This window comes from Flavobacterium rhamnosi (assembly GCF_048286515.1).
Classification (GTDB): Bacteria; Bacteroidota; Bacteroidia; order Flavobacteriales; family Flavobacteriaceae; genus Flavobacterium.
In genome coordinates this window covers 230,687-288,357 of sequence record NZ_JBLVPS010000001.1, presented here as the reverse complement: position 1 = coordinate 288,357, position 57,671 = coordinate 230,687, and the positions used below count along the sequence as shown (strand labels likewise).

The 57,671-nt window shown below is 35.9% G+C and carries 43 protein-coding genes (2 of these 43 running past the window's edge); 17 read left to right on the top strand and 26 right to left on the bottom strand.

Translation table 11 applies throughout. The annotated features are described in order from the left end of the window. The 14 genes from ACNQGN_RS01260 to ACNQGN_RS01195 all read right to left on the bottom strand — a co-directional run. Nucleotides 1-1,211: the 5' portion of a tetratricopeptide repeat protein gene (locus tag ACNQGN_RS01260; RefSeq protein ID WP_417986063.1), read on the bottom strand. 1,240 nt of this gene lie to the left of the window's left edge; the window shows 1,211 of its 2,451 coding nt (coding positions 1-1,211); the start codon lies at nucleotides 1,209-1,211; its stop codon lies off the left edge, out of view. After that, nucleotides 1,211-1,711, bottom strand: coding sequence for an ATP-binding protein (locus ACNQGN_RS01255; protein WP_417986062.1), 501 nt, complete (start codon nucleotides 1,709-1,711; stop codon nucleotides 1,211-1,213). Before ACNQGN_RS01255 ends, ACNQGN_RS01260 begins: the two co-directional genes overlap by 1 nt. Nucleotides 1,712-2,013: 302 nt before the next feature. Beyond that, on the bottom strand, nucleotides 2,014-3,234 hold the full coding sequence (locus ACNQGN_RS01250) for an ABC transporter permease (protein WP_417986061.1): 1,221 nt from the start codon (nucleotides 3,232-3,234) through the stop codon (nucleotides 2,014-2,016). Next, the gene (locus ACNQGN_RS01245; RefSeq protein ID WP_417986060.1) at nucleotides 3,231-3,995 is read right to left on the bottom strand and encodes an ABC transporter ATP-binding protein; all 765 of its coding nucleotides are present in this window, start codon (nucleotides 3,993-3,995) and stop codon (nucleotides 3,231-3,233) included. Before ACNQGN_RS01245 ends, ACNQGN_RS01250 begins: the two co-directional genes overlap by 4 nt. 18 nt (nucleotides 3,996-4,013) lie before the next feature. Continuing rightward, nucleotides 4,014-5,267, bottom strand: coding sequence for an efflux RND transporter periplasmic adaptor subunit (locus ACNQGN_RS01240; RefSeq protein ID WP_417986059.1), 1,254 nt, complete (start codon nucleotides 5,265-5,267; stop codon nucleotides 4,014-4,016). Nucleotides 5,268-5,574: 307 nt separating this feature from the next. Beyond that, the gene (locus ACNQGN_RS01235; RefSeq protein ID WP_417986058.1) at nucleotides 5,575-6,090 is read right to left on the bottom strand and encodes a cupin domain-containing protein; all 516 of its coding nucleotides are present in this window, start codon (nucleotides 6,088-6,090) and stop codon (nucleotides 5,575-5,577) included. Between the two features lie 53 nt (nucleotides 6,091-6,143). After that, a complete protein-coding gene (locus ACNQGN_RS01230; protein ID WP_417986057.1) occupies nucleotides 6,144-7,766 on the bottom strand; it encodes an alpha-glucosidase in 1,623 nt (540 codons plus the stop codon). Between the two features lie 12 nt (nucleotides 7,767-7,778). Beyond that, complete coding sequence (locus ACNQGN_RS01225) at nucleotides 7,779-9,503, bottom strand: glycoside hydrolase family protein (RefSeq protein ID WP_417986056.1); 1,725 nt, start codon at nucleotides 9,501-9,503, stop codon at nucleotides 7,779-7,781. A 44-nt stretch (nucleotides 9,504-9,547) separates the two neighbouring features. Next, on the bottom strand, nucleotides 9,548-10,837 hold the full coding sequence (locus tag ACNQGN_RS01220) for an MFS transporter (protein WP_417986055.1): 1,290 nt from the start codon (nucleotides 10,835-10,837) through the stop codon (nucleotides 9,548-9,550). Then, entirely contained in the window at nucleotides 10,837-11,895 is a 1,059-nt protein-coding gene (locus ACNQGN_RS01215; RefSeq protein WP_417986054.1) for a glycoside hydrolase family 130 protein, read from the bottom strand. The genes ACNQGN_RS01220 and ACNQGN_RS01215 overlap by 1 nt, the downstream gene beginning before the upstream one ends. A gap of 47 nt (nucleotides 11,896-11,942) precedes the next feature. Further along, nucleotides 11,943-14,399 (bottom strand): hypothetical protein, encoded by a 2,457-nt coding sequence (locus ACNQGN_RS01210; protein WP_417986053.1) that lies wholly within the window; start codon nucleotides 14,397-14,399, stop codon nucleotides 11,943-11,945. A gap of 144 nt (nucleotides 14,400-14,543) precedes the next feature. Then, a complete protein-coding gene (locus ACNQGN_RS01205; RefSeq protein WP_417986052.1) occupies nucleotides 14,544-16,025 on the bottom strand; it encodes a RagB/SusD family nutrient uptake outer membrane protein in 1,482 nt (493 codons plus the stop codon). A gap of 24 nt (nucleotides 16,026-16,049) precedes the next feature. Further along, entirely contained in the window at nucleotides 16,050-19,112 is a 3,063-nt protein-coding gene (locus tag ACNQGN_RS01200; RefSeq protein ID WP_417986051.1) for a SusC/RagA family TonB-linked outer membrane protein, read from the bottom strand. A 206-nt stretch (nucleotides 19,113-19,318) separates the two neighbouring features. Next, nucleotides 19,319-23,527, bottom strand: coding sequence for a hybrid sensor histidine kinase/response regulator transcription factor (locus ACNQGN_RS01195; protein WP_417986050.1), 4,209 nt, complete (start codon nucleotides 23,525-23,527; stop codon nucleotides 19,319-19,321). A gap of 376 nt (nucleotides 23,528-23,903) precedes the next feature. On the opposite strand from ACNQGN_RS01195, the gene ACNQGN_RS01190 reads away from it, so the two are divergent. After that, nucleotides 23,904-24,686, top strand: coding sequence for an RMD1 family protein (locus ACNQGN_RS01190; RefSeq protein ID WP_417986049.1), 783 nt, complete (start codon nucleotides 23,904-23,906; stop codon nucleotides 24,684-24,686). 199 nt (nucleotides 24,687-24,885) lie between these two features. After that, the gene (locus tag ACNQGN_RS01185) at nucleotides 24,886-25,596 is read left to right on the top strand and encodes a GYF domain-containing protein (RefSeq protein ID WP_417986048.1); all 711 of its coding nucleotides are present in this window, start codon (nucleotides 24,886-24,888) and stop codon (nucleotides 25,594-25,596) included. Between the two features lie 3 nt (nucleotides 25,597-25,599). Here ACNQGN_RS01185 and ACNQGN_RS01180 read toward each other — a convergent pair whose 3' ends face one another. Then, entirely contained in the window at nucleotides 25,600-26,076 is a 477-nt protein-coding gene (locus ACNQGN_RS01180; RefSeq protein ID WP_417986047.1) for a DNA polymerase ligase N-terminal domain-containing protein, read from the bottom strand. A 170-nt stretch (nucleotides 26,077-26,246) separates the two neighbouring features. Beyond that, complete coding sequence (locus ACNQGN_RS01175; RefSeq protein ID WP_417986046.1) at nucleotides 26,247-26,612, bottom strand: hypothetical protein; 366 nt, start codon at nucleotides 26,610-26,612, stop codon at nucleotides 26,247-26,249. A 327-nt stretch (nucleotides 26,613-26,939) separates the two neighbouring features. Here ACNQGN_RS01175 and ACNQGN_RS01170 point away from each other — a divergent pair, with 327 nt between their 5' ends. Then, entirely contained in the window at nucleotides 26,940-29,033 is a 2,094-nt protein-coding gene (locus ACNQGN_RS01170; RefSeq protein WP_417986045.1) for a M3 family metallopeptidase, read from the top strand. Nucleotides 29,034-29,140: 107 nt separating this feature from the next. Here ACNQGN_RS01170 and ACNQGN_RS01165 read toward each other — a convergent pair whose 3' ends face one another. From ACNQGN_RS01165 to ACNQGN_RS01150, 4 genes are all read right to left on the bottom strand, one after another. Next, nucleotides 29,141-30,724: an efflux MFS transporter permease gene (locus tag ACNQGN_RS01165; RefSeq protein WP_417986044.1), complete on the bottom strand. Its 1,584-nt coding sequence runs from the start codon at nucleotides 30,722-30,724 to the stop codon at nucleotides 29,141-29,143. 5 nt (nucleotides 30,725-30,729) lie between these two features. After that, entirely contained in the window at nucleotides 30,730-31,782 is a 1,053-nt protein-coding gene (locus tag ACNQGN_RS01160) for an HlyD family secretion protein (RefSeq protein ID WP_417986043.1), read from the bottom strand. A gap of 36 nt (nucleotides 31,783-31,818) precedes the next feature. Next, complete coding sequence (locus ACNQGN_RS01155) at nucleotides 31,819-33,159, bottom strand: TolC family protein (protein WP_417986042.1); 1,341 nt, start codon at nucleotides 33,157-33,159, stop codon at nucleotides 31,819-31,821. Nucleotides 33,160-33,312: 153 nt separating this feature from the next. Continuing rightward, nucleotides 33,313-34,152, bottom strand: a complete 840-nt coding sequence (locus ACNQGN_RS01150) for a helix-turn-helix domain-containing protein (RefSeq protein WP_417986041.1) — start codon at nucleotides 34,150-34,152, stop codon at nucleotides 33,313-33,315. 329 nt (nucleotides 34,153-34,481) lie between these two features. Between ACNQGN_RS01150 and ACNQGN_RS01145 the strand changes: the two genes are divergently transcribed. The 12 genes from ACNQGN_RS01145 to ACNQGN_RS01090 all read left to right on the top strand — a co-directional run bounded on the left by ACNQGN_RS01145 (nucleotide 34,482) and on the right by ACNQGN_RS01090 (nucleotide 46,114). Further along, entirely contained in the window at nucleotides 34,482-34,742 is a 261-nt protein-coding gene (locus tag ACNQGN_RS01145) for a heavy-metal-associated domain-containing protein (protein WP_417986040.1), read from the top strand. Nucleotides 34,743-34,839: 97 nt separating this feature from the next. Next, complete coding sequence (locus ACNQGN_RS01140) at nucleotides 34,840-35,223, top strand: hypothetical protein (RefSeq protein WP_417986039.1); 384 nt, start codon at nucleotides 34,840-34,842, stop codon at nucleotides 35,221-35,223. Between the two features lie 250 nt (nucleotides 35,224-35,473). Further along, nucleotides 35,474-35,806: an ArsR/SmtB family transcription factor gene (locus ACNQGN_RS01135; protein WP_417986038.1), complete on the top strand. Its 333-nt coding sequence runs from the start codon at nucleotides 35,474-35,476 to the stop codon at nucleotides 35,804-35,806. Between the two features lie 18 nt (nucleotides 35,807-35,824). Further along, nucleotides 35,825-36,295 carry a DUF6428 family protein gene (locus ACNQGN_RS01130; protein ID WP_417986037.1) on the top strand — a complete coding sequence of 157 codons (471 nt, stop codon included), beginning with the start codon at nucleotides 35,825-35,827 and terminating at the stop codon, nucleotides 36,293-36,295. A 14-nt stretch (nucleotides 36,296-36,309) separates the two neighbouring features. Beyond that, nucleotides 36,310-36,939, top strand: a complete 630-nt coding sequence (locus ACNQGN_RS01125) for an arsenate-mycothiol transferase ArsC (RefSeq protein ID WP_417986036.1) — start codon at nucleotides 36,310-36,312, stop codon at nucleotides 36,937-36,939. Nucleotide 36,940: 1 nt separating this feature from the next. After that, nucleotides 36,941-37,987, top strand: a complete 1,047-nt coding sequence (gene arsB, locus ACNQGN_RS01120; protein WP_417986035.1) for an ACR3 family arsenite efflux transporter — start codon at nucleotides 36,941-36,943, stop codon at nucleotides 37,985-37,987. A gap of 271 nt (nucleotides 37,988-38,258) precedes the next feature. Continuing rightward, complete coding sequence (gene nirB / locus ACNQGN_RS01115) at nucleotides 38,259-40,766, top strand: nitrite reductase large subunit NirB (RefSeq protein ID WP_417986034.1); 2,508 nt, start codon at nucleotides 38,259-38,261, stop codon at nucleotides 40,764-40,766. Between the two features lie 112 nt (nucleotides 40,767-40,878). Continuing rightward, nucleotides 40,879-41,256, top strand: a complete 378-nt coding sequence (gene nirD, locus ACNQGN_RS01110; protein WP_417986033.1) for a nitrite reductase small subunit NirD — start codon at nucleotides 40,879-40,881, stop codon at nucleotides 41,254-41,256. Nucleotides 41,257-41,285: 29 nt separating this feature from the next. Next, nucleotides 41,286-41,873, top strand: a complete 588-nt coding sequence (locus ACNQGN_RS01105) for a DUF4202 domain-containing protein (protein ID WP_417986032.1) — start codon at nucleotides 41,286-41,288, stop codon at nucleotides 41,871-41,873. Nucleotides 41,874-41,885: 12 nt separating this feature from the next. Then, nucleotides 41,886-43,694, top strand: a complete 1,809-nt coding sequence (locus tag ACNQGN_RS01100) for a sensor histidine kinase (RefSeq protein ID WP_417986031.1) — start codon at nucleotides 41,886-41,888, stop codon at nucleotides 43,692-43,694. Nucleotides 43,695-43,821: 127 nt separating this feature from the next. Then, entirely contained in the window at nucleotides 43,822-44,481 is a 660-nt protein-coding gene (locus tag ACNQGN_RS01095) for a response regulator (RefSeq protein ID WP_417986030.1), read from the top strand. Between the two features lie 151 nt (nucleotides 44,482-44,632). Further along, a complete protein-coding gene (locus ACNQGN_RS01090) occupies nucleotides 44,633-46,114 on the top strand; it encodes an MFS transporter (protein WP_417986029.1) in 1,482 nt (493 codons plus the stop codon). A 231-nt stretch (nucleotides 46,115-46,345) separates the two neighbouring features. Here ACNQGN_RS01090 and ACNQGN_RS01085 read toward each other — a convergent pair whose 3' ends face one another. The 6 genes from ACNQGN_RS01085 to ACNQGN_RS01060 form a co-directional block, all read right to left on the bottom strand. After that, nucleotides 46,346-46,669 carry a hypothetical protein gene (locus ACNQGN_RS01085; protein ID WP_417986028.1) on the bottom strand — a complete coding sequence of 108 codons (324 nt, stop codon included), beginning with the start codon at nucleotides 46,667-46,669 and terminating at the stop codon, nucleotides 46,346-46,348. 937 nt (nucleotides 46,670-47,606) lie between these two features. Beyond that, the gene (locus ACNQGN_RS01080; protein WP_417986027.1) at nucleotides 47,607-48,413 is read right to left on the bottom strand and encodes an ABC transporter ATP-binding protein; all 807 of its coding nucleotides are present in this window, start codon (nucleotides 48,411-48,413) and stop codon (nucleotides 47,607-47,609) included. Nucleotides 48,414-48,433: 20 nt separating this feature from the next. Then, on the bottom strand, nucleotides 48,434-49,321 hold the full coding sequence (gene ntrB, locus ACNQGN_RS01075; protein ID WP_417986026.1) for a nitrate ABC transporter permease: 888 nt from the start codon (nucleotides 49,319-49,321) through the stop codon (nucleotides 48,434-48,436). A 97-nt stretch (nucleotides 49,322-49,418) separates the two neighbouring features. Then, the gene (locus ACNQGN_RS01070; protein ID WP_417986025.1) at nucleotides 49,419-50,648 is read right to left on the bottom strand and encodes a CmpA/NrtA family ABC transporter substrate-binding protein; all 1,230 of its coding nucleotides are present in this window, start codon (nucleotides 50,646-50,648) and stop codon (nucleotides 49,419-49,421) included. A gap of 36 nt (nucleotides 50,649-50,684) precedes the next feature. Next, the gene (locus ACNQGN_RS01065) at nucleotides 50,685-52,136 is read right to left on the bottom strand and encodes an alginate export family protein (protein ID WP_417986024.1); all 1,452 of its coding nucleotides are present in this window, start codon (nucleotides 52,134-52,136) and stop codon (nucleotides 50,685-50,687) included. 368 nt (nucleotides 52,137-52,504) lie between these two features. Continuing rightward, the gene (locus ACNQGN_RS01060) at nucleotides 52,505-53,203 is read right to left on the bottom strand and encodes a Crp/Fnr family transcriptional regulator (RefSeq protein WP_417986023.1); all 699 of its coding nucleotides are present in this window, start codon (nucleotides 53,201-53,203) and stop codon (nucleotides 52,505-52,507) included. A 178-nt stretch (nucleotides 53,204-53,381) separates the two neighbouring features. Here ACNQGN_RS01060 and ACNQGN_RS01055 point away from each other — a divergent pair, with 178 nt between their 5' ends. Together ACNQGN_RS01055 and ACNQGN_RS01050 are read left to right on the top strand one after the other, a co-directional pair. Then, nucleotides 53,382-56,894, top strand: a complete 3,513-nt coding sequence (locus tag ACNQGN_RS01055) for a molybdopterin-dependent oxidoreductase (RefSeq protein ID WP_417986022.1) — start codon at nucleotides 53,382-53,384, stop codon at nucleotides 56,892-56,894. A gap of 26 nt (nucleotides 56,895-56,920) precedes the next feature. Continuing rightward, nucleotides 56,921-57,671 carry the 5' portion of a rubredoxin gene (locus tag ACNQGN_RS01050; RefSeq protein ID WP_417986021.1) on the top strand. Its footprint extends 689 nt past the window's final position, so the window shows 751 of its 1,440 coding nt (coding positions 1-751); it begins with the start codon at nucleotides 56,921-56,923; the stop codon falls past the right edge of the window.

Genomic DNA, 57,671 nt, shown 5'->3' with positions numbered 1-57,671 from the left:
TCTCCATAAAAAGTTTCCAAAAACTTTGCCAGACAATAAAGCTCTTTCTTTTGTCTACGACTACTTCGACGCATTAAAAACCAAATATTAAAAAAACGTTCACTAATTTGATAAGCACCCCCTTTAGCTTTGTATGCATCTAATTTTTCAATCCAGCCTAATTCTACTAATCTTTTTAATTGAGGCGAAAGCTGATTGTTTTCTAATCTTGTCTCTGTTCTTAATTGTTCTAGATTTATTGGATTCCAATTTAAAGCTATTGCATCAACAATTATTTGCATTTGAACAGACAATTCTTCAAATCTTGCTTTATATAATGGCGTTATTTCATCAAGTAAAGCTTCTAAATCATCATTAATTTCTTTTGAAAATCCTTTTACAATAATTTTAAAAAGCATTACAGCAGTTCTTGGGTTTCCACCAGTAAGTTGATGTATCGTTTTTAAGCGAGCTATTTCTTCATGAATATTTATTAAAACTTCTTGTGCATTGGTAACTTTTGCCAAATTATTCAAAACTTCCAAAAGTTCTTCAAAACTTAATTTATTTAAATAACTAATTTGAAATGCATCATAAAAAGGGGCTCCATAATCAAAAGTATCTTCAATTTCTACTGCACTTGCCCCAACGAGAATTGGCGCATCATTTTGCATTAACCAGGCACGCAGAATATGTTGTTCATTTTTATCAAGTCTGTCAAAAACAAAGCTCATATTATCAATTAATAATACGGGTCTTTTATTACTTTTTTTAGACATCTCAATCAAAAAATGAAAAGCTTGTTTAGCTAAATCTTCATCATCTTTAATATTCTCAAGTTGTTTGACTTTTGAGTCAATTAACTGCACCTCTTCTTTTCTCTTTAACAATTCCAAAACATCCGCCATCGCATCTAAACTGTTTAACCAAAATTGAGATAGTTTGTTTAAGTTATATTGTTCTTCTGGAAAAAGTAATGGAATAAATTTAGAGTTCTCTTTTCTTAATTCTACTTCTAATCTTTTCAGTAAAGTACTTTTCCCCATCCCCCTTTGACCAATAAACAAATAGTGCTGCGGAATACTATCTGATTTTTCTTTATTGATCTTATCCATCAATAATTGGAAGTATTTTTGCCTTACAACAAATAAACTTTCTACCGTCTCGTCATCCAATCTCTGTGGATTGTACAAACCTAATTGGCTTAATGATATATGTTTTAACTTGTCCATTATTTCGAAAATCTTTTATACCAAAAATCTCTTAAGAGAGGAGAGCGAAAACTATATTTTGATTCTTCTTCAATTAAATAGCCATCATTTTTCAACATGTATATCAACTGACTTAATATAGAGTCTGTCTTTTCCTGATCATTTACTATTGTGTTTAAAAAAGATAAAAGTATACTTCTACTCTCGCCTTCTTTATTACTAGAAAGTCGTTTTAATAATTTTCGGGCATAATCTTCCAACTCTTTATACTCGTTCAATCTTTCTTCCCAAGTATTAAGATGCTTCTCACTTAATAATAAATCGTACTCCATTGAATTCCACCCAGCATCTTTAGCTTGTTGTATTATTTTTTTTGCTAAGGACGATTTACCAACTCTTCTTGGAGCAGAAAGTATTACTGAATTTCCTTTCTGAATATGTTTCCATATATATTCTAGTTCTTTTTCTCTCCCAAAGAAATTACTTCCTTCTACTGGAGATCCTGTTATATTACTAATCATAACTAATATTTTAGATCACAAATATATATACAAATTTGTATATATACAAATTTGTATATATAGATTATTAAGAAATATATTATTGGATCGGTGTTTCACAGCGTGCTCTGGGAAAAGAAGTCAAGATTTCTAGAAAAAACAATCGCACTGTATTTGCAAAAATTTGCACAAACAGGAGTTGACTGTAAGGAATTGCTAAAGAATCTTATAAGGATCTTGAGTAAATACTTGGACTAATAAAGCCTGTTACGTGTGTATTTTTGAAAAAGACCTCTAGTATCACTACCGGTAATCAAAGCCATTTATTCATATCGCAATGCTTCTATAGGATCCATTCTTGAAGCTTTAAGTGCCGGATAATACCCGAAAAAAACACCTGTTACAAAACACACCAAAAAGGAAAGTACCACTGAGGATTGGGTGATTACTGTGGGCCAATTCATAAAATGAGTAACCAGTTTAGTTGTGGTGATTCCCAGCACTACTCCTATCAAACCACCAGTGACACTAATCATAATGGCTTCGATTAAGAACTGCATCATGATATCAATTCCTCTTGCTCCAAGAGACATTCGCAATCCAATTTCTTTAGTACGTTCTGTGACTGAAACATACATGATATTCATAATTCCAATACCTCCTACTATTAAGGATATCCCTGCAATAACAGTGAGCAATACAGTCAATGTTCTGCTTGTTGAAGAAAAGGTACTAATTAATTCCGCTTGTGTTCGCACTGTAAAATCATCCTCAGCTCCTTTAGTGAGTTTATGACTGACTCTTATAATTCTTTGGATCTCGGCAGCAGCTTTCTCTGTTACATTTTCATCAATTGCCGATGTAAAAATAGCCTGATAATGCGTGGTTGAAAGGATTCGTTTCTGTACAGTGCTGATTGGAGAAAGAATTACATCGTCCTGATCCTGACCAAAAGTATTCTCCCCTTTCTTACTTAATATTCCAATTATTTTGAATGGAATTTTTTTAAATCGAATGTTTTTTCCCAAAGCATCCTCGCCATCCGGGAAGAGATTTTTTAGCACTGTTTGCCCAATAAGACATACTTTAGCAGCCGATTTTACATCCTGATTTGTAAAATTGATACCATCCTCTAACGGCCATCCTCGTATGAATAAATAGTCCGGATTCACACCCTGCATTGAAGTTGACCAGTTATAAGGCCCATTAATGACCTGTCCTCTTGAGTTTACGGAAGGTGAAACAGCATTGATATAAACCGATTGCTTTTGCAGGGCGATAACATCCTGCTCATCAAGCAATTGAACACTTGCATAGTCTATTCTTGCTCCTCCCATCAGAGTACTGCTGGGTCTTATCGTAACCATATTGCTACCCATGCCCTTTATTTGGCTTTGAATACTGTGTTTTGACCCCTGGCCAATGGCAATCATAGCAATCACGGCAGCCACTCCTATGATAATGCCAAGCATTGTCAGAAAAGCACGCAGCTTATTGCGTTGAATTGCCCTCCAGGCTATCCGTATAAGATTCATTATTTTCATTTGGCTCCAGTTATCAAATCGGGAATTGGCGGAAGACTTTCTAAAACTTCTTTTGCATTGCGTACATTGGTATTGATGCTATCTTTTATTATTCTCCCGTCTCGAAGTATTATAGTACGCTTGCTGAAGGAAGCAATATCCTGTTCATGTGTTATAAATACGATTGTTTTGCCATGAACGGCATTCAATTCCTGCATCAATGCCATAATTCCATATGAAGTTCTGGAATCAAGATTACCTGTAGCCTCATCGGCCAGAATCATTACAGGATCATTTACCAATGCTCTGGCTATAGCCACCCGTTGTTGCTGTCCACCCGATAACTGACTTGGAAGATACGAAATCCTATCGGTGAGATTGACGGCTTCTAAGGCATTCATTGCTTTTTCCTTGCGTTCCTTTGCTGAAATTTCAGGATTATACAGTAAGGGTAATTCCACATTTTCGATTGCCGATGTTCTTGGTAATAAATTGTAGGACTGGAAAATAAATCCTAGTTTTTTATTGCGAAGCCTTGCCAGTTCATTTTTTGAAAGTGTGTTTATATTGATTCCATCAAGTATATAATCTCCCGATGTGGGCCTGTCCAAACACCCTAATATATTCAACAAGGTAGTTTTCCCGGAACCGCTACTGCCCATAATAGTAACAAATTCACCGGAATTGATTGTTAAACTAATATCGTTAAGTGCTTTGACGATTTCATCTCCCATCTTGAATTCCCGTTTTAGATTTTTTATGTCAACTATAAGTGAGTTCATTACATTGGTTTTTATGCATCAATTTCTCGGACCTCCGCCAGATCTTCTCGGCATTTGTGGCATAAAAGGACTCCGCTGTGCATTGCGGGAATCTTTACTATTTTCACCAGCCATAGTATTCGTTACCACAGCCTCATTTGGTAAAAGCCCCTCTATTACCTTTACATTCTCATCATCGTTCAGCCCAATTGTGATGCGTTTCTCTAACAAGGTATCTCCTGATTTTTTCCATACATACGCTTTTTGGCCTTTTTCATTTTCAGCATCTATTGTACCTAAACCCTCTTTTTGAAGACTTCTTTTTTGATGGGTCATTGCTCTTTCCGCATTTATAATTACGTAACGATTTCTCAAAATGGAATCTGGCTTAAAGGTCAAAGCCCGAGCAGGAATAAGTAAAGCATTGGCATCTTCTTCTGTATAAATATAAATACTGGCGGTCATACCTGGTTTTAGTTTCATTTCTGAATTGTCAACATTGATCAATGTCTTATACGTAACAACATTCGCAGCTACCGAAGGATGAAGTAAAATTTGTCGAACCTCCCCTTGAAAAACATCATTTGGAAAAGCATCAACAGTAAAAGTCACTTTTTGTTTCGACCGTATTCCGCCAATATCTGCCTCGTCCACAGCTGCACTAACCTGCATTTTGGTAAGGTCTTTTGCAATGACAAATAAAGTGGGCGCATTAAAACTTGAAGCAATAGTCTGACCTGCACTGACATTTCTGTTGAGCACCACACCATCAATCGGGGAATAAATATTTGTATAAGAAAGATTTTTATTTATAATTTTCAATTGTGCATGCGAAGTAGCAACCGCTGCTCTGGCCGTTTCAATTTGATTGAGCGCCAACTGATAATCGGCTTTACTGATGATTCCCAAATTAAACAATCTGGTTTGCCGCTCATAATTGGCTTGCTGAAAATTTAAATTGCTTCTGGCATTGTCCAGATTTGCTTTGGACTGTTCCGCTTGCGCCAAAAGAATAGAAGGATCTATTTTGGCCAGCAATTGCCCATTTTTAACCACATCATTAAAATCAACATAGATATTTTTTATAACTCCCGACACCTGTGCTCCTACAGAAACGGTATCAACAGGCTGAATGGTTCCTGTAGCTGTGACGCTTTTAGCAATAGGACCGTACGTTGCCTTAGCTGTGAGGAAAGTTATGTCTTCCGTTTTTTCACGAAATACAAAATACAAAACAGCACCGACTGTAGCAAGAATCAAAATGCAAACCAATACTATTGTCTTTTTTTTCATTGCAATCATTTTTATGGAATTCCGGAATTACCCCCGGTAAAACCCATCCCTGATTTAATGCAATATGGCGACTAACTTAGCTATGCTCCTTCTTTAATACATCTCTTTACCAAAACCACAAAATACTGATAATAAGCATTTTAAATCACTTAAAACCATATCAAATTTAAGATTTTATTTCCTAAAAAGCTTCAAATTACTCCTTAAGATTATTCCAAAAAAAAACATTGTTTCGGAATAAAGCTACTCCGTAAACAATGTTTCTATTTTTAAATGTATCTGATCCAAAAGGGAACGATGGTTTTCTTTATCTGCCAAAGTCATCCTGCAGACGGACGATATCATCTTCATCAGATGGATTTTCCGGGTCTGTATGTTGCCAGATTTCGGCTACTATTCCCCATGAATCTAATCCAATTAAGCGATGACGTTCGCCTTTGTCCATTTGGATAAAAGTCCCCGGTGTAAGTTCCTGAATTTCTCCTTCTTCATCTGTGGCACTAGTTTTCACACCTACTACACCAGCTAGTATTTTCCATATTTCCGCTCTGCGAAAGTGATATTGCCATGATAACCGTTTGTGAGGTGCCACCACCAATATCTTCGGACTTAACTTATTGGTGATCTTAATTGTTTCCATTTCAAGATGAGGAAAAAATTTAGCGGCAAAAGCAGGCGCCTGACTTTCATCAATTACGAAAAAACCTCCCCATGGTCGTGTTTCATCTTGTTTAACGACTGTGAAATTTTCTTTTTTTAATGCGGCAGCAATTTGCTCAAAAACAGCGCTCTTGTCTGAAGTATTAGCGATAGTAAGATTCATTTTTATTTGTTTTAAAAGTAAAAAATATTCGATTGATTGTATTTCTGTATATTCTAGTTGCTGTAAATGATAAAGTCATTTGATTTCAGTTTTGTTTTTCCCATGAGGATTTTTGCTCCTTTTGGAAGGCGCACTTTCTGTACCGAACCAAAGTTAATTACCACAGAAATTTTATGCCCTTCATAAGACCGGGTAAACAAAATTTGTCCGTCTTTATGCTCTAGCCTGTCGTATTTTCCATACTGCAGGACTTTTTCAGTATTGCGTAGGGCTATCAGCTTTTGATAGCGATGAAGAATAGAATTTTCTTTTTTCGCTAAATCCTGAACATTGATTTGTTTGTAATCGGAATTGGTTTTAATCCATGTTTTTTTTGTTGAAAAGCCGGCAAAAGCATTTCCATTCCATTGCATTGGACTTCTGGATTTGTCCCGGTTGTGCTCGTTTCCTTCCAAAAGGGCTTCCTCAGGGCTTTTACCTTTTTCTAAAGCCAATTCATAGTGGGTTTTCCCCTGAATATCGACCATTTCTTTCCGGTTATGAGCGACAATATTATGCATTCCGATTTCTTCTCCATAATAAACAAAAGGAACGCCTTTTGCCGTAAGAATCAAAGCTGCCAAGGCCACTGCTTTATCTGGATTCCCATCCGCTAATCGGTCAATCATTCTTGGCATATCATGGCTTCCAAAAAACAAAGTGGGGTAATTGCTCATGTTTTTTTCCATGCTTTGCAACTCCTCAAAAATGCGCTGTGAGGAAAATGTTTTGATACTTCCAAAGTTGAAATTAAAAACCACATCCAATAAATCCTGTGACTGGTATTGTTTCAACACCTCAATTTTATCACTTCCGATTTCGCCAACTATAAAACGGTTGTCATACTCGTTTACAGTCGATTTTATCATTCGCATGGCATTTTTCACCCCTTGCTGATCAATGTCGTTGCTGTGCTCTTGTTGTCCCTCCTTTATCGGATTGTCAGCTGTAATTCCATCGGTGGTTAAAAAATTAATCACATCCAGTCGAAATCCATCAACACCGCTATCAAGCCAAAACCGAAGTGCTTTTTGAACCTCAACAACCACCTTAGGGTTAGACCAGTTGAGATCCGCCATTTTTTTATCAAACTTATGGTAGTAATATTGATTCGTCACAGTATCTTTTTCCCAAGCCGAACCGCCAAAAAAAGATTCCCAATTGTTCGGTTTATCCTTCCAGATGTAATAATCGCGGTACGGATTATCTTTTGATTTCCGGGATTCCTCAAACCATTTGCATTGTGTAGAAGTATGATTCAGCACCATATCCATAATCACCTTGATTCCTCTTTTATGCGCTTCTTTCAGAAATGTATCAAAATCAGCTTTACTGCCATAAGTGGGGTCGACCTGGTAATAATCCGCAATGTCATAGCCGTTATCTACTTTTGGAGACCTAAGAAATGGCGTGAGCCAGATTCCTTTTATACCTAGTCCTTTCAAATAATCCAGCTTATCGGTCATTCCTTTAAAATCGCCATATCCATCGCCATTACTGTCTGCATAACTGGGCATGTAGATTTGATAAAACACCGATTCTTTCCACCATTTTTCATCTGTCTGCTGTGCTTTTACAGAACTTCCGCTAAACATAAAGAAAGAAAGTAGTGCTATAAGCACAATTTTAGAGTTCATAAGCAAATCATTTTATTTTTTCTGTTGAACGTTATAATCCACTACAATACCATCCACCAGCATTTTAGAACCTTCGTACGTTATTTTACCGCCTGACGGAACACAAACAATTACCGCTGCACTGGCTGCTGCAATCTTTATTTTAGCCGAAGAAGAAACGTTACGGGCAACAAAACGGCCCAAAACGGTATTGTATAAATCTACTTTTTTTTCCTGCTCTGTTTCTACTGAAACTTTTTTCTTAGTGGTATACGGATTATAATATAAAAAAGAAGGATAGGCTTTATCACTGAAAAAATCGGTAGCCAGTAAATTCAGTTGTAGAATTCCAGCCACATTAGTTGCACGGATAATACTTCCGAAGATACCAACATGTCCACTTCCATAAACACTGAATTGCGATTCTTGGGGATTTTGGCCCGGTACCCAAAGTGGCCCGTCACCTTGTGCGACAGGTCCTTTTAAATTTTCATACGCTTTATAACTCGATTGACGAATGATGCCCTCATATCCGATTACTCCTTTGCTAACCTCAGCAAGATGCGGAATCGTTTCATGCTCATCGGGCATGTACTGCGGATAAAAAAAACGCGATGCATTAGCTGCATTCAACATCCATTTTCCAATTGCCGTCGCATAGGATTGATTGTAGCGAACCATTGGAACCAATGGCCAGGCCATATCATAGGTATTCATTAAAAAACCATATCCACCGTGATCTACCGTACTCCCTACGGTTCCTGAAATATCAATTCCATTCCAGTTACCAACCAATACTCCCCAGCCTTCACGACAAATTGCCGTTCCGTCGAAGGTCCAACCCAACATTTTGTCGGTGTCGTATTGCTTTCCTTCTTCTGCATTTATCCTAGCCGCCAAATAAGCACCAAACGGCATTAATAATTCATATGTGGGATTTATAGGCTGTGACTGCAATGCGGATAAAGCACTTTTGGCTCCTTTTAAATACCTTGGATCTCCAAACTTTTTATAGGCTGCATATAATACCCAAGCATGTCCTGCTGCCGCATCGGGCTGCGCACAGATGTTGTTTTTCATGGGTTTCATTTTGCCGTAATCAAAATAGGAATAATCATAATTCCCATTTAAAATAGAATCGGCCTTGAAGAACTTTTCTGCAATACTTTTAGCGATACCATCGAAACCCGGTTCGTTAGGATATTTGTCATAAACAGCATAAAACAAAAGATTCGGATACACATCATACCACCAGTCACGACCATAACCACCACCCAATAAAGCGACTTCCGGGCACGTATTGTTCATCATAATGTCCCAGCCTGTTTCTGAATTGAAATAATTTTTCAGCATACCAACATAATTTAAATTTTGTTGCTTGCTTTTGTCTATTCCTACTAGACTCGCTCCTAATGTCGCTCCCATAGTAGCCAAAGCTTCATGGAACATCCCTTTATTATTTTTCCCCTGCCTTACATCGGCCACTGCAGTGTAGATCCCTACAACGTCTTGCGGAAAATTCTTTTTGCTGCTGTCGATCCATACCATAGGCCAATATTTACCTTTGGCATTGAAATCATAAACAGTACTATCAAAACTGACAGCCATTTTTTTATAATCGATGATTTGAAATGGTTTCGGCAGGTTTGGCATCTGATCCACACGAGCTATCTTTTGTTGTTTTACCTGTGCTGCTGCGTTACTTCCGAAAAAGATAAAAAACAGACCGGCAAAAGTGATTTTGAAAATAGTATTCATTTCTTATTTTGATTTAATTGTAACTCTATTTTTTTTAATCTGTATTACACCATTTTTTCAGCAACTTCGCTAAGCACTTTGCTATCAATTACGGGTTCATTAGGAGAAAGTAATTTCCCTTCTGCTATAATTTTTTTGGCTACAAAAATTGAACTCAACTGCAAGATAGCTACAATTACAATAGCATAACGCAACGCAATTTCAGTAGAAATAGCATAAGCCAAAACTAAGAATGTACCTGCTCCTAAAAATCGACCTGCAAACAATCCTGCTTCATGGTTAAGTATATAAGCAAACTCGCCTCTTTTTTCAATTTTAGAAACAATATCGATTACTTTAAACTGAATTGGAAAATAAGCCAAATCCATTAGCGGTTTCGCAATCAGTAACAACAGAATGAATACAATTACACCTGTCTGACTGAATAACAATCCATTAACTATTGCTCCTAAAGCAAACAAAACAAGTCCTGCTGTAAATATTTTTATTCGGTCTGAAGGTTTCGAAATCCTTCCTAAAACATACATAATTACCGCTGCAATTATAGCTCCTATGGATTGAGCAGTCCCCAGTGCTCCTTCCTTCCCTATCAATAACATAATCAGCATAGCAGGTGCCGTTACCAGAAACCCCTGAACCAGCCCTTTCAATAATGACAATGACAGTAATTTATACCATAATTGATGGAATTTAAAAAACACATATTTTTTTTGCTCCGGATTCTGGAATGTCCCTCTGAAACAAACTATAGAGGCTGCAACAGTCACTAAAAACACTAGTCCGGTAATGATTAGATAAGCGGTATGTATTTGTGCTTCATCTCCACTTGATTCGATAAACCAGCCGATAGTAATCGGAATGACAACGGCTATGATGGTGTAGAAAAAAGTTTCCAAACCATAATAATAATTTCGATTCGTATCATTAGTAATGGCTAATGCCAAATAATCTCGGTTAGACCAATAAAACCCAAAAGACAATCCCATTGTAATTCCGGCAAATCCTATTCCTACCAAGTCAAGTGTTTTCAATGACATCATGATCATCATAGAAACGCCGCTCAGCATCATTCCTGCTGAATACAATTTTCTGATATTAAAGTGTTTCAATAAAAATCCATTTAATAAAAAAGTAAGTGGAATTCCCGCATAAATTGTCAGTTGATAGATAACCACCTTAACAGGGTCATTTGAACTACGCATCACATAAGCAGCCACAAAAATATCGATCACAGGCAAAACAATTGCATAGACCAGATTCGTAAGCACTAATATTTGAAAATTGTGGGTCTGGCTTTTAAAGTGACCAATTTCGGTTTTTAGTTTCTTGAACATTAGTTAAATTTTAAAAGTGAATAAATGTCTTTGATAGAAAACTCAGCACCACAAACAAACTCATCAGAAGCGCCGTAATAAATGGTAACGGTATCGCCATCAGGATGTACAACATGCCCGTTGGTAAAAACTACGTTCCCAAAAAAGCCAGTCAATTCATAGGTTGCGGTAGGAACCATGATTGGTTCTTCTGTTCGTGCAATTACTTTTGTGGGATCGTCTAAATCCATTAAAAAGGCTCCTAAGCAGTACTGATGTGCAGCATTTGCTCCGTGATAAATAGACAACCAGCCTTGTTTTGTTTTTATAGGAGCAGCTCCGGCACCCACTCTTTTGCTATCCCATAAACCAGCTCTGGTTTTTATAATACAATGGTGATTTCCCCAGTGTAGTCCATCAGGAGAAGAAGTGATCCATATATAATTTCCACCAATATCAACACTACTCGGACGATGCAAAGCGTAATACATACCATTGATTTTTTCATCAAAAATGGCACAATCCTTATTGTGTGGAGGCAACATCATTCCATGCGATTCAAAATTTCTCCAATCCGTTGTGGTGCGTAAACCCACTCCCACTCCATTGTCTGAAACAGCTGTATAGGTAAGGTAATATTTATTTTCAAGTAAAGTTACCCTGCAATCTTCCACTCCAAAGGTTTCCAGCATTCCTTCACCAACTAAAAGCGGATAATTCTCCGGCTCATAAAATTTATGTCCATCCTCACTGCATAACAATCGCAGGTGCGATAGCGTAGTTAGATAGTCAACTCCTTTATAATTAATAACCCTTGCGTCACTGGCATCTAAATCAGGGTCATCGGTAGGAATTTCGATGATTTTAATGGCCCCTGTTTCCGTTAAAATAGGAAATGAAATAATATTTTCTTTTTGTTCCGGCCTTTCAGCTACACGTACAATCAACCATGTTTTTCCTTCAAATTGAAATACACCCGGATTGAGAAGACATGTAATTTGTAAACCTTCTCTACTGGCAGGTAAATCTGCCGGGGATAATAAAGGATTTTGTGTAAAACGTTTTGCGATATCTTTCATGCTATTCTATTTTTAGTTTTTTGTTTTTTAGTTTTTGTTTTTTTGCTTTATTTTTTAAAGTCCGGATCCATTTCTGGTGTTCTGATGCCTGCAACTTCGCCTGCCATGAGAATAAATACATTCCAGCACAGACCTCGTGTTGAAGGCCACCAAGAATCCGTTGTGGTCCATTTTGTTGGGATAAATTCTTTGCTGTAAGGCCATTTTGGATTAAGATTAATTTCGGCCCAAGCCCTGTTTTCCATTAATTTTTTTGCTTTATCCCATCCATGCCTTTGCCCTACTACATAAGCACAATATTCAGGGCGCATCCAACTTCCTCCATTATAATAAACACCATCTGTTGCGCCTCCTTTGTAATTTGATTCACCAAATTCACCAAAAGGCTGATATTCCGGACTCAGATACGTATACCCTTGTGTGTCATTAGTCAGCCGTATACATACCGGCGCCGTTGTACCATATTCCGGATGCGGTGCATTTGGCACTTTATTAAGGATTGGCATTTTCTCTAAATGATTGACAACCATTTCGTCTGTCAAAATAGGCTTATTGAACAGCCACAGGGAAAAGAATTCCGGTTCCAAATCAGTTAGCGTAATAATATCCGGATAATTTTTGTCGAACAAAAGATGTTTCCTTTCCACATCATAGAAATTACGATACTCCTGTTCCGCTTTTTCAACATATGCTTCGGATATATCAAAACCCAATTCCTTTATAGTCCGTAGTGCTATAGCAAACATCCCCTGGTTAACCGCCAGCCGATCGGTTTTAGGCTGATAATCGATAATGTCTATTTGACTCAGCGTAAAACGTGACTTGCATATCCCGTCTTTATCTTCATCAAATTCGTGCAGCACATATTCCACAGCCTTTTTTATTTTCGCTTCCGGCAGTACAGCTCCAAAACGTCTTTTATTCAGCATTGCCCAGATAAGCCATTGAATGGTCGCTTCATTATCTTTGACTTCAACTGATCCCATTTCCGGCGTTATAATGGTGGCTATTCCCCCTTTTGAAGTTTGGGTGTCACCCCATTTTTTCCAAATTTCCAGATTCAATTCTTTGTTATAACTTGAAACCGTAGCGAAAAAAGAATCCCGATTGTACATATCCGGTGCATAATTCATATTAGGAACATTCAAAGGGGTAAAATCATTTACCGAAGTAATCCAGGTCAGCATATTGAAGTTAGCATATAACATTTTCTCGATTAACGTCCCTTTAAATCCTTTTCCTTCAGCAAGGCGCGACTGTGAGGAAATCACAAAATCATGATGATTTTTCCAAGGCTCAATAAAAACATACGTTGTTTTGGTAACTTTTTCACCCATATTAATCCTATTATACGATTCCACTCGCGGATGGTGTTCCATTATTTGAAAATCTTTAATCTGAATACTGCAGTTTTTCGCGTCTTGTGCTCCAATAAACAGCGACACAGTATCATTTTCTATATAGGGAACTAAAACACTCCCTTTAAAAACGGTCCATTCATTTTCCTTTACAGGAAACTTATCAATGTATTTGATTCCGTGTTCTAATTCAACTGTCTTTTTTCCATTTTTAATCCTAAAAAGCTTAAGTGCTACGGGAGCCGTTCCCTTGGAAAGAAAGGAAACAGTATACACCTTTTGGTCTTTTAACGGGACAGTCATTTCAATTCCGGATTGATTGGAATCGTTATAATTAAGTGCAATAAGATTGGACTTTTTTTCAACCGCAACAGCTCCAACTTTTTGAAAATTGTCATCAATTTCTAATTTCGATTCGCTTCCGGCATCCAAATTGTACATTTCACCAAAGGTTTGTTTGATATAATGCTCTTTATTTCCTCTTTCGGCTACAGTTGCAAGCGATACCAAAGCAGGATCAGGAAGTTTTCGCATCCCTACAAAACCACCGCCGTGACCGTTAAAGCGTCTGCGTGTAGTTCTGGTATAATGATTTTTATAACCTGCATCCATTAAAAATCCAACAACATGATTATCTGCTGTAACAAATCCAGCCGAAGGAAAGATTTCGTGTGCAAAACCTCCAGGGAAATTATCGTATTCAAAAGTCACATATTTTGAAGGCGTTTGCGCTGGTTTTGAAGTTTCGCTTATCGTGTAATATAAAGAAGGCATCCCCGATTGAAATAAATCGATGCTCTTTTTTATCACGTTCTTATTTACGATTTCATAGGTAACGGTAATAGAAATATTCAAATCAAACTCAGCAATATAAGTGTCTCTTGTTAACTGCACACTCTTCGTATCGCCTATCCATTTAGCGCCTTTCCAGGCAGAAATTTTTGCTTTTTCGCTTAAATCAAAACTGGACATTTCTAATGAGAACTCCTCCGTATTTTTAACTATTAATTGATTCCCATTGTAAATATCAACATTAAAACCATCCTCATTATCGCCCACAACTTTTAAATTAATATTCTGACTTGTAGAAATCGTTCCGATAAGACAGAATAGTAAGATATAAAGAGTATTGAAAAATCGATTCATTTTAAATATTTTCTTATTTATACTAGGATTCTCATTGATTTTCTAATCAATTATTAGAAGTAAAAAATAGAGAAGTAGCAATTTTTTTTATGCAACTGCTACTTCTCAAGGGATACTAATTAAAACCAAATCACTTAATTAACACTAATACCCTGAATTTTGTGTCAAAGTCCCTGCTGATGCATCAATTTCTGATTGAGGGATTGGATATAAGAGGTGTTTATCCTGGAAATTTTTTCCATGAGCTGTCAATACCGCTTTTGCAATTCCCCATCTTTTTAAATCCAGCATTCTTTGGTTTTCAAAACCAAGTTCTGCTCTTCTTTCTGAAATTAACCACCCTTTTACAGTCGCTTTATCGGTAGATGCTATTCTGTCTAACAAAGTTCCAACTGGTGCAGTTCCGCCTGTAGCAGTTACTGTAGTTCTTGCTCTGGCTCTTATGATGTTGATAATAGCAATTGCTCCAGGAGAATCTCCCGTTTCATTTAATGCTTCTGCTTTCCAAAGTAAGGCATCTGCGTAACGCATGTATACTTTATTGGTAACCGCATCATCATTTCCTTTATTGCCGCCATCCAGAGTTCCCAGCATTTTATTTACGTTCTGATTGGCCGCATCTACAGTATAGAATTTTCTTGGATCGTTTGGTTCAAATGAATTCAAGAAATCGGTGCTTGGAGCAAAAAATCCCCATCCTAAAGGAGCACAGATTCCATTACCTCTTCTTGGAGTTGTATTGGACTGATGGTCGTAAGAAAATATAACTTCAGTATCGGTATACTCTTTGGAAGTACTGAAATTATCGAAATAATTAGCATTTAAGCTATAGCCAAGTGGCGCTAACTCATCTACTAAAGTGATTACTTCTGACCATTTTTCAGTGTACAAAGCAGCTTTTGCCTGAAGTGCTATCACAGCACCTTTAGAAACTCTCCATTTTTCACTGGTAGAAGAAAATTTGCTGTTTGGCATTAATCCTTTTGCTAAAACTAAATCTGCTTTAAGTCTGTCCCAAACCACTGTTTTATCAGCTCTCACTGCAACATCAAAAGCTTCCTGATATGTTTTTACAGGCGCTAAAATTAAGGGCACATCGCCAAAATTAGTAACCAAAGAGAAATAGTAGTACGATCTTAAGAAATAAGCCTCACCCAACAATTGGTTTTTTCTGGCAGTAGTAATTCCGGTAATAGCTTCTATATCCGATTTTGTTAATAATTCAATCGCGATATTTAGTCTTTTTATCCCTTCATAATTATATTTCCATAATCCGTTTGGACCACCATTGGTCGAAGTGTAGCTGAAATTGTTTATTTCATCGATCCATGGCTGATCACCATCTGAAGCCCATTTTTTCTCCATATCATCCGATGCGATATCCTGCATGATATAATCATTTTGAAAAACAAGACCTCCGCCCCAATCCCATTGTGCCAATATGTTCAATCGGTTTGACAGCAATTCATAAGAAGAGTTTACAGAACTTTCCACTGTATTTAAAGTGGGAGTGCTGTTTGCCTGGTCCAAAGTCGTTAATCCGATAGGCTCTTGTGTAAGCTCATCTTCACAACTTACCAATACCATCAAGCACATTAGAATACCGGTTTTAAATAAATTTTTCATAATTTATATTTTTTAATTTTTTATTTAAAGTTTAACTCTTACTCCAAAAATAAACGACTTCGATTGAGGATATGTTCCTTTATCAATCAATGAAGTAGATTCCGGATCCAAGCCTGTATAATCAGTTATCGTAAATAAATTTTGACCTGACGCATACATACGCATGTCTTTTATACCCAAAACAGTTTTACTAAAAGTATACCCAATTTCTAAGTTTTTCAATCTCAAATAAGAAGCATCTTCCACAAAAACACTAGATACATTACCACCACCATTATTGTTAAAAGTAACGCGAGGAGTTGTATTACTTGTTCCTTCACCATTCCAGCTATCTAATACTGCTGTTGTAGAATTGAAAGGACGGCTATCATAATTTAAGATTTGCTTCAAATCATTGTAACGGTCTACCCCTTCTACTCCTTGCAATAAGAAAGAGATATCAAAGTTTTTGTAACTCGCATTAAAATTGACTCCGTAAGTAACTTTTGGAATTGGATTTCCAATAAAAGTTCTGTCATCAGCATTTATTTGTCCATCACTGTTTAAATCTTTAAACTTAATGTCCCCAGGTTGAGTAGCATTAGCATTTGAAAATAAATGAGTACTAACTTCCGCTGAATTTTGATAAATACCATCAAACTGATAGCCATAATAAGAGCTTATCGGTTGCCCTGTTTCTGTTTTTGTATGTGAAAAATCGTCAGTGATGTTTTTTACAAATTCATGAAGTTTATTCACTCTGTTTGTAAGGGTAGCAATGTTTGCATTTATACCGTATTTAAACTCATTATCATTATTTTGAAAATTCACACCAAATTCAAGTCCTTTATTGTTGACTTCTCCAGCATTTACAAAAGTTCTTTCTATAACTCCTACTGATACTGCAGGTAAGCCCACGGTTAATAAGATATCATCAGTTGTTTTTGTGAAATAATCCGCTGTAAAACTCAATTTGTTATTCAGGATTCCTAAATCAACTCCAAAGTTAGTTTGTGTAGTGGTTTCCCATTTCAAATCCGGATTACCGTAACGAACTACATTTACAACTCCTCCGGTAGAAGACACCAATGTTTCGTAAGCATTATTTGGTAATTCCTGATTTCCGGCTTCACCCCAACTTGCTCTTAATTTTAAATTAGAAATCCAGTCTGATTTTTTCATGAAATCTTCCTGAGATACTACCCAGCCCGCAGAAACAGATGGAAAATATCCCCATTTATTATTCGGTCCAAATCGCGAAGAAGCATCTGCTCTCATTGTTGCTGATGCAAAATATTTGTTATCATATCCATAGGTTCCAGAAGCAAAATAAGATAACAAACTCCAGTTGCTGGCTGATCCTGAACTGTACGCATTAGTTGTACTTCCATAATCCAGGTATCTGAAAGGATCTGTAGTATTGTCAAAATTTTGTCTGCTGCCGCCCATTGCTGCCGCTTTGCTATTGATGTTTTCCATTCCCAGCAATGCGTTTATGCTATGCACTTCTTTGAACGTTTTAATATAATTCAATGTATTGGTAAAAGTAAATGTCATTTCCTGACCTCTATTTTCATCTAAACCATTAGGTCTGTTGTTTCTTCCCAAACCATAATATTGATTAGAAGGATCATTGATATTAGCATCTCCAAAGTTTGAAGCAAAATTCTTATTGTGAGAAAATTTGATATCTACACCTAAATTACTTTTGAATTTTAGCGATTTATCTCTCAACAAAGCATACTCACCGTATAAATTTCCAAAAGTCTGAAATGTATTTCTTTTGTCATCAGTAAAGTGAACAATAGCTATTGGATTGGAAGTGAATTCGTAAATCTTACTCCATCCGTCATTAGGTCCTGTGTAAAAAGGTAAATCCGTATATGGATTTCTTTGCGAATAAGTTGGATCGGAAACATCTTTATAAACACCTAAAACCGGTGGACGAATCAATGCATGACGAATAACTCCCGGTGCATCTCCACTAGAAGATAATTTGTCCTGTTTTGCGTAGCTGATTTGAAGATTAGTCCCCACCTTAAAACGATCTGAAATGTCTGCATTAACATTTGATCTGAAATTAAAACGTTCAAATTGATCATTATCCTCCACCACAATACCGTCATGTCCAAAATAACCTCCGGAAATTAAATACTGTACGTTTTCAGAACCACCACTTGCCGAAACCTGGAAGTTTTTAGATATACCTGTAGTGAATAACTCATCCTGCCAATCCGTGTTCGCCAAATCAGTTCTGCTTCTGTCAGCTGCATATGGGCTAATTGCCGATGCTGCATTTCCGGCAGTGTTATGCCAGGCCTGATCTTTTACCGTTAAGTATTGATCCGTGTTCAACATTTTTGGAAGGTTTGTGGCATAGTGAATTCCGGAGTACATATCAACATCAAAACTTGATCTGCCTTTGAGTCCACTCTTAGTTGTAATTAAAACAACTCCACTAGCTGCTCTGGAACCATAAATAGCTCCTGCCGCTGCATCCTTTAATACCGACATCGATTTGATATCCGATTGATTAAGGAAAGAAATATCACGGGTAGGTACACCATCGATAACATAGAGAACGTCATTCTTACCAAGAGTTCCTTCCCCTCTGATGCGTAATTTTATACCATCACCAGGAGCACCTGTATTAGCAGCTACAAAAACACCGGCAACTTGTCCTTGCAAGGCCTGAGCAACATCTACCACTCTTGTTTTTGAAAGATCTCCCAAATTAACCGTGCTGACTGCTCCCGTAATGGAAGCTTTCTTTTGAGTGGTATATCCTACGACAACTACTTCCTCTAATTTTTGTGAATCTTCAACTAGTACGACATTCACTGTACTGTTGCCTTTAACAGCAATTTCTTTGGTTACAAACCCAATATAACTAAAAACTAAAATTGCGTTTGAATCTACAGTAATGGTATAATTTCCATCAAAATCAGTAGCTGTATTTATAGCCGTTCCCTTGACAGCCACATTTACTTGTGGCAATGGGCCACTGCTATCCGAAACTACCCCTTTCACGGTTTGAGCATACATTACACTCCCTGATACTATTGTCCATAATAAGACAATATTATAAATTACATTTTTTCTCATCATGAGGAAGTGTTAAATTGGTTAATAAATAGATTGATTTTTTTCATGTTAATAAAAATTAGGTTAATTAAATGCATTAATGGTTTTTTTTGACTTAAAAATCAGTTTATAAAAGTAATTCCAGAGCATAAAAAAAGGTGTACACTATTTCATCAAAAGTGTACACCTGGGTTAAAGATGCTGGTTTTCAGAATTTTAAAAGCTATCTGCTATTTGGTTTTGTATTTAAGCTGATAATTTTTAGGAGTGGTATTGTATATTTTTTTAAACTCACGGTAAAAATAGGAACGGTTGTTAAAACCGGATTGGTAACACACCTCAGAAACCGTCAATACATTCTTACGCAAAAGTTCAGCCGCATATTTTAATCGTATTGTTCGAATTAAATCACTCGGTGTAAAACCGAAAATCTGTTTGATTTTCCGGTACAACTGCGAGTTGCTAATGCCCAATTCTTTCTCAATAAATAAACTTTGAAGATTTTCATTATCAATATTTTTACGGATCAACTCAATTATTCTTTTTACAAAATCTTTTTCTTCACTATTGATGGGAAGAGTAGATAGGTTTTCGCTCAGCGTATCCTGAGTAAAGTGCTTTAGTATTAATTCTTTTTCTTCCAGCAATTTTTGGATCCTTACCAATAAGTGATCGGGATAAAATGGTTTCGGAATATAGGAATTCGCGCCGCTTTCCAAACCTTCAATTCGATGAATAACCGAATCTTTTGCGGTAAGCATAATAAAAGGAATATGACAGGTTTTAATATCTGTTTTGATTTTTTTACAAAGGTCTACCCCATCCATCAAAGGCATCATGACATCGCTAATGATAATATCCGGAATTTCCTTTTCAAGAATCGCTACAGCTTCTACACCATTAAAAGCTACAATGATTTTATATTTTTCATTTAATAAATCATTCAGAAACAAATGAATTTCTTTCTCATCTTCAACTATTAAAACTGTTTTTCTACGGTCTTCCAGTCCTTCAAGGGATGAAATTTTATTTGGAATAGCATCGTCCTTGCCAGGGATTTCTTCAAGGATATTCTTAAGATGATGCGAAATCAACACCGGGCTTACTTCTACGTCCAATTCTTTTTCAGAAAACGCCTGTTTGCTACAAGGAACCAGAATAGTAAAGGTTGTCTCTTGATCCGGAACGCTCGAAACCAATATTTTACCTCGCAATACGGTGACCAGTTTTTTAATATAGGCCAGCCCGATACCCGTCCTAAACATATCATTTTCAGTTCCTACATTGGGGTCGGAAAGGAAAAATCGATCAAATAACGAATCTAATTTTTGTTTTGGAATTCCTTTCCCTGTGTTTATGATTGTTATGTTTAATCTTTTGGGATCCTCATCCTGAATGCGAAACTTGAGATCAATTTTTCCATTTTCAGGCGTGTATTTAAAAGCATTTGACATCAGGTTAAATACTATTTTTTCAATTTTATCCTTGTCAAACCATCCCGGCAATGTTGAAGGGATGTCCAGATTATAGTCAATATTTTTATCTAGTGCCCATTCGTCAAATAATTCAGCTATTTGTTCGACCAGGTTTACAAGATCAAATTCTCTTGCCGTTACCTCTAAATAATCATATTCGGCTTTTCTGAATTCCAATAGCTGCTGCGTCAGAAACAACAATCTTGACGAGTTGCGCTGAATCATCTGTATGAACTTCTGATTTCTTTCGCTGAGATTTGCGGTCTCAGATAGTTTTTGAGCAGGTCCGACAATCAGGGTTAAAGGAGTTTGAAATTCATGGGCAACATTCGTAAAAAATGTAAGCCGGTTTTCATGAAGTTCTTCTTCTCTTTTTCGGAAAAGTATATTTTGGCTCAAAGATTGTCGTTTCCTGTAATAACTGAGCACAAATAGTATAAAAAGGGCTGCCAATACAGTATAAATTGCAATGGCAAGATTCGACTGCCAAAACACTGGCTTGATTCGGATATCAATAGCATGAACCGGTTTACTCCAAACGCCATCGCTGTTAGACCACTTTATCCACAAAGAATAGTTTCCCTTGGGAACGTTGGTGAAGGAAATCGTTCTTCGATTGTTAATATAATTCCAATTCTTATCAAAGTTCATCAATTGGTAGGCATATTGGCATTTTTCATTATTGATATAGGTCAAAGCTGCCAATTCAATATCAAAAAAGTTTTGATTGTGTTTTAAAACAATCGACGGATTCGTATTGGAAGTAGGCGCAATCACCAATCCCTGATAATACGGAATCGCTTGATTTTGCCCGCTGATCTTATCAATAAGAATGTCAGGAATAATGGATGATTCTTTTATTTTCTGCGGTAAAAAATAATTAAATCCTTTTATTCCTCCCATAAAAATATAGTCTGATTTTGCATCCTGGTAAAAAGCGCCATCGGCAAATTCATTATTTTGAAGACCTTCGTTTTTTGTATAATTAATGAATTTTGATCCGTTAAGGATGAAATTGGATAACCCAAAATTGGTACTTATCCAGAGATTGGATTTTTTATCCGAAACAATTCCGTGAATAGTATTATTGGGAAGTCCCTGTTTAACGGTAAAGCTTTTAAACACCGCTTTGCCGTCACTTTTTAAAACTTCCAACAAATTCAACCCAAAACTGGTACCTATCCAAAGTCTGTTTTTGCTATCGGTCTGCAAGCATAATATATCATTATTAGACAGGCTCGTAGGATCGTTTAGTATGTTTTTATAGGTTTGAAACTGACCTGATTCTTTGTCAAAAAGATTCAAACCTCCCAATCGGGTCCCAATCCAGAGCTGGCCTTGATTCTTCGGAATTATTGAAAAAATAATATTACTGCTCAATGCTTTTTCGCTGTTATTGGCTGCAACGTATTTTTTGAATTCAGTTACTTTTAATTTTTCGCCGGAACGCTCAATTTTACAACGAATCATTCCGTAGCCATTGGTTCCTAGCCAAACAAATCCATTTTCATCCTGATAAATAGTGTATGTTGACTTAAAATAATCACATTTCTCATTCCCTAAAATTTCCGACCAATTAATAAGTCTTGCTTTTTTCAGATCAAAAACAGTAATCCCATTACCATCGGTACCTATAAAAATTAAATCTCCCTTCCCTTTACATAGCGCATATACGGCATTATTAATAGTACTGTTACTTTCATTGAAAGTTGAATATTGTAACGGTTTTTCAGCATTCAGATAAAAATCAGAAGCAAAGCGAAACAATCCTTTGCCTTTAGTTCCAACCCAGAAAGAATTGTTTTCTACTTCCAGAAATGCTCTGACTATCCCACCATCAAGTTCAGGGATTTGTGCCTTAGAAACTAAATTAAATGCCTTTTTAAGCGGATACATTTTAAAGATTCCATCACCATCAGTGCCGGTCCAAAGCACATTTTCGCTTCCTTGAATTAAGGTTGTGATCTTCTGATTCTTCAAGTATTTTAACCCTGATTTTTTCGTGTTTTTCCCTTTGCTGTCGATAACAAAATAGCCTGACTTGCTGGAAAGCACAAGGCCTTCAGGAACATGCCCAATACAATTTTCAATATTTTTTTCAGAAAGAATTTGATTTTTTTTATCCGTTAAGGAATGTACGACAGCATTTCCTGTTGTGGTTACAATACAAACTTTCTCTTTGGAAACCATTCCAAAGGTTTTGACGTTTTTTGAAATCAATCTTACTTTTGAAACTGTTTTCTTGTTGTTTTTTGTTTCAAGTGACACGGTATAAAGGTCATTATTCTCAAACAAAACGAGTATTTCACCCGTTTTCGAGAATTCCATTTTTAGCACCGCTTTTGTAGAAAGACTTTTCGTTTTTAACAATTGAAACTCCGTCCCGTCAAAGTACCCTATACCCCAATCTTTTACAGCACAAAAAACTTTCTTTGAAGGGTCAAGTGCCATGTTAAATTCGGATTCTGATAATGGCGGCTTGTTCTTTCTGGTAAAATAATAACGCTGAAAAGTATCCGTTTTTTTATCATACCGATTAATTCCGTGCATGGTTAATATCCAGATTCGCCCCGTATTATCCTCGTCTATCTTCAGGATTACCTGGTTGCTCAGGCTATTTTCATTGTCTAGCTCCGGTCTGAAAATTTTGAAATTATTTCCGTCATACCGATTTAGTCCATCCCAGGTACCGATCCAAAGCAAATTTTCGGAATCCTGAAAAATAGCATTAACGGAACTGTTTGATAGTCCTTTAGTATTGTCTAATTGTTCTGAAGAATATTTTAAATCCAGTGTCTTAGAGGAGTCTAAAAGTGATTTAACACTACCATTCTGAATTTTCGGCATCGCAGCCCCTGAAGCACTGTACAGCACTGCATTATCTATAGATGTCGATTTTTCTTTATTGTTACAAGCAACAAGTCCTATAAAAATAAAGCTGATGAATAACGTTTTAAATTTCAATGTAAAAAAGTGTTTTTTATTTTTTTGGCTTTTCTGGAAGGAATACTATCACTAATACTACTATTGCACCCCTTATTTTCATTTTGTTATTAAACAGGCATAAAGTTAACATTCCAGTAATTTTAAGGGCCTATATCTTATGCCAGAAAATAAGATTTAACGAAATCGATATAATTTTTAAGTCCTCAAATGTACAAAAAATAGTTGTCGGTAGAAAAAGAGTTAGAAGCCAGCTGTTTTTTATAGTACAATGAGACGTATTTATTCTCTTTTAACTTCATTTTTAAGATCACAACATTGAATACCAACTCAATAACAGAGCGCAAATCGCAACGTAAAGTGAAAAATTTCTTAAATTTGTATAAAATAGTTTGTTATGGAAATTCGAATCGAAGCTGTTCAGATTGCCGAGTCTTTCAATATCAAAAAATTTCGTGCTGATTTTCGTGCCGAAGCCCATTCGGGTTCCACTTCTGAAGTTTTTTATGCACTGGAAGAAAGCGAACGTTATTTATATGTTTTTGATTATGGCGTGGTGGTCTTTGCCAATTATGATGCTGTAGCCAAAAGTGAATTTGTGAGTTTTATAAAAAATTATGCCACAACTCTGGTGGACCTGGATTTGTCGGAACAGTATCGCATTGAAACCGATGAAAAACAACAAAAGATCATCGTAAAAAACAATTATGTCACCGTTCCCCAAATTGACTCTTCTTTCCTGCGAATCGTAATGCTTAACATAGGACAATCTGTTGCGCTGGAATTTTATGAAGTACTAACCGATGAGCTCATTACATCTTCAAAACACTATATTCTGGAATTGGAACAACGTGGAAAACTCAGTATTTCCAAAACGAATTTGCTCAAATACATCGGTAAAGTTTTGAACGTCAAAAACAGCATTGTAGATAATTTATATATTCTTGATGATCCGAATTTGGTTTGGGATAATGAGGAACTCAACTTGCTCAACCGCCATCTAAAAGCTAATTTTGATATCAATACCCGTTTTAAGGATCTTGATTACCGCCTGCAAATTGTAGAAAACAATCTTACGCTCTTTACCGATGTACTGAACGTGCGTGAAAGCTCCCGCTTAGAATGGGTTGTCATCATATTAATTGCCCTCGAGATTGTAATTGCCTTATTTTTTCATTGAAATGCGACCAATACCCAGTCCTTCCTAACAGTGCATAAACCTTTCTTTGGCTCTTTATTATAGACAAACTATTTTTTGTTATTTTTGCTTTCACAAAAAACTATTTAGTGAAAAATAAAGTGCTTTGTAATTTTACAGTGTAAATCTTTATAAGACCATTAAAAAATTACCCCAAATAAGCCCTATTAAAACATTATAAATGAAAACCTATTACATTCATAACGGCACTGAAAACAGCGGCCCATTTGTCCTGGAAGAATTAAAAGCCAAAAAAATTACAAAAACAACTTTGGTATGGTTCGAAGGTATGGATGAATGGAAATATGCCGGGGATATAGAGGAATTAAAAAGTATTTTGTTAGTAATACCGCCGCCGCTTAAAAACATCCCCCCTTTACCAAAAGAGGAAAAAAAAGAAGCCCCTACCACTATTTTGGGCTTAGATAAAAACATCTTTTTTTTAGCTTGCGGAATTTTAGCTTTAGTTATCGGGACCCTTATTTTCGATACCTATCAGCAAAACAGAAGTAGTGAATTAGAACAAAAAAACAACCAGACTGAATTTCGAAATGAGCAACTTGAACTTCAGCAAAAAGAAATTGACGAGCAAAAAATACAGCTCGCCATCCAGGAAAAAATAGAATCCGAAAGGCTGTCAAATGAAAAAAAAGACTCTATCAATAGTAGGCTTTTAGAAATCAAGAAACTACTCGTTTACAACAAAACTAATTTAGAGGAGAGTAAACTTAAATTAGCGGATGCTAAAGAATTTCAACTATTAAGATCACCAGATGACAGGGATGAGGATATTAGCCTGATTGAAAATGACATCAGCCATTGGCAAAGTGAAAATAAAAAACTAGAAAACGAAATGTATCGATTGTACTTAAAACTACAAACCGTTCACTAAAAATTATTTTTCTAAACCCTCTAAAGTCACATTGGAAATTACAGATTTATCTTGTTTCAAAACATCATCGGCGCTCGCATATTGATCTTTTTTCTTTATTAAAAGCCAGGTGTTTTCCTGTTTCGTTTTTAGCCTCACCAATGCAAATTCACCTTTGAGTTTTTTTCCATTTAAACTAAAACCAAGAGCACCTTCTTCTAAATCGGATTTTATCTTATTTTCAACCTCTTTAGCCTCTGTTGGATCTGCTAATGTGTAGGTTCCGTTATCCCAGACAATAACACTTCCTGCACCGTGACTTCCTTCAGGAATAACGCCCTCAAAGTCTTTGTAATCAAAAGGATGATCTTCCACCATAATAGCCAGTCTTTTATCCGCAGGATTCATCGATGGACCTTTGGGTATGGCCCAACTTTTTAATATACCGTCGAGTTCGAGTCGAAAATCATAATGTAAATGGGAAGCGGCATGTTTCTGCACACGAAAATCAATTCATTTGATGCTTTTTTAATTTCACCCTTGGGTTCCACAGTGTCTGTATTCAAAGACATGGTCAATACGATTAACGTTCAAACGTTTTTAAAAACTACAGATTCAGCCATTGCACCTGAAATCAGCTAGAGACAAACTGAAAATCATTTCGCTTTTTTTCAACTTTTATCTCCTGTATTCTCGTCTAGATTGCTATGATTATCACCGCCAATACTGTAATGATTGTTTTCTTCATCTTCATTCCCTGAATTTTCCCCTTCGTCATCTAATTCTGATCCGGGAACATCTAAATCTCCACCAGAGACATCTTCGTTAAAATCTTTTTGATTCAATTCAGTCACATTATTTATTTCAACTGCTGCCTTATTTTTAGAAATATCTTCCGGGTCAATTTCCATTTCTTTATGGAATTGGCTGTACATATCCTCACTTGGAGGATAGGTAAGTGAATCGGGTAATTTATTTTTATCCTTCTTATCCGATTTCTTTTTATCGGTATTCGATTTATCGTCAGTATTTTTCATTTCAACGGATTATTTAATTGATTTTCAGAACACTAATATAATCATTTTTAAACAAAAATGCATTTTATACGTAGTAAAAAACAGCGTCTTAATCCCGATTGGAGGTGAGAACACTTTGTACATTCTTTCCCCATTTCGAGCTTACAAACCGGGAAATACCAATTCAAATCAATTGCTGCTTCTTAAGAATCCGCTATCTTTCAAACAAGAGTATTGTGCTCCAAAATTTCTTAAATTAAAGTTAAGTACCATTCTTCGGTTTCCTAATCAAGCTGAAATCTTCTAAATTTACAGAGACTATTTATCTATTTTACAAACAACTACAAAATGGTACCAATGGAAGCCCCCGAAAAAGAACAAAATGAAGCAATAAATCCATTTTTTCAGCCCTACAATACGCCTTATAATGTTCCGCCTTTTGACAAAATTAGAAACGAGCATTTTAAACCCGCAATTTTGGAAGGCATTAAACTGCATCAGGTACAAGTTGATCAAATCGCAGCTAATGCTGCTGTGCCCACTTTTGATAATACAATTCTTGCCATGGAAAATGCAGGAGAATTTCTTTTGAATGTCAATATGTTATTTTCTAATCTAAACGGTGCAAACACCAACGATGAACTTCAAAACATAGCCAAAGAACTCGCTCCAAGCTTAGCATCACATAACGACAATATCTATTTGAATAAAAACGTATTCTCAAAAGTTAAAGCGCTTTGGAATGAAAAAGAAAAGCTAAATCTGAACGTAGAACAAGCAAAAGTTTTAGATAATTTATACAAAGCATTTGTACGAAGCGGCGCTAATTTAGCGGATTCAGACAAAGATAAACTGAGAAAAATAAATGAGGAACTTTCACTGACCTGTCTGAAATACGGACAAAATATTTTGGCTGAAACCAATTCATACAAGTTAATTATTGAAGATGTAAATAAGCTGTCGGGATTATCCCAAGAATTAATTACTGCTGCCCTCGAAGAAGGGAAATCAAAAGGAAACGACGGCAAATGGATTTTTACCTTATCCAATTCCAGTGTAATTCCCTTTTTGCAATACAGTGCCAATAGAAATTTAAGACAGCAAATATGGGAAGCCTATCAAAGCCGTGGAAATCATGATGACGATCTTGACAATAAAGACAATGCCCTGAAACTGGCGAATCTTCGCAGCGAAAAAGCCAGACTTCTTGGTTATGAAACGCACGCCAGCTATATTTTGGAGGAAGCCATGGCCAAAACTCCTGAAAAGGTGTATACACTTTTGAATGATTTATGGAAACCAGCTTTAGAAATTGCCAAAACGGAAGCTGCAGATATTCAGGAAATGATGAAAAAAGACGGAATCAACGATTCAGTACAGCCCTACGATTGGCGCTATTATACTGAAAAAATTCGAAAAGAACGTTTTGATTTAGACGAACAGGAATTAAAACCCTATTTTAGTTTAGAACATGTGAGAAAAGGAGTTTTTCGAGTTACCGAAAACTTATATGGCTTAAAATTCAAGCCCTTACATGACGTGCCAAAATACCATGAAGAGGTGGATGTTTGGGAAGTTTCAGAATCCGACGGAACACATGTAGGCATTTTATACATGGATTTTTATCCCCGAAATTCAAAACGTGGCGGTGCGTGGATGACCTCCTACAGAACCCAAAAAACAGTTGACGGACTGCGGCAGGCTCCTGTAATTTCTATTGTTTGCAATTTTTCCAAACCTACGGAAAACAGTCCTGCGCTATTGACTTTTGACGAAGTAACCACTTTTTTCCACGAATTTGGTCACGCTTTACACGGATTATTATCTAGTGTAACCTATAGAAGTTTAGCCGGTACCAATGTTCCAAGAGATTTTGTTGAACTGCCTTCGCAAATTATGGAAAATTGGGCTGTAGAACCGGAAGTTTTAAAAATGTATGCCAAGCATTACCAGACCGGAAAAGTCATTCCTGATGCTTTAATTAAAAAAATACAAGAATCAAGTACTTTTGATCAGGGTTTTATGACTACGGAATATTTGGCAGCTTCCTTTTTAGATTTAAAGTACCATACTCAAAAGTCCGCAATTACAACAGATGCCAATACTTTTGAGAAAAACGCAATGGACGAAATCGGTTTAATACCTGCAATCATTCCAAGATACAGAAGCACCTATTACAATCATATATTCTCCGGCGGTTACTCGGCGGGATATTACAGTTACATCTGGTCAGGTGTTTTGGATACTGATGCTTTTGAAGTTTTCAAAACAACCAGTTTATTCAATCCTGAAAAAGCAAAATCATTTCGAAAAAACATTTTAGAAAAAGGCGGCACTGAAGATCCAATGGTACTGTACAAACGTTTCCGTGGAGCGGAACCCAGTGTTGCGCCTTTATTGAGAAAACGAGGCTTAGACAAAAAAGAAACAACAGCACCTTAAAAAACCTCCGAAGGTTAATTGTTCTGAAAATAAAACAGCCTATTCTTAACGCAATTGGAATAGGCTATTTTGTTTTTTAATGGTTTTAATAAACTATAGTACTCTTTTCAACTACCCCAAATTCTATTTTTGAATAGGTCAAATGTTTGTCTTAAATGCTGATTAAGCGATAGAAAAATAACGACAATAAGCATTAGGTAACCAATAGCGGTAAAGATTTCCATATTTGACAATAAAACCGATTGTTTTGAAACAGAACTGATAATTTGTTTCATCGCCAATGTATTGGAATCGTCCAAAGTATATCCCTTAGCCATAAAGCTTCGGGTGATTTGCGCTTGACGCATTTGCGTTTCCGGACTTTCCGGAAGAACAAATTGCCTGAATTTTGTAAAATGAGTACTTTGTAAAAACAATCCTGCATTTTGAATCATGGCAAAACCCAGTATACTTCCCCAGAATCGACCTGCAACGCCGACTACTCCCGCGAAGGGTGCATAATGAGTCGGAACAGCGGCTACTGTGAACAAAACTAACGGGACAAATACGAGTCCGACAGCCACACCCTGCAACATATATGGAATTGCAATATCCAATAAAGATGCATCTGGCACAAATAGGAAAGTAAACCAAAAATGAAATAAAGCAAAAAGTGAAAAACCCATTATAAAAATATAGCGAGAAGCAACCGATTTGGCCAAAAATACCCCTGTCAAAATCATTCCGATTACATTTCCCGTTAAATTCAGATATTGCACATGCGCCACTCTTGAAGGTTCCCAATTCCAAACAACAGCCATCGTACTATGACAAATATTCAACGTCGATCTGGCGATGTAAAAAACCACAGACAACAATAATCCAGTTCTTAGATTCGCATACCGAAATACCCCCATATCAAAAGTAGGCCTCTTGACCAGCATTTGTCGGGCGATAAAAAAACTACCGGTTATTAAGGCAGCAATGAGTGCTGCAACAATTTGTGAGGATTCAAACCAATATTTCTTTTCACCGTAAACAACAAAATAACTGCCACACAAAATAGCGGTAAGCACAAGAATAAAACTTGCCCAGTCGATCTGATACAATGGGATCTTTTTATAAACCCGATTAGTATTAAAGGTAAGCATAACTAAAGCTACGCACACAATCTGGAAGAAAGCAGAACCATATGCCATATATTTCCAATCGTAATTTTCAAGCAGCCAGACCGCAATATTCATTATAAAAGGAGACGCCAGCATCAAAGCGCCATAATTAAGTGTAAAAGCAATAATCACGGCATTTTTAGACTTAAAACGTGTAATTAAAAATTGTCGTAAAGGTAAGACGGGCAATGCCATCAGAATTCCTTCGGCCATTCTCAGCATAATAAACAAAGAAAAAGACGTTGTGTAGGCCGACACTATAAACGTTAAAGCTGCCAAACTATAAATAACAATAAAATACTTCTTGGTTGGAAAAAACTTAAACAACCTGCTTTCAATGAGAATTGTGGATAAAAAAGTCCCATACGTAACACACATGGAAAACTGCAAATCCTCGACCTCCACATCAAGAAAACTCGCTGCATAGGTCACATTGGAAGTATATACTCCCAATAAAACCATCGAGTGAAGCAGACAGAAAAAGATAATAGCTATACTAGCCCAATTGGGGACCCAGGATTTAAAAACACTTACTGCTGACATCTTAATTATTGGTGTTCGGCTATAACAGTCACATTCATACCTGCCCTTAGAAAGTCCGTTGCTGCAGTATTCTCTTTTAGTTTTATTCGAACCGGAATTCTTTGTTCTATTTTTATAAAGTTACCTGTTGCATTATCCGGAGGTAATAGTGAAAAACGCGCACCACTGGCTGGCGACAAAGATTCAATAATTCCCGCAAATTCTCTTCCGCTGATTGCATCTGCTTTTAACGCAACTTCTTGACCAATGGATAAATATTGCAGCTGCGTTTCCTTAAAATTAGCCGTAACCCACTTTTTCTTACTGACGATAGAAACTAAGGTCTGCCCTTCTTTTATCATTTGCCCCGGTTGTATCATTTTTTTACCAACCCAGCCATCATATGGAGCTGTAATTATCGTGTAGGAAAGAAACAAAGCGGCGTTATCTGCTGTGGCTTGTCTGGACTGAATTACTGTCTGCGCTGCTGGGATTTTAGCCAAAGCTTCTGATGTGCTTAATGTCGCAGAGTGGATCGTATTTGCTATTTCCTGATAATGTGCCTGTGCCAATTCATAGTCCGCTTTTACTTTCTCAAGCTGTTGTTCAGTAGCCGCTTCCTGGCTTACTAATCCTTTGTAGCGATTGAATTCCAATCTGGTTTTCCACACTTCTGTTTTTGCAGCTGCTAACTGAGCTTGCCTGACCGAAGTTGTATTGGAGGTCGTTGCAACATTTTTCCGGATCACAATACTGTTGCTTTTTGCATTTTCAACATCTGCCAATGCCATGTCTAAATGCGCTTTGTATTCCCTATTGTCGATGACAATCAAAGTATCCCCTTTGTGAACAAACTGATTTTCACTATAACGCACTTGCTTAATATAACCCGTAATTCGGGTCATAACTGGTGTTACATACTGATCTACCTGAGCATCATTGGTTTCTTCGTGATTTTTATTAAAAACATAAAACCAAATCCCTAAAACAATTCCACTGAGAACCAGAATACTTGCAATCACGGTGATTAATCTATGAAATGATCGATGAGCCCTTGACGAGTGATGTACTTTTACCATATAAACTTGAAAATAAATTATATTAAACTGAAATTATTATTTGTTGAGTAGTCCTGCTGTATGAAGCAATTCATACTGCTTCATCACCACATCTATTCTGGTGGAAACTTTGTTGAATTTTGCCTGAAGTAAGGCATTATCTGCGTCGACCATTTCAGTAATCAACACCAATTGGTTCAGGTATTTTACTTTTACAATGCGGTAATTTTCATTAGCTAATACCAGTGCTTTATCCGTAACAGGTAACTTGTCCCTTATTTCCTGATACTGGGTATGCTTTCTAAACACTTTATCCAGCATTTCATTTTTCACAATCTCAGCTTCATTTTTTTGCAATTCCACTTTTAAATTGGCAATCTGCACTCTGGCTTTATTTTTATACAAACCAGACAAATTATAAGTTGCCTCCACCCCTATTTGTCCTATAGTGTACAGATAGGGACGATTCAACGTAAATAACATATAGTCGGGATATTTTAGATCATAATTCCCAACAAAGCTTACCTTAGGATAATAGTTCCCTTTCACCATTTTCAACGCTATTTTTTTTACGTCTACTTCCCTATTTGTGATGCGCATTTCTTCGTTTTGAAGGGTTTCTTTACGATAGAAATCATAGTCTTTCAAAGGTGCGATATCGAGCAGGCCGGTTGTATCTATAGCAATTTCTGATTCTTCGGGTAACTGTAATGCTGTTTTTAACTCCTGAAGACCAATCCTGATATTTTTTTTATTGGTCAGCGAATTGAGTTCTCTGTCCGACAATTGCAGTTCAGAACGCAGCACTTCGTTTTTAGTAACCGTTCCAAAGGCTTTAAAAGCTTTAACCTCCTTAACTCTTTCCTGTTCTTCTTTAATGCTTTCATCAATGATTTTCTGGAGTTCCATCATTTTATAAATGCCTAAAAAAGTAGCAGTAACCTGTAATTGAATATCGTGCTGTATCTTCTCTACTTTGATTTTAGCAATTTCGTTTTCCGCTTTAGACTTTTTAATCGCATTATTGATTTTATTACCTGCATAAAGTGGCATTTCAAATTGTGCAACTGCATCATATAGTACCGTTCCTGGTTCTGGAGTATACGTATGTTTGTCCGAGAAAAAACCGCCTTCATACTCCGTCAAATCTGACAATCTGGAATACATGGCATTAAAATTAACTTCCGGGAAACGGAGATTTTTTGTCTCGGAAATCTCTTTTTCTGAGATACGCTGTTCGATATGCGCTTTCTGAATCGTCTTATTATTTTCTGCAGCGATTTTTAAAGCAGCCTTTAAAGAAATACCTGTACTTTGTTGTGCCTGTAGCGCCGTTATCCCCGCAAAGAAAAGAAGCAGTAACACTGTATGTGAAAAATTGATTTTCGATCGGTCCAAAAGAGCCCATTTTGTAGAAAACATACTATAGATAAAGGAATAGGGTGCAAAGTTCCTCAATTTAATTTATGTCGTAAAATCAACAAAAGTCAAATAGCGATTCATTTCGGACAAATGGCAGGCACTCAAAAGAAGCATCGCGCAGGTCTCTTTTTAGACAGATGGTTTTAGCTGTACTTTTTTTAATATTTCAACCCCTTTTAAGTAATCAGAAGGACGTTGCCCCAAAATCTTGAAAAAGGTATTACTAAACGTAGGGACACTATTATAGCCAACTGCATGAGCCACTTCATTTACAGCTAGTTTTTTTTCAAGGAGCAATTCTATTGCTTTTAAAATTCTTCGAATGGTAAAATATTGAATAAATGACATGCCTAAATCTTTTTGGAACAAACGATACAAAGAGCGCTCACTAAAACCAAATCGATTCGCCAAATCAGAGAATAAGATAGTTTCCCCCAAGTTTTCATCTAAAAAATTACTGATCTTATGGAGCCTGATATCCTTTGGCAAAGGCAACGCTAATGGTAAATTGGTCGGACAGACTTCTGGTAAAATGGCTTTTATCGCACTTGCAATACTAAAATTTCTACTTCCTTTTTTCAGGTGTCCATTCCATCGGTTGGTAAAAAGCATCATTTGCAGCAATAAATCATTAATTGGATAAATTCCTTCTTTTTCGTAAAAAGAATCATCTCCCGGATCTGTTGGGAAATACAAGTTCCGCATCATAACATGCTCTGAATTGGGATGGATACTATGTTTTATCCCACCAGGAATCCAAATAAAATGACGGGCAGGAAGAAAATAAGTTCTGGTTTCAGTGGTAACATAAACAATGCCGCCTTCGGAATACAGCATTTGGGCTTTTTCATGCTCATGGGTCGGAATAAACAATTCGCCCATTAAATCATGATAGCAATAAATACTTTTTGTATCCGTATCTACCTCTTTTATATAATATTTCTCTTCTAAAGCTTCAGATAAACCCATTGCGACTGAAATGAATATTTTTATACTTTATTACGCTATTTATCCAATTCTAATTTCAAGTATGCCATTGGTCAGAATTGATTTCAAAGTTACAAAGACAAAGCCGTTTCTGCTCACCATGTCTCTTTTATTTTCAAGATTAAGACTGTTAGAACAGGTGGATTTAGCACTTTTTATTTGCGGATGGTTTCTATTTAAGCAATTGATTTTTACAGCTATAAATCTGTCGTTTTTTTTTATTTAGTACAACATAAATGCTTAACTTTAAGCAACTTAATTTTTTATTTAAATACATCCAAACTACATCGTTAATCTTAAAAAACAAAAACATGAGCGCATTAAAAGACAGTGTAATACCAGGAAATCATGGTCAGATTTTTGGAACAAATGCTATGGAAGAAGCCGATTTGATGGAAATTAAAGCCAGCATATTGAAATTGGACGGAATAAAAGATGTGTTGTTGAATGCAGCAATCTTTCCACGAGAATTCACGGTTCACACGTCCAAAATGGTATCCATCAGTGACATTGAAAACAAAGTAAAATCAGTGGGATTTCACGCTATTCCAAAAGATATATTCGAGCTTTAGCATTTTGGGGACTTTTCCCAATTCTTTGCTTTTTGCAATTTCTATTAAAAAACAAGCCAGATTCAATTACTCTCAAATTATTTAAAAAAGACGAAAAATGGAAACTAAAAAAACAATTTATCAATTACACGAAGAACACAAAACGTGGCTCAATAAACTTTCGTTTTATAAAGATGAACTTAAAATTATGGACAGTCGCATTTTGGAGGTAGCAGAAAAGAATACTTCTAAAGAAGTACGCGCCTTAGCGGACCATTTTAATAATCAGCTAATTATTCAACGAGAACAGATTGATATCTTAAATCATGATATTAAAAGTCACGAATCGTATCTTCAGGCAGCAGCACTTGAGAATCCCTATGGCATTGATACGGAGAAATTTTCAGACCATAAAAAACACAGAGAAAGCATAGCAACTTTTGAAAAACTATTTAAGGATTTAAGGGAAGAATTGATTGAATTCCTATCAAAATGGATGTAAATCCCTGATTTACAAAAATTTATAGGCGTCTTTTTTTAAAAAAAATATTAGAAATTATTTCTTCGGCGTTTCTTATTGCCGAAGAAATTTTAAATTTTACTAAGAAAGCATTTCTTTTTAAAAAACCTCAAACACGGCTGCTGTGCTTTGGCAATACATAACCTGCCATTTAAAATTTAAGAAAAAAAAACGATTCAATATTTGGTTTTTATTCATCTATATCGTAATATTGCAATATAAATATATAACGATGGGAATTACTAAATCAGAACATTTCACAGACGAGCAAAACGAACTGGCAACTTTGGCAAAAGCCATAGGCCATCCCGCCAGAATTGCGATAATAGAGCACCTTATAAAAGTAAACAGTTGCGTATGTGGTGACATCGTCAACGAATTACCTTTGGCCCAACCAACCGTTTCGCAACACTTGAAGGAACTAAAAAATGCCGGACTTATAAAAGGCAATTTTGAAGGAAATGCAATTTGTTATTGCCTTAATGAAGAAGGTTTTAATAAAATAAAAGTTTTTTTTCAACACATCAATACCTATTTAGAAAACAAGAAGAATCAATGTTGTTAATTTTAAAAATTTTAAAAAATGAAACTATCTGAAATTAAAAAACAGTTGAGCACCTTAGAAAACGTTGCTTTTGTACTGCCAAACGGAACTTATGTTCCAGAACATTTTCACGTAACCGAAGTGGGTTTAATCATCAAAAACTTTATTGATTGTGGCGGAAAACAGCGAAAAGAAACCGTTGTTAACTTTCAATTATGGGATGCCAATGACTTTGAACACCGTTTAAAACCACAAAAACTTTTGAACATTATCGCGCTTTCAGAAAAAACGCTGGGCATTGAAGATTCTGAAGTAGAAGTTGAATTCCAGGGGGAAACCATTGGCAAATACGACATTGGTTTCAACGGAAAAGAGTTTACGCTATTAAACAAACGAACTGCTTGTTTGGCACAAGATCAATGTGGCATTCCGGCAGAAAAACAAAGAGTAAAATTATCCGAAATTCCAATCCAATCGAACAGTTGCACTCCTGGAGGAAGCTGTTGCTAATAATTTAAAACAAAATGACTTTAACCAATACCGTATTTCCAAAAATCGAAGAAACCATCCGTGCTTTTGATTTTAAAAGCATAACAGCGGAGCGCAAAATCATTTTGCAGCCACTTATTGATTTTATTCAAAATAAAGTTGCAGACCAACAAGAAATCAGGCTGAATATGATTTGCACTCACAATTCCAGAAGAAGCCATTTATCGCAGGTTTGGGCACAAACAGCGGCAGCACATTACAACATCAAAAATGTATTTTGCTATTCTGGCGGAACCGAAGCAACCGCTTTATTCCCCATGGTAGCAAAAACACTGGAACAAACAGGTTTTAAAATCAAAACTATAGCAGAAGGGAATAATCCAATATATGCCATAAAATACTCGGAAAACGAACACCCTATTATTGGTTTTTCTAAAACTTATGACGCTGATTTTAATCCACAAAGTGAATTCGCAGCGATTCTGACCTGTTCACAAGCAGATGCAGGCTGCCCGTTTATTGCTGGTGCCGAAAAGCGTATTCCAATCCCGTTTGAAGACCCGAAAGCATTTGACAATACACCACAACAGGCAGAAAAATATCAGGAACGCAGTGTACAGATAGCAACCGAAATATTCTATGTATTCTCACAAATAAAATCATAATATGGCATCACATAAAAAAAGATTAAACTTTCTGGACCGCTACCTGACACTTTGGATATTTTTAGCAATGGCAATAGGTGTTTCCATTGGTTACTTCATTCCATCAAGCAGTGGCTACATCAATTCCTTTTCCGACGGAACCACCAATGTCCCATTGGCAATTGGATTGATTTTAATGATGTATCCGCCACTGACTAAAATTGATTTTTCAAAAATTCCTTTAATGTTTGATAAACCAAAATTACTGACCGCCTCTTTTTTAATAACCTGGGTTTTGGGTCCGTTTTTAATGTTTTCATTAGCAACATTCTTTTTGAAAGACTATCCGGAATACATGACCGGCTTAATCATAATTGGAATTGCGCCTTGTATTGCAATGGTAATTGTCTGGAATGAACTGGCCGAAGGAAATCGCGAATTAACTGCTGGCTTAATCGGAATTAATAGCGTCCTTCAGGTCCTCTTTTTTGGTTTATATGCGTACTTCTATTTGGAAATTATGCTGCCCTTATTTGGAATAAAAGGCTTGGAGTTAAACATTACAATTACCGAAGTGGCAGCAACGGTCGGAATTTATTTAGGAATTCCGTTTGCACTAGCACTAGCCAGTCGTTATGCCATTAAGAAATACATTGGCGACAAATGGTTCAATCAGAAGTTTATTCCTTTTGTTTCCCCAATTACACTAATCGCCTTGCTTTTTACAATCGTAATCATGTTCAGCCTAAAAGGAGAAATGATTGTTGATTTACCTTTAGACGTAGTTAGAATTGCTATTCCGCTTGTCATTTTCTTTACAATTATGTTTTTCCTGATGTTTTTTGTTTCCAAAAAGATTGGAGCCAATTACAGAGACGCTGTTGCACTATCATTCACAGCATCCGGTAATAATTTCGAATTAGCTATTGCCGTTTCTATTGGCGTTTTCGGCATCAATAGCGGACAGGCCTTTGCAGGGGTGATTGGACCACTCGTGGAAGTTCCTGCTTTAATAATTTTAGTAAATGTCGCTTTTTGGTTAAGAAAAAAATATTATCAATCTAAGTAATTTCTAAAGAAATATTTTTAAAACATAAGTACATAGTTTCCGATTAATACAAAGCTCCCAGACACTATTTGGGAGTTTTTTTGTTTAAATTCCATTTGACTCCCCCAAATACAAAATATTTATTTCATAAAAACAGTAATTTTATTGTAAATACCCTATTTAAAACACCCTTTTTTAAATAATTATCAATTATTTTCAAAAACATGAAATTAAGCATACAAATTAAGTATTTATACTTATATTTGCGTAATAATACTTAATTAATGAGATTATGATTAAAGTAATAGTAGTCGGAAACGGCATGGTAGGTTACAAATTTTGTGAAAAATTCGTTGCAAAATCAGGACAAGAAGAATATCAAATCACCGTATTTGGAGAGGAGCCAAGACGCGCATACGATAGAGTTCACTTGAGTGAATACTTTGCGGGTAAAAGCGCTGACGACTTATCATTATCAACATCAAATTGGTATGAAGAAAACAACATTACGCTAAATACCTCTGAATTAATTACTGACATTAATAGAGAGCAAAAAACGGTACATACACATTTAGAAAAAATACACACCTACGACTACTTAGTTTTAGCAACAGGCTCGTCTGCGTTTGTCCCACCAATAGAAGGGGTTGAAAAAGAAGGTGTTTTTGTTTACAGAACCATAGAAGATCTGGATGCAATAATGGCTTATGCCAAGAAAATAAAGCAAAATGGCGCTACAGAAGCTGCTGTACTTGGTGGCGGATTACTGGGACTTGAAGCTGCTAAGGCGGTATATGATCTAGGTTTAAATCCTCATGTAGTGGAATTTGCCCCTAGACTGATGCCTAGACAATTGGACAAAGGAGCAAGTGATATGCTGCAATCAAAAATCGAAGAACTCAACATTGGCATCCACCTGAACAAATCAACTCAGTATATTGCTGGAGAAGAGCACATAACAGGAATGATGTTTGAAGGAGACGAACTCTTAAAAGTAGACATGCTGGTAATATCTGCGGGAATAAAACCACGTGACGAACTAGGAAGAGTTTCAGGATTGGAAGTAGGCGTGCGAGGAGGAATTATAGTAAATAATAAAATGCAATCTTCAGATCCATATATCTATGCGATAGGAGAAGTAGCACTTTACAATCATATGATTTATGGTCTTGTAGCTCCTGGATATGAAATGGCTGACGTTGCGGCTGAACAAATCCTGAAAGGCGCAAAAACGATGAGGGAAACCATCGATATGTCTACACAATTAAAATTAATTGGTGTCGAAGTTGCGAGTTTTGGTGATCCTTTTATAGAAAACGAGAATGTGACCGCCATTGTTTACGAAAACAAATTGAGCGGCATTTATAAAAGAATCAACGTTACGAAAGACTCCAAAACCTTATTAGGCGGAATATTAGTAGGAGACTCAAGCGATTATAATGGATTGTTCCAAATTTACAGTAACGCTATGCCGTTACCTAAAAACCCGGAAGATTTAATTCTTGGTTCCAGAGGCGGAGAAGCTTCTACTTTAGGAAACGCAATGGATTTGCCAGATACTGCTATTATCTGTTCTTGCGAAAATGTTACAAAAGGTGCGATTTGCTGCTCTATTATCGACGAAACTTGTTCCAGTTTATCAGATGTAGTAAAACTAACCAAAGCAACTACCGGCTGTGGCGGTTGTAAACCGATGGTAGTAGATATCGTAAAAGCTACTCAAAAATCAATAGGAAAAGAAGTTAAAGACACGATATGTGAGCATTTTCATTACAACAGACAAGAATTGTTTGATATCGTTAAAATAAATAAATATACCAACTTCTACGAAGTAATTGATCATCATGGTAATGGAGATGGTTGCGAAGTTTGTAAACCAGTAGTTGCCTCTATTTTCTCCAGTATCTATAATGACACAGCGAACAAACACGTCACAACTCAAGATACAAACGACAGATTCCTTGCGAACATTCAAAGAAACGGAACCTATTCTGTTGTACCAAGAGTTGCCGGTGGAGAGATTACTGCCGAAAAATTAATTGTCATTGGACAAGTGGCCCAACAATTCGACTTATATACCAAAATAACGGGAGCACAACGTGTTGATTTATTTGGGGCACACTTAAACGATTTACCTCAAATTTGGAAAATATTAATCGAAAATGGTTTTGAAAGCGGACATGCTTATGGAAAATCATTAAGAGCCGTAAAAAGTTGCGTAGGAAATGCATGGTGTCGCTACGGTATGGATGACAGCGCTGGTTTTGCTATTGAATTGGAAAACAGATACAAAGGAATCCGTGCACCCCATAAAATAAAAGGAGGCGTTTCTGCCTGCATCAGGGAATGTGCTGAGGCAAGAGGAAAAGATTTTGGACTAATCGCTGTTGAAGGCGGCTGGAACCTGTACATCTGCGGAAACGGTGGAGCGAATCCAAAACACGCTGTTTTACTGGCCGAACAAATAGACAAAGCAACAGTTATCAAATATTTAGATCGTTTCTTAATGTATTACATCCGAACTGCCGGACCATTAGTTAGAACAGCTACATGGCTGGACAAATTAGACGGTGGTCTGGATTACCTAAAAGAAGTAATCATTTTTGATCGTTTGGGGATTTGCGAAACATTAGAAGCAGAAATGGAGTCACTGGTTGGCACTTTTGAATGCGAATGGAAACAAGTACTTGAAAAACCAAGATTGATGAAGCGTTTTAGCCACTTCGTTAATTCTGATGAAAAAGACGACAATATTGAATATGTGCCGTTAAGAGATCAGAAAATGCCAAGACCCTGGTAATAAAAAGCAAATAGTTATAATCTTTTTTCCATCTCAACTTCAACAGCTTATTTAAATATTCGCAATAGTTACAAAAGCTGTTGAAGTGATGAAAAATAAAAACATATAAAAAATGGAAGATATCTTAAGTCAATATGGAACAGTACATCCAAGCGATGTGAAAATATGGTTTAAAGCTGGAAAAATAAAAGACTTCCCTAGTAATAGAGGCGGTTGCATCAAATACAAAAATAAACAAATTGCCGTTTTTAACTTTGAAAGAAGAAACGAATGGTATGCCTGTCAAAATGTTTGCCCACACAGAATGGAAATGGTATTGTCCAGAGGTATGACAGGATCTGCAGATGGTATTCCAAAGATTGCGTGTCCAATGCACAAGAAAACTTTTTCTCTTGTAGATGGTTCGAATCTGAATGGAGAGGAATATTCAATTGCAACCTACCCTGTAAAAGTTGTAGAAGATGAAGTATTCGTTGGCTTTTTGGAATAATTATGTATCTTTGATTTTAAACATTTCAAATGACAGCAACACCATTCCAGAACGCAAGTAAATGGATTGACGCAGAGAATGCTCAAGATCCAAACCACGAAACATACCAAGGCACAACCTATCCAAAAGAATTACTATATTCTAATAGAATGTACGAGAGACTGATGGATTTTCATCCAAATGCTTCAGAAGAAGTTCAGATTGCCTCTAAAGCACAACACATTTGCCGATGGAAAATAGCCCGAGAATCCTACCCTATGGATCGTGTGGGTTATTTAAAATGGCGCGAAGATTTGAAAAAATTTCACGCCAAAACAACGGCAGTTATTTTAGAAAAAGCAGGTTACAGCGAGGAATTTATCGCCAGAGTTTCTTTTCTAATCGAAAAAAAATTACTTAAAAAAGACGAGGAAACACAGCTTTTAGAAGATGTGATTTGCTTAGTATTTCTAGAGCATTACTTAGATCCTTTTGTGCACAAACACGACAGGGAGAAAATGAAAAATATCATTCTGAAAACATGGAATAAAATGTCTGAAAAAGGACATCAGGAGGCACTAAAAATAAACTTTAGCCCTGAAAATTTTGAATTGATAAAAGAGGCTCTTGGATTGTAATTTGATCTCGTTATGAAAAAAGGCGGCAAAGGATCCATCGACACTATTTCATTTAAAAACTTAAGACGATTGTATCTTTTCGCCTTATTGACTATTGCCATTACGGTATTGCTAAGCCAGCTGCTGATACAGTACAACCTCCACAGTCAACTGAGTGATTCCCGAATCATCAACATTTCCGGAAAACAAAGAATGTTGAGCCAGAAACTGACGAAAGAAGTTTTGATCTTGAATTTTGTAACGGATACTGCCAAAAAAAATGAAGAGGTTATCCGCATAAACGAAACGCTTTCTCTTTGGAAAGCTACGCATTATAATTTAGAAAAAGGGAATGACAGCCTCGGTTTTCCAAAAGAAAAAAGCGAGGCTCTCGCTGCACTATTTCAGTCAATAAAACCCAATTTTGACTCTATCGTAAGCGCCACGACTCTTTTTCTGGAAAATAAAAAAGCACATAAAAACGAACCTGAAAATCAAAAATTAGTTCAGACTATTCTTGAAAATCAAGGTCTCTTTCTCTCCAAAATGAATCAAATTGTAGGTGAGTACGACAAAGGAGCACTCGAAAAAGTAACCTTGCAAAGCAAGACAGAATATGCGATTCTAGCGTTTACATTATTTGTCTTATTATTGGAATTCCAGTTCATTTTCAAACCTACAAACGAAAAAGTAGAAAAACTTATTTCCAAACTTTTATCCTCCGAAAAAAAGGCATTAAAACTAGCCTACAACACTGAAATTATCAGTGAAATAAAAGAAAATTCAGTCAAAGAATTGAAATCGCTCAATTACGCAATGGAAAATACATTACTCTATTGCCGGGTTGCCCCTGATGGTACCGTAATTCATATTGGTGAAAAATTCTCAAAACTGTTGCAGTACAACCCATTCGTTTCTGATAAAACTTTCTCACAGGTTTTGACTCCAATAGAAAAAGAACAATTAATAATTGACAGGATTATTACCGAAAAGCAGCGTAGTGGCTGGCAAGGTGAACTTAATATCACCAACAGAAATGGAGAATCCCTTTGGCTGGATCTGTCGATGATCCCGGTAACCATAAAAAAAGAGGAATCGGAATTATTGGTGATCTGTTTTGACATTACCGAACGTAAAAAAGCGGAAGAGGAAGTCGAACGATTAAACACCGAAAACGTAACTGATAAAATTAACCAGCAGAAAATTATTTCGAGCAAAATTGTCGAAAATCAGGAAAACGAACAAAACAGAATTGCCAGAGAAATTCATGACGGAATCGGACAAATGCTTACTGGCCTGAAATTTAGTCTGGAAAGTATCAATCTGGACGACAAAGAAAAATCGGCCCAAAAAATAGAGTATTTAAAAAAATTATCTCTTGATATTATAAAAGGAGTCCGTACCGCGACATTCAATTTGATGCCACCGGAACTGAGCGATCACGGTATTGTTTCGTCTATTGCAAAACTAACTCAGGAACTCTCCAAACTCACCGGGAAAAATATTCTTTTTTATAATAAAACCAATTTTGATAAACGACTGGATTCCTTAATTGAAATCAACATCTATCGACTGACACAGGAAGCCATTAACAACGCTTTAAAATATGCCGATTCCACACATATTATTGTACAATTATCGCATAGCAATTCTATTTTGAGCATTACAATTGACGATAATGGAAAAGGATTTGATATTAATGGAGCTGAAAAGAAGCGAAACAGTGAGTCCGGAATGGGATTGGTTTTTATGAAAGAAAGAATCCAATATATTAATGGTCGGGTTTTTATTAACTCTATTCCAGAAGAGGGGACTCGAATTACGTTCAATATTCCTATATAATCGGTAGAATTTTATAAAATTCACTCTTTTTTCAATCCTAATAAAATATTTTCAGTAGAATACGTATCTTAGCCTTTATTTTTAGGTTAATATACGTAATAATTAGATTTCAAAAATTAAGTAAGTTATGAGTAATACTATTCGAGTTGTTCTGGCAGATGATCATGTATTTGTAAGAGATGGTATCAAATCATTATTAGAAAACGAAGTCAATATAGAAGTTGTAGGCGAAGCTACGGATGGATTAGAAGCTCTAAACATGGTAGATACGACTAAACCTGACTTACTGATTTTAGATATTCGTATGCCCAATCTAACCGGTATAGAAGTAGTTGAAAAATTGAGAAGCCAAAACAATATGGTTAAAATTGTCATGCTTTCTATGCACGAATCAGAAGAGTACGTATTAAAATCCATAAAAGCAGGAGCCGATGGTTATTTACTGAAAGGCTCCAGTAAAGAAGAATTTCTTAAAGCAGTTCATACTGTTGCTAATGGTGGAAAATACTTTAGTGGTGACATTTCTTCTATATTAATCGGCCAGCTTAGCAATCCTTCCGGAACAATAGAAACAAAACCAACATTAGACGAAGAACAGCTGATAACCAAAAGAGAAAAAGAAATTCTTAAACTTTTATTGTCCGGAAAAGGCAATAAAGAAATCGCAGAAGCTTTAGACATCAGCAAACGAACTGCCGAAGTGCACCGCTTTAATCTGATGAAAAAATTGAAAGTAAAAAACCTGATGGAACTTTCCAATAAAGCTACTGAATTTTCGCTATTGTAATCTTTTTTTTATTTCTGAATTTTTTCAACCCCTTTAAAACTACGTATTTTTATAATAATTAAGTATAAATACTTAATTATTTTACGTAAACTGCGAAAACGCAGGTTTTAACTAGGGCTAAGTACTTACATTTGTCAAAAATATAAGTATCATGAAAAATTCAAACTCTTTATCCCAATCTCATAAAATTTTGTTTTTAAACACACTTGCATTTACTGTATGTTTTGCTTGTTGGACTTTAAACGGTGTTTTGGTTACTTTCTTAGTAGATAACGGCATTTTCAAATGGAGCGTTGTTCAGGTAGGCTGGCTTCTTGGAATTCCAATTCTAACGGGTTCCATTATGCGTTTACCAATCGGAATTCTGACTGATAAATTTGGCGGAAAATATGTATTTTCCATATTACTCCTGCTCTGCTCTATTCCTTTGTTTCTACTTCCTTTCGCAGATAGTTTTTTCATGTTTGCCCTTCTAAGCTTTTTGTTTGGTATGGTAGGAACAAGCTTTGCTGTTGGTATTGGCTATACTTCTATTTGGTATCCAAAAGAATGGCAGGGAAGAGCATTAGGTATTTTTGGAATGGGAAATGCAGGTGCAGCAATAACCACCTTTCTTGCTCCTTCACTATTGAATCATTTTTCAATTGAAGACCCTCAAAATGGATGGAAATTACTACCCGTAATTTATGGCGCAGCTTTAGTAGCTATTGGTATTGTTTTCTTAGTCTTTGCAAAAAACAAAAAAATTGAAAATCAGTCAAAAACTGTATCTCAAATGCTTCAATCATTAAAAAGTGTACGTGTTTGGAGATTTGGAGCCTATTACTTCTTAGTGTTCGGATGTTTCGTAGCCTATTCACAATGGTTGTTACCAAACTTTATGAACGTATATCAAACGAGTTTAGTAATGGGCGGATTATTTGCCACCATGTTCAGCTTACCTTCTGGTGTGATTCGTGCATTTGGCGGGTATTTATCCGATAAATTCGGCGCACGAAAAGTGATGTATTGGGTATTAGGATCTTCTGTAATATTAAGTGCTTTGCTTATGATTCCAAAAATGGATATCACTACCACAGGTCCTGGTGTAATGGCTACAAAAAAAGGAACTATTACATCCGTTTCTGACGCTAACGTAAAAATTGGTGATAAGGACTTTGCAATCATTCAAAAGGTAGAGAAACCTATGGAAAGTTCTATTTTTCCTGTTCGAACTTCATGGCAACAAGTAGTTGTAAGCGAAAATCAAGACGTTAAGAAAAAAGAATTGGTTGCTAAAGGAATTACGCACATCCATTTTGACGCAAACATGTGGGTATACCTAATTTTAGTAATACTTATTGGTATTTCTTGGGGAATTGGAAAAGCAGCCGTTTACAAACACATTCCTGAATATTTTCCAACTGAAGTTGGAGTTGTAGGTGGAATGGTAGGGATGATCGGTGGATTAGGAGGCTTCTTTGGACCAATTATCTTTAGTTACCTACTAACTTCTACAGGAATCTGGTCAAGCTCTTGGATATTTATTCTACTATTTTCTGCAGTTTGTTTGATTTGGATGCACCTTACCGTGACTAAAATCATGAATGACAAACAACCAACATTATCCCGAGAAATGGAACGTAAAAAATAAAATAATCCTTTTTTGAATGTGTTAATTGGGTTAAAAAAATTGTTATTAAACACCAGAAAACTTCATTCAAAAAAGAACCCCAAAACTTTCAATTCCTCTAGAAAGTTTTTACTTCATGCACAGGCGTAACACTTCCTATTACGGTTTTACGTCTTGTGTAGAAGCTAAAAAATCAAACCGCAAATTAACAGATTATGTAACTGTGAAAAACTAGAAGCAAACCCAAAAGAATTATGCTTTTAATATGTTTAAATCATAATACATTAAACGAGTTTCTAATTTAGTATCTGGATCAAGACCAGTGTATTCTTTTTCTTGTTTTTCAGTGCTAAACAAAGGAATAAATTCATTATCTGAATAATATTTTAAAGGACCAACTTCATTATATGAATCGACTACTATAAAACGGCAACCTGTCTTATTTGCACCATCAATAAACCAAGATTTTATAAAGTCCATTAGTTGCTTATCTGTCCTTTCAGCTTCGTCTTTTATAAATCTATAATTTTTATTTACCCCAAGCCTTCCTATTAAAACAGCTGGATAGGATTTCATCTGTTTTTGTCTACGAATGTCTTTGATTACTTTTTTCTTACGCGAATTAGGTAGAAGAAAGGTTTTTATGCTATCATTGGAAATAGTAAATGCACAGACAATAATTTCAGGGTCTTTATCTAAAGTAAAACAATAAGTTTTACCTAATAACTCCGAATAATAATTTAAAGCATCACCGTAAAAAAATCGTTTAAATCTTTATTGTCGCAATCAAAGGGCTTACAAGAATTAATTACTTCGTTGTCATAAATTTTAAGCGTACAATCGTCAAGAAGAAATCCCAATAGTGTTAAATTTTTGCTTTAGCTAAAATTTTGGACGCTGTTGACACCTGCTTAGAAAAATCTACAGAAAATTTTTTTTCAGTATTTGCAGTAATTGTCAAGGTGAAAACTTTTGCAGCTTTATCTCTTAAAACAGGTATAGATTTGATCGCAATTACCATGATTAATTTAGTTTATTGATACAAAAGTATATAAATACATCTCAATAACAATACTTTGAACTATAATTTAACTAGTACTGATACTATATAAATAGCTGATCCCCTTTGTTTTCTTGTATAAAATTGCACTGTATCAGGGAGCCCAGTAAATTAATTAATCATTATTGACGATTTGTACTCTACTCCAAAGAATTAGGAGCAGAGTTTAGAGGTTTAAGAGCTGTGAAATTATTCTTATTCAGACTAACAAAATTATATGCATAAATATACTAGTTCTCTAAAAAAATGCCAGATACATAGATTCACTGTGATAATGTATGTGCATAATTTTACTTTTATTTTAAAATTAATAATGAATTTGACATTGCTTTTTTTTATTTAATACCCCCAATACTTATGCCTATAAATATATTATATGCATTATAATGCACAAAAAAATCCCTGCAATGCCAAACCATTACAGGGATTCCTAACTAAACAAATTAAACTAAATTAACTTTTATACACCATACCCATATCTTCAATAGAGAACTTATCAGTTAACAGGTGTAATAATTTATCTCGTAACTCTATATATTCAGGCATTTTTACGATTTCGATTTTGTTTCTTGGCCTTGGTAAATGAACTTCCACAATTTCTCTGATTGTAGAAGCAGGGCCGTTATTCAACACCACAATTCTATCAGATAAAAACAATGCTTCTTCGATATCGTGTGTAATCATCACAATAGTTTTGTCCCTGTTATTCAGGTTCCATAATTTCAACACTTCTAATTGCATCGTGCCTTTTGTAAGGGCATCAAGTGCTCCAAAAGGCTCATCCAACAATAAAACTCCAGGATTAATCGCAAAGGCTCTTGCAATTGCCACTCTTTGTTTCATCCCTCCTGACAATTGCCCTGGTAATTTACTTTTATGTTCAAACAGATTTACCATTTTCAGGTTTTTCTCTACAATTTCATGCTTCTCTGCTTTGGAACAATCCATTACGGCATCAACTGCTTGAAAAATATTTTGATACACTGTTAACCAAGGTAATAAAGAATAATTTTGAAAAACAATTCCTCGATCTGGTCCAGGACCTTTTATTTTTTTATTGTCTAATTCTACTGTTCCGCCTGTAGGAGTTAACATCCCTCCTATGGCATTCATAATGGTTGATTTTCCACAGCCCGAATGACCAATGATCGAGATAATTTCTCCTTTTTTAATGGACAGATTAATATCTCTTACCGCAATATATTTTCCTTTTGGAGTTGGAAATGAAATTTCCAAATCTTTGATTTCTAAATAACTCATAGTCGTAAATTTTTATGTTATTAAGCTTTGTAAGCTACTTTATTTTCAATAAAAGTGAAGATTCTGTCAAAAAGCAATCCTACTATACCAATAATGATAATGGCTGATATTACTTTTTCAAGACTTAATGCATTCCAGCTGTCCCATACAAAAAAACCAATCCCTGCACCACCGGATAACATTTCACCAGCAACAATAACCAACCATGCAACACTAATACTCAAACGCAATCCTGTAATGATGTGGGGCAAACTATACGGAACTAAAATTTTAGTGAGGTATCGCATTTTCGAAAAGCCAAATGCCTTAGCCACATTTTTATGATCTTGCGGAATCGAGGCTACCCCAAATGACGTATTGATAAGTGTTGACCATAAAGACGTTATGAAAACAATAAATATAGTTGCCATTCCTGTATCTTTAAAAACAACCAAACCTATTGGAAACCAAGCTAATGGAGAAACCGGTTTAAGCAATTGAACGATTGGATAAAAAACTTGTTTGCAAATCGTACTGGCACCAATTAGAATTCCGATTGGAATAGCAATTAAAGAACCTAATAAAAATCCGGAAAGTACTGTTTTGATAGAGCTGAATAATTGCAATCCAATTCCTTTATCATTCGGTCCGTAATCATAAAACGGATCGCTTAACATTTCTTTCAAAACCGTTAGCGTCGCTATTGGTCCAGGAAGGGCATCTTCGGTATAAAAGCTTAATAAACTCCAAAATCCGCCAAAAACAAACAAACCTACACCTGCTAAAAGCAATGATTTTGATTTTACAAGTAAAGTATTTAATGCTAATTTGAGTTTATAATTTTCTTCTGCGACACTTTTTTTAATTTCTGTCGAAACATTGATTTCTGAATCTAGTGTATCAATGGTTAGTGTGTTTTTATCAGACATGGTAATAAAATTTAGTTTAATTAAGGTATTTCTTCTGCATCATCCCAACCCTCTCGGTACAGAGAGGGTGTAAAGACAATGGCATTCTATTTTGGATTTATCTTTTTACAACTTTTAAGTACGCTGCAGGATTTGCCGGGTCAAAAACAGTTTTGTCCATAGTAAGAGCAAACGGTTTCATATCATCATTTGGTACTTTCACTTTCATACTGGCTGCTACCTCTTTATACAAATCATCTAAGATCAATTTATCAGCAATTGCAGCATAATTTGGTGCTTCTTTCAAATATCCAAATCGTACAAACTGTGCCATTGCCCATATTGCATGTGACTTACGAGGGAAATTTACCATTCCTCCTTTGTGAAACAACATATAATCTTTGGTATAAACTTGTGTTCCCTGATTACAACCTAAATCATAATTCCCCATCAATCTGTTTTCGATTACATCAGCCGGAGCATTCACATAAGGCGCTCTACCAATAATAGAAGCTGCTTTTTTACGATTAGATGGATTGTCTAACCAGATACAAGCTTCCATTACCGCTTTCATTACTTTTACTAAATCTGCTTTACGCTTTGCGCTGAAATCTTTGTTCACCACCAAAGCTTTTTCAGGATGATCTTTCCAAATATCTTGAGAAGCAACTTGTGTAAATCCAATTCCTTGTTTTACGGCAACTCCACCCCAAGGCTCTCCTACACAAAACCCATCCATATTTCCAACTTTCATATTAGCTACCATTTGTGGTGGCGGAATGGTGATGATTTTTACTGCTTTTTGATTCAAACCGGCAACTGACATCCAGTTACGCAACCATAAATCATGCGTACCTCCAGGGAAAGTCATTGCAAATGTCACTTCTTTTTCAGCTTTCAATTTAGCGGCCACAACTGGAGTTACCTTATTCATTTGTTTAAAACCAACCTTTCCACAAAAATCTTTTGAAAGTGTAATAGCCTGTCCGTTTACATTCAGCATCATTGCAATTTTCATTTCAGATCCTGCTTTTCCTCCAACTCCGGTGTATACTGAGAATGGCATAGAATACAAACAATGTGCTCCGTCTAATTCTCCTGTTAAGATCTTATCACGAACATTAGCCCAGGACGATTCTTTAGTTACCACTACCTCAACACCGTATTTTTTGAATAGACCCAGCTCCTTAGCCATAATAATTGGTGAGCAATCTGTTAACGGTATGAAACCCAATTTTACGGGATCACCTTGAGCGCTTATTGTTGTAAGAGATGCTATCATTACGGCAAACAAGGTCAATAGTATTGTTTTGGAATTCCTTGTTAATTGTTTATTTAGTTTTTTCATTTTGTTTTCATTTAAGGATTAAATACTTCTATTTGTCTATTTTTTAGCTAAAAAATTAGGTTTGATATTTACCATCACATAGGCGAATTGAGGGCTAAGATCTGGTGTAGTAACATTTTTAACAGCAGCTGAAGCCATTGAATTGGTTGCTTTCATAAAAGAATACCCTGCTTCTAAATTGATCATTTTAGTTAAATTGTATCGTACTAATAAGTCAACTTCAGTACCTAAATAAGAATCCAGTTCTCCTCCTGCACCATTAGATAATTTGTTTGCTGCTGCAAAACCATGAACATCCACAAAAAAAGTAAGGTTGTCTTTTGCATTGTATTTTGCTTTGAAGAAATAGTTTAGTAATCCTTGTTTTCCAAAACCATTCGCTGCATAGAAATAATCCATACTTCCCCAGAATTTGTGTGGTGTTCCGTATAATGGATCAAAAAGATTGCTTTCTGAAGTTGCTGTTACTGCTTTAGTACCGTCTGTTCCTGATAGATAATCAATTCCAGGACCTACAAATAATTTTCTTCCTACTTGCAAAGTCGATGTTATGGAAGCCAAATTCGCACTTATAGATCTGCCGTCTTTGTCCTTTCCACCCTGATGGTACAAACTTCCCGTAAGATTGAATTTTCTCGTAACATTAGTGTTGAAATAAAATCCGGTAGTATTGCGACTCCAAACTCCTTCTCCATAGACTTTAGTTGTTACCGCTGGAACTCCCGCAGTTACATTAGTGTACTTATTAAAATCATCTTTGAAGAATAAAAACGATACATCTCCGAAAGAAAATTTCTTTCCTAGATAAGCGTATTGAAACGACTTGTACATCGTACCAATCCCGTTTGTACCAGCTCCATACGCTGTAGGAACACCATTATAAATTGTACTAGCATTAAGTTCTTTATTTTGATTGAATGCCGCTCCAACATCAGCAATCCATCCTTTGTTTGCAAATTTGAAAACAATTGCATCATGTCTTCTGGCTTGTTGCAACCAATCTAAACCTCCTAATACTTTTTGATCATCATAGGAGATTTCCTGACGTCCTGCTTTTATAGATAAATTCTGAATAGTACTAGTAGTATCGTTTAACATAATCTCTCCCCAAGCTTCATGTAGCATGACACCGTTATTTGCCTCTGTAGTTGTTCTGTTGATAGAAGAAGCATCTTGTCCCCAAACACGTACATCCTGTAACGCCATAAATACTTTGAATCTGTATCCTGTGAATCCTACATTTAATCGTGCTCTTTGAGAGACGAACAATCCTGCTTTGTCTGCTTCTTTTTGTAACGTTCCCTGACCTGCTCTAAGTTCGGTTCTTTGTCTAATTTGTCCTGTTGCACTTAATTGCGCTTTTGCTTCATTGTGGCTTATAAATGTTAAGGCTATTCCCAAGAAGATAGATTTTGAAAAATTTGCAGCTGAAATTTTTGTAATTTTCAAACCTTGAGTGCCTAATAATGTGGTTTTAAACTTTTGCATAATAATGTGTTTTAATTAGTATGAAGCAAATTTACGTAAGTACTAATACTTAGATACTATATAAAAAACATACTAAAACCACTTTTTAATACTAAAAACAACGTGATTAAGGCGGTTTAGTTTCTGCTTTTTGACAGATAATTGATACAAAAGCAGCAAGAGTAAGGCTTAAGCAATATCGAACACGTAGTAAAGAATACGTATGATAAAAATTTACTTGGGAGAAATCGTGCTAATCCGATTTCAAAAACACAAAATAAATGACTATTAATTCGACTAAAAAGGCACGAGATTCTACGTTCTCTAGTTGGAGATCCTGTATTGAAGAAAAAAGAAGGAAGAAGAGAAAATGGAAATTATTGCAGCAACTATTTATGCTCTTTAATTTCTGATCTTAATTTATCGGCATTAACTAACCCTATTTTTTTACCGACAGTTTTAATAAGTGATTCTTTTTTTAAACTTGAAATCACCCGTATCACTTGCTCATCAGTGGTTCCAGCAAAATCGGCAATTTCTTTTCTGGACAAATCAAGCTCTATCACACCATTCACTTGTCCAAATTTTCGATGTATATATAATAAGGTATCAATTACTCTTTCTCGGACATTCATTTGCGCAATTTTGCGAATATTATTCTCACTCTTATTGAGTTCTTCCGCATAAAACAACATTAAATCAAAGGTAAATTCGGGAACATTATGAAGTATTTCCAGCATATCTTCATTACTAAAATTACACAACGTAGTGTCTTCCAGCGCATAAGCCCCAATAAGATAGCGTTTACTGGTACCAAAACCTCTAAAACCAACCGTATCACCATCTTTGGTTAATCGTACGATCTGTTCTCTTCCATTAATTCCTGTTTTTACCGTCTTTACTTTTCCTTTGTAAATAAAGTACAAACCCTGAATTGGTGCACCCTCAATGACAAACTGTTGCGCTTTTTTACAAGTAAAACTGCGCTTTCTATCAATGTAATTTTTCATTTGTTCTAAATGAATGTGTTTTTTTATAAAACAATTTTCATTTATACAGGTACTGCAAGTGGCAAATTCTTCTTTCATGGGTAAAATTTAAAATCGTTCACAAAATGATTTGGTACTAAATATTTATTTTAACCAAAATTATAAAATAAAATTCATTTAATACGTATTAATACGTAAAAATACTTATTTTTACACTTTCGTAAGATACAAACAGATCAATATACTAAGCTTTCATTATTAATAAAGAAATTCAATAATGCAAAATTCAGAAATCAAAACCACGTGTTCCTATTGTGGAGTAGGATGCGGAATTATAGTAACCACTGACTCTAAAAATGGAGTATCCGTTACCGGAGATAAAGATCACCCGGTAAATAAAGGGATGCTTTGTTCTAAAGGAATGAACCTTCATTATGTAGTTAATGATACTTCTGACAGAATTCTCTATCCGGAAATGCGCTGGAGTAAATCACATCCTATGGAAAGAGTGAGCTGGGATACCGCTTTGGATCGCGCAGCAGCAGTTTTTTCCTCTATAATAAAGAAACACGGTCCTGACAGTGTTGGATTTTATATTTCTGGACAATGTCTTACCGAAGAATATTACTTAGTTAACAAACTGGTAAAAGGATTCCTTAAAACCAATAATATCGACACTAACTCCCGCTTGTGCATGAGTTCAGCGGTGGCAGGTTACAAAAAAACATTTGGTGAAGATTCTGTGCCTATTGCTTACGACGATATTGAACTGGCAGATACTTTTTTAATAACAGGAGCTAACCCTGCCTGGTGCCATCCTATTCTTTTTAGAAGAATTGAACAACACAAAGAAAAAAATCCGAAAACAAAAATCATTGTAATTGATCCTCGAAAAACAGATTCGGCTTTGGCAGCGGATTTGCATTTACAAATCATCCCGGGCACTGACATTATTTTATATCATGCTTTAGCAAAAAGACTAATCGAAAAAGGATATGCCGACAATGATTTTATTAAAAACCATACAGAAAATTTTAAATTATACAAAGACCTTGTACTTTCTAGTTCCCTAGAAAAGGCATCTAAACTTTGCGGTGTTCCTTTAAATGACATCAAATTAGCGGCTGACATCATTGGTAAAGCCAAAGGATTTCTTTCACTATGGGCAATGGGACTCAATCAAAGTGCTATTGGAGTAGACAAAAACACGGCTTTACTTAACCTTTCTTTGTTAACGGGACAAATAGGAAAACCAGGTTCTGGACCTTTTTCCCTGACCGGACAGCCTAATGCTATGGGTGGTCGTGAAGTAGGCGGAATGGCTAATTTACTGGCCGTACATAAAGAATTAAACAATCCCGTACATCGTAAAGAGGTAGCTGATTTTTGGGGAGTTCAAGATATATCTGAAAAACCGGGACTGACGGCTACCGAAATGTTTGAAGCTTTGGAATCTGGAAAAATGAAAGCGATTTGGGTTATATGTACTAATCCGCTGGTAAGTTTGCCAGACTCTCGCAGAGTGGAAAAAGCGCTGGCGAATGCCAAATTTGTTGTGGTGCAAGACATTTCTCATAATGCTGACACATCAAAATTTGCCGATTTATTATTACCGGCAGCAGGTTGGCTGGAGAAAGAAGGAACCATGACCAATTCTGAAAGACGAATTTCTTATTTGCCAAAAGGTATCAATGCACCGGGAGAAGCCCTTTCGGATGTTGAAATTCTGACTCGTTTTGCTAAAAAAATGAATTTCACAGGTTTTAATTTTAATAGTACCGAAGATATCTATAAAGAGCATTGTCTAATGACAAAAAACACCAATATAGATATCTCCTTTTTAAATTACAATCGTCTAAAAAACGAAGGTACTTTCCAATGGCCTGTTCCTGACTATGGACATCCCGGAACCCCACGTTTATTTACCGATAAAAAATTCTATACGCCATCCCAAAAAGCAATTTTTAATATCCCAACGGCTATTGAAAACACTTCGGAACAACCTAATACTACCTTTCCGTATATTCTTACCACAGGTCGCATACGAGACCAATGGCATACAATGACTAAAACCGGCAAAGTGTCCCGATTGATGACGCATATTCCGAGCCCTGTACTTGAAATAAATCCCATTGACGCCTACAAAGCTTCAATACATAACGGAGATATTGTTGTAGTAACCAGTAAAAACGGAACTGTTCGTGTAAAAGCAAAAGTTGCTGATACCATTAGAGAAGGCGTTGTTTTCTTGCCGATGCACTGGGGGAAACAGCTTGAAAATGATTTGAACAGAACAAATAATTTGACCAATACCCTTGTAGATCCTATTTCGAAAGAGCCAGATTTCAAATTCACAACCGTGTCTGTTACTAAATATGTAAAACCTTTCGAAAAAATCGCTGTTGTGGGCGCTGGAGCGGCCGCTTTCCGATTCATTCAGAACTACAGAGAAATCAATACTTCTGATGAAATCATTGTTTTTTCGAACGAAGAAAATCCATTTTACAACAGGGTTCTATTGCCTGAATACGTAACTGCGGAACTAAGCTGGGAACAACTTTTAAAAATAAAAGACGAAGCCTTAAGTAAGCTAAACATTACTATGAAATCGGGCGTTTCAATCGACAACATCAATACTAAAGAAAATATAATTCTCGATAGTAATGGCATCACCCATTCTTTTGATTCTTTAATTTTAGCAACAGGAAGCCGACCTTTTGTTCCTGAAAATGCACAATTGCACTTACCAGGACGATTCACAATCAGAAAAAAAGAAGATGCGGACCGATTAAAAAACTACTTGGATAATACTAAATTAGTTCCGGAAGAGCAACATGTGGTAATCGTAGGTGGTGGATTATTAGGATTAGAATTGGCTGCTGCTTTAAAACATAAAAAAGTAAAAATCACGATAATCCAAAGGGCTTCCCGATTAATGGAACGTCAATTAGACCGAATTTCCAGCAAATTACTTGCTGAAGAAGTACAACTTCGTGACATCCAAATTTATTTTGATAATGAAGTCAGTACCGTATTCGAAACAGACAATCCAAACGAAATCGAAATTGCCCTAAAAAGTGGTCGAATTATAACTGCCAATGCCATCGTCTATACCATTGGTACTATTCCTAATATAGAATTAGCCAAAGAATCAGGAATATCCTGCGGACGTGGTGTAAAAGTAAACCAGTATTTACAATCATCGAATCCAAATGTATTTGCCATTGGTGAAATAGCGGAATTCAATAATCAGCTATTCGGAATTACTTCAGCAGCTGAAGAACAAGCTGACGTATTAGCGAATTTTATGGCTGGCGATATCAGCAGTTTTTATAAAGGTTCCGTTTTGATGAATATCCTGAAACTTGAAGACATCAATTTATGTAGTATTGGCGAAATAGAAATTCCGGACAACGATGATTCGTACGAAGAAATTGTGTTTGCTGATTTAGGAAAAAGATACTATAAAAAGTGTATCGTCAAAAACGACTTGCTGGTGGGCGCTATTTTGATGGGTGATAAAAATGAGTTTGCCGAATTTAAAACCATGATTGAAAGCAAAATCGAATTATCTGATAAAAGAAATACGCTACTTAGAGGAAGTTCGAATACTAAACCAGTAATAGGCAAATTAGTTTGCTCTTGCAGCCAGGTAGGAAGCGGAAATATTGAAGAAGCCATAAAAGGAGGCGTTACTAATTTCACTGAATTATGCCGAACCACCGGTGCTGGATTAGGTTGTGGAAGTTGCAAAACCGAAGTAAAAGAAATCTTATCAAAGTGTAAATAATAGTTGGCACTAAAAACTAAAAGAATATGGAATTGACAAGACTAATAGTAAAAGGAGGCGTAATTTCACCAGGTGAATTACGAGTAATTGTAAATATGGCTTTAGAACAAGGATTGGATGCCATCTCCTTTGGTTCTCGACAAGACATTATATTTCCTAAAGGTTTTAGCCCTATCGAAAGGGAAAAAACAGGTAAGAATTATTTTGTTTATCCCAATGAAAAAAGCGGAAACAACATCGTCTCTTCCTACGTATCGACAGATATTTTTAGAAATACTCCCTGGCTTACGGGAAATAAGTTTTTATATATTTTAGAGCAATTTAAAGAACAACCAACGCTAAAAGTAAACATCACCGATCCAAAACAACAGTTAGTTCCTTTGTTTACGGGTCATATCAACTTTATTGCTTCGGACCATGAAGACTATTGGTTTTTATACATCCGTTTGCCAAAATGGGATAAAATGGAAATGTATCCCGTCCTGATTTATAGTTGGAATATCGCCGAAGTATATTATGCTATTGAAAAAATACTCGAAGAAGAACCGGATTCTGTTGAAATGATTTTTCAATTGGTCAGCGATGCTGTAGACACCAATAATAGAACTATTGACAAACCGTTGAACATTCCTTTCTATCCTTTTCCTTATTATGAAGGAATGAATCGATTGGGAATTGATCAATATTGGTTGGGATTGTACTGGAGAAACAACCTATACGATTTAGACTTTTTAAAAGAAATGTGCGATTTATGTTTTGATTGCAAAATTGGTAAAA

Excerpts from the sequence above, each read along its gene's own strand:
- ACNQGN_RS01255 (WP_417986062.1), bottom strand. The coding sequence starts at position 1,711 with ATGATTAGTAATATAACAGGATCTCCAGTAGAAGGAAGTAATTTCTTT.
- ACNQGN_RS01250 (WP_417986061.1), bottom strand. The coding sequence starts at position 3,234 with ATGAAAATAATGAATCTTATACGGATAGCCTGGAGGGCAATTCAACGC.
- ACNQGN_RS01245 (WP_417986060.1), bottom strand. The coding sequence starts at position 3,995 with ATGAACTCACTTATAGTTGACATAAAAAATCTAAAACGGGAATTCAAG.
- ACNQGN_RS01240 (WP_417986059.1), bottom strand. The coding sequence starts at position 5,267 with ATGAAAAAAAAGACAATAGTATTGGTTTGCATTTTGATTCTTGCTACA.
- ACNQGN_RS01235 (WP_417986058.1), bottom strand. The coding sequence starts at position 6,090 with ATGAATCTTACTATCGCTAATACTTCAGACAAGAGCGCTGTTTTTGAG.
- ACNQGN_RS01230 (WP_417986057.1), bottom strand. The coding sequence starts at position 7,766 with ATGAACTCTAAAATTGTGCTTATAGCACTACTTTCTTTCTTTATGTTT.
- ACNQGN_RS01225 (WP_417986056.1), bottom strand. The coding sequence starts at position 9,503 with ATGAATACTATTTTCAAAATCACTTTTGCCGGTCTGTTTTTTATCTTT.
- ACNQGN_RS01220 (WP_417986055.1), bottom strand. The coding sequence starts at position 10,837 with ATGTTCAAGAAACTAAAAACCGAAATTGGTCACTTTAAAAGCCAGACC.
- ACNQGN_RS01215 (WP_417986054.1), bottom strand. The coding sequence starts at position 11,895 with ATGAAAGATATCGCAAAACGTTTTACACAAAATCCTTTATTATCCCCG.
- ACNQGN_RS01210 (WP_417986053.1), bottom strand. The coding sequence starts at position 14,399 with ATGAATCGATTTTTCAATACTCTTTATATCTTACTATTCTGTCTTATC.
- ACNQGN_RS01205 (WP_417986052.1), bottom strand. The coding sequence starts at position 16,025 with ATGAAAAATTTATTTAAAACCGGTATTCTAATGTGCTTGATGGTATTG.
- ACNQGN_RS01200 (WP_417986051.1), bottom strand. The coding sequence starts at position 19,112 with ATGATGAGAAAAAATGTAATTTATAATATTGTCTTATTATGGACAATA.
- ACNQGN_RS01190 (WP_417986049.1), top strand. The coding sequence starts at position 23,904 with ATGGAAATTCGAATCGAAGCTGTTCAGATTGCCGAGTCTTTCAATATC.
- ACNQGN_RS01185 (WP_417986048.1), top strand. The coding sequence starts at position 24,886 with ATGAAAACCTATTACATTCATAACGGCACTGAAAACAGCGGCCCATTT.
- ACNQGN_RS01175 (WP_417986046.1), bottom strand. The coding sequence starts at position 26,612 with ATGAAAAATACTGACGATAAATCGAATACCGATAAAAAGAAATCGGAT.
- ACNQGN_RS01170 (WP_417986045.1), top strand. The coding sequence starts at position 26,940 with ATGGTACCAATGGAAGCCCCCGAAAAAGAACAAAATGAAGCAATAAAT.
- ACNQGN_RS01165 (WP_417986044.1), bottom strand. The coding sequence starts at position 30,724 with ATGTCAGCAGTAAGTGTTTTTAAATCCTGGGTCCCCAATTGGGCTAGT.
- ACNQGN_RS01160 (WP_417986043.1), bottom strand. The coding sequence starts at position 31,782 with ATGGTAAAAGTACATCACTCGTCAAGGGCTCATCGATCATTTCATAGA.
- ACNQGN_RS01150 (WP_417986041.1), bottom strand. The coding sequence starts at position 34,152 with ATGGGTTTATCTGAAGCTTTAGAAGAGAAATATTATATAAAAGAGGTA.
- ACNQGN_RS01145 (WP_417986040.1), top strand. The coding sequence starts at position 34,482 with ATGAGCGCATTAAAAGACAGTGTAATACCAGGAAATCATGGTCAGATT.
- ACNQGN_RS01140 (WP_417986039.1), top strand. The coding sequence starts at position 34,840 with ATGGAAACTAAAAAAACAATTTATCAATTACACGAAGAACACAAAACG.
- ACNQGN_RS01135 (WP_417986038.1), top strand. The coding sequence starts at position 35,474 with ATGGGAATTACTAAATCAGAACATTTCACAGACGAGCAAAACGAACTG.
- ACNQGN_RS01130 (WP_417986037.1), top strand. The coding sequence starts at position 35,825 with ATGAAACTATCTGAAATTAAAAAACAGTTGAGCACCTTAGAAAACGTT.
- ACNQGN_RS01125 (WP_417986036.1), top strand. The coding sequence starts at position 36,310 with ATGACTTTAACCAATACCGTATTTCCAAAAATCGAAGAAACCATCCGT.
- arsB (WP_417986035.1), top strand. The coding sequence starts at position 36,941 with ATGGCATCACATAAAAAAAGATTAAACTTTCTGGACCGCTACCTGACA.
- nirB (WP_417986034.1), top strand. The coding sequence starts at position 38,259 with ATGATTAAAGTAATAGTAGTCGGAAACGGCATGGTAGGTTACAAATTT.
- nirD (WP_417986033.1), top strand. The coding sequence starts at position 40,879 with ATGGAAGATATCTTAAGTCAATATGGAACAGTACATCCAAGCGATGTG.
- ACNQGN_RS01105 (WP_417986032.1), top strand. The coding sequence starts at position 41,286 with ATGACAGCAACACCATTCCAGAACGCAAGTAAATGGATTGACGCAGAG.
- ACNQGN_RS01100 (WP_417986031.1), top strand. The coding sequence starts at position 41,886 with ATGAAAAAAGGCGGCAAAGGATCCATCGACACTATTTCATTTAAAAAC.
- ACNQGN_RS01095 (WP_417986030.1), top strand. The coding sequence starts at position 43,822 with ATGAGTAATACTATTCGAGTTGTTCTGGCAGATGATCATGTATTTGTA.
- ACNQGN_RS01090 (WP_417986029.1), top strand. The coding sequence starts at position 44,633 with ATGAAAAATTCAAACTCTTTATCCCAATCTCATAAAATTTTGTTTTTA.
- ACNQGN_RS01085 (WP_417986028.1), bottom strand. The coding sequence starts at position 46,669 with ATGAAATCCTATCCAGCTGTTTTAATAGGAAGGCTTGGGGTAAATAAA.
- ACNQGN_RS01080 (WP_417986027.1), bottom strand. The coding sequence starts at position 48,413 with ATGAGTTATTTAGAAATCAAAGATTTGGAAATTTCATTTCCAACTCCA.
- ntrB (WP_417986026.1), bottom strand. The coding sequence starts at position 49,321 with ATGTCTGATAAAAACACACTAACCATTGATACACTAGATTCAGAAATC.
- ACNQGN_RS01070 (WP_417986025.1), bottom strand. The coding sequence starts at position 50,648 with ATGAAAAAACTAAATAAACAATTAACAAGGAATTCCAAAACAATACTA.
- ACNQGN_RS01065 (WP_417986024.1), bottom strand. The coding sequence starts at position 52,136 with ATGCAAAAGTTTAAAACCACATTATTAGGCACTCAAGGTTTGAAAATT.
- ACNQGN_RS01060 (WP_417986023.1), bottom strand. The coding sequence starts at position 53,203 with ATGAAAGAAGAATTTGCCACTTGCAGTACCTGTATAAATGAAAATTGT.
- ACNQGN_RS01055 (WP_417986022.1), top strand. The coding sequence starts at position 53,382 with ATGCAAAATTCAGAAATCAAAACCACGTGTTCCTATTGTGGAGTAGGA.